This is a genomic window from Achromobacter sp. Bel, from assembly GCF_012928505.1.
Taxonomy (GTDB): Bacteria; Pseudomonadota; Gammaproteobacteria; order Burkholderiales; family Burkholderiaceae_B; genus Achromobacter.
Map to the genome: position 1 here is coordinate 1 of NZ_JABBJN010000027.1, position 55,487 is coordinate 55,487.

Genomic DNA, 55,487 nt, shown 5'->3' on the forward strand with positions numbered 1-55,487 from the left:
TGCCCCGGGGCGCGGCGCCGACGGCCGAACGACTGTTGGCCGGCGCGAAGCCCACCGCCGACAACGCTTTCAAGCTGACGCTGGCGGCGCGGACGCTGAGTGCAGTCTTGACAGAATCGAGGGCCTGATGTGATGAAATTCGACACTCCCGCCACCCAGAACCCCATCGACCAGTTGAAAGTCGTCGGCCAAGGCTTGGACCGCATCGACGGTCCGTTGAAGACGACGGGCAAGGCCCCCTACGCCTACGAGCACCACGACACGGTGCCCGATGCGGCCGTCGGCTACGTGCTGGGCGCCGCTATCGCGAAGGGGCGGATCGGCGCCATGGACATCGAGGCGGCGCGGCGCGCACCCGGCGTGCTGGCCGTGGTCACCGCGCAAAACGCCGGCAAATTGGGCAAGGGCAAGATGAATACCGCGACGCTGCTGGGCGGCCCCGATATCCAGCACTATCACCAGGCCATCGCGCTGGTCGTGGCCGACACCCTGGAACAGGCGCGGGCGGCAAGCCGGTTGATCCGGGTGCAGTACGAGCGCGCAGCGGGCGCATTCGACTTGGCGGCAGCCAAGCGCGGCGCCGACAATGCTGGCAAGAAGGGGCGCGACCATGCCGGCGGCAACGCAGGCAAGCCGGACCGGGTGGGCGACTTCGAGCGCGCCTACGTAGCGGCCGCCGTCAAAATCGACCATACCTACCGTACCCCCGACCACTCCCACGCGATGATGGAGCCACACGCGTCCACCGCGGTATGGGAGGGCGACGCGCTGACGCTGTGGACCTCCAACCAGATGATTGATTGGGGGCGCAGCGACGTAGCCAAGACCCTGGGGGTGCCCAAAGAGAAGGTGCGGTTGGTCTCCCCTTACATCGGCGGCGGCTTTGGCGGCAAGCTGTTCGTACGCGCCGACGCCGTCCTGGCCGCACTGGGGGCGCGCGCCGCGCGGCGGCCGGTGAAGGTCGCCTTGCCGCGGCCGCTGATCGCCAACAACACGACGCATCGGCCCGCCACGATCCAGCGCGTTCGCATCGGCGCCACCCGGGACGGCAAGATCACCGCGATCGCGCACGAAAGCTGGTCGGGCGATCTGCCGGGCGGTAAACCCGAAGAAGCCGTTCAGCAGACGCGCCTGCTGTATGCCGGCGCCAACCGGCTGACCGTGCAGCACCTGATGGAACTGGATTTGCCCGAGGGCAATGCGATGCGCGCTCCCGGCGAAGCGCCGGGGATGATGGCCTTGGAAATCGCCATGGATGAGATGGCCGAAGCGCTAGGCCTGGATCCGGTTGAATTCCGCGTGCGTAACGACACGCAGGTCGACCCCGCAGCGCCCGAGCGCCCGTTCTCGCAGCGGCGCTTTATTGAATGCCTGCGCACGGGTGCGCAACGTTTCGGCTGGGCGGAGCGCAGTGCGCGCCCAGGGGCAAGGCGTGAAGGCCGATGGCTGGTGGGCATGGGCATGGCGGCGGCGTTCCGCAACAACCTGGTGACGGACTCGGCCGCGCGCGTGCGGCTGGATGCGGCGGGGCAGGTCATCGTCGAAACCGACATGACCGATATCGGCACCGGCAGCTACACGATCATTGCGCAGACCGCCGCCGAGATGCTGGGCGTGCCGCTGGCGAAAGTCATCGTGCGCCTGGGCGACTCGGATTTTCCTGTCTCGGCCGGATCCGGCGGGCAGTGGGGGGCGAACAGCGCCACGGCGGGGGTGTACGCGGCTTGCCAGAAGTTGCGGACCGTCGTCCTGGAACGCTTGGGTTTCGCTGCCGAAGGGGCAGTGTTCGCGGAGGGTTCCGTGACGGATGCGGACGGCCGAAAGGCGCTGCTGCGGCAAGCGGCCGCGGACGGAGAACTGGTCGCCGAGGACGTGCTGGAATTCGGCGGCCTGGACAAGACGTTCCAGCAATCCACGTTCGGCGCCCACTTCGTCGAAGTCGGCGTGGACGCTTACACGGGCGAAACGCGTGTCCGCCGCATGCTGGCCGTGTGCGCGTCGGGGCGTATCCTCAACCCGAAGACTGCCCGCAGCCAGGTGATCGGGGCGATGACGATGGGCATCGGTTCGGCGCTGATGGAGGAACTGGCCATCGATCAGCGGGCCGGCTTTTTCGTCAACCACGATCTGGCCAGCTACGAGGTGCCGGTGCATGCCGACATCCCCTGGCAAGAGGTGATCTTCCTGGATGAAACCGACCCGGCGTCGTCGCCCATGAAAGCCAAGGGCGTGGGCGAACTGGGTCTGTGCGGGGTAGGTGCTGCGATCGCCAACGCGATCCACCATGCCACTGGTGTGCGGGTGCGGGACTATCCGGTCACGCTGGACAAGTTGCTGGCGGGGTTGCCGCAGCCGCCTGTGGCAGGCCGCTTTCCTCCAGCAGCCAGTCCCTGAAGGCGGCGACCGGCGGGGTCGCAAGCTTGTCTGGCGGGGCCAGGAAGAAGTAGCCCGCTCCGGTGCTGAAGGCTTCGTCCAGGGCGGGCGCCAGCACGCCTTGGCGCAATTCGTCCTCAACCAGGAACGTCGGCAGCAGCCCGATGCCGATGCCCGACGCCACGGCCTGGATCAGATGCGTGGTCAGCTCGAACTGCGCGCCCCAGCGCATGGTGCGCACGGGCAGGCCGTGCGCTTCGAACCAGCGCTGCCATACCGCCGGGCGGGCCGCGACTTGCAGCAAGCTGTGCTGGGCCAGATCGGCCGGCTTGCGGATAGGGTGGCTGGCCGCGAGTGCTGGGCTGATCACCGGCATGACGTGTTCGTCCATCAAGCGGTAGGACGTCAGCCCGGGCCAGTCCCCGTCGCCCACGGCAATCACGGCGTCGATGCCGGCCAGGTCCAGATCGAAGCGCGTGACCCGCGAATGCAGGTGGACCAGGATGCCGGGGTGTCTTGCATAGAACCGGTTCAGCCGGGGCATCAGCCATTTTGCGGTAAAGGTGGGCAGCGCGGCCAGATGGAAGGCGCCGCGTCCGGTCCGGTGCGAGATGGCTTGCAGCGACGCGCTGCGGATGCGTTGCAGGGCCGCCTCCAGTTCCTTCTGGTACCGCATACCGGCTTCGGTCAGCAGGATGCGCCGCTTTTCGCGCCGGAATAGAGCGACTTCCAACAAATCCTCCAGCGCCTGCACTTGGCGGCTGACCGCACTTTGCGTCAGCGCCAGTTCGGTCGCGGCGCGGGTGAAACTCAGATGGCGCGCGCTGGCTTCAAAGGCCAGCAAGAGCGACATGGACGGGGTCAGGCGGCGCGGATTCATTCTTTAAATACATGAACGTAGGGGGTTCACTATACCGCGCGGCAAGCGCCGGTCTGATCTCGAACTCCAGGCGGGATCAACGGGTGGATTCGACGGTCGGCCAGAAATATGAATTGAATAGGTCATTCATAAAAGGAATGATCTGCCTGAGTATTTTCCGTTTTCCAGCGGTCGTTACCTGGCTGAAAATAAGATCAAACGACGGGCAAAAACCTGCCTGTCCGGACATGATGGAACACGGAGGTAAAGATGGATCTGGGTATCAAGGACAAGACTGCGCTGGTGCTGGGCGGCGGCGGCGGGCTGGGCGGCGCCATTGCTGCATCGCTGGCGCAGGAAGGCGCGCGGGTGGTGGTGGCGGACCTGAATCTGGAGTCGGCCACCGCCACGGCGGACAGGATCAAGGCGGATGGGCTGACCGCCTTCCCGATGCAATGGGACCTGGGCGCGCTGGACGCGATCGACGCCCAGGTCGCGTGGGTCGAGTCGCACGTGGGTCCCGTCGATATCCTGGTCAACAACACCGGCGGTCCGCCGCCCACCCCCTCATCGGGTCAGGCGGCCGATCTGTGGCGCGAGCACTTCGAAGGCATGGTGCTGTCCGTCATCAAGCTGACCGACCGCGTCTTGCCCGGCATGCGTGAACGGCAGTGGGGCCGGATCATCACCAGCACGTCATCGGGCGTGATCGCGCCGATTCCCAACCTGGGCATCTCGAACGCGCTGCGCATGTCGCTGGTGGGCTGGTCAAAGACGCTGGCGCGCGAAGTGGGCAAGGATGGCATCACGTCGAACATCGTGCTGCCCGGCCGTATCGCCACCGCCCGCATCTCGTTCCTGGACGAGGCGCGCGCCAAGCGTGAAGGCCGTAGCGTGGAAGACGTCAGCCGCGAAAGCACCGGCAGCATTCCCGTGGGCCGCTATGGCGATCCTAAGGAGTACGGCGACGCAGTGGCATTCCTGGCCAGCGCGCGCGCCAGCTACATCACCGGATCGACGATCCGCGTGGACGGCGGCCTGATCGCCAGCATCTGAACGCGATCCAGAACACTCGGATCCAAGATACTCAAGGACGTCGAAAATGAAACTGACCGCTGATGCCAAGGGCGTATTCCCTATCGCGCCCACCCCGTTTTTCGATGACGGCGCGGTGGACCACGCGTCGATCGACCGGATGATGGATTTCTACCAGTCGTGCGGCGCGACCGGCCTGACGGTGCTGGGTCAACTGGGCGAAGCCCCGAAGCTGGATTTCGCGGAATCGCTGGACATCGCCTCGCAGGTGATCGGCAAGGCGGGCGGCATGCCTATCGTGGTGGGGGTGTCGGCACCGGGCTTCGCCTCAATGCGCTCGCTGACCCGGGCCGTGATGGATCTTGGCGCGGCCGGCGTGATGATCGCGCCGCCCAACACCTTGCGCACCGACGATCAGATCGTCACCTATTATCACCAGGCGGTCGAGGCCATTGGCGACGACGTACCGTTCGTGCTGCAGGACTATCCGCTGACGTTTTCCGTGCAGATGGCGCCGTCGGTCATCCGGCGCATCGTGACGGATCTGGCGTCGTGCGTGATGCTCAAGCACGAAGACTGGCCGGGCCTGGAAAAAATCTCGGCGCTGCGTCGCTTCGAGGCCGAAGGCGCGATGCGCCACATTTCGATCCTGTGCGGTAATAACGGCCTGTTCCTGGACTACGAAATGGCACGCGGCGCCGACGGCGCCAACACCGGCTATTGCTTTCCCGACATGCTGTGCGACTTCGTCAAATGGGTGGGCGAGGGCAACAAGGAGGCCGCGCACGACCTGTTCGACGCGCACCTGCCGCTGCTGCGCTACGAGCAGCAGCCAGGCGTGGGCCTGGCGGTGCGAAAGTACGTCATGATGCGCCGCGGCATCTTGTCCAGCGCGGCCCAGCGCCGCCCGGGCGGCGCGCTGACGCCCACGGCGAAGGCCGAGGTGGATCATCTGCTTGCCCGTCTGGGCAAGCACGATCCGCGCGCGAAGAACCTGGCTTGACGTTCCCGGCTTCCGGAACCCGGCTTACGCTCCCAGGTTCCGGACTTCGTCGTACAGGGCCCGGCTGACCCAGACGCCTTCCTGCGCGCTCTTGGCGCGCGCCTTGTAGCGTCGTTCGGACGGCAGGCGGGCGCCCTGGCCGGCGATGGCGTCCAGCATGGCTTCGGCGCCGGCGTCGTTGATGCTGCGTTGCCCCCGGCCGAGAATGTCCGGGTCCAGCGCGATCAGCAGTTCGCCGTGCAAGGGCGTGCCCTTCGCGCCTGCGTCGAACGCCTGCGATTGCAGGCTGGTCCAGTCGCCGATCAAGGGGCCGGCCAGCAGTTCGATCATGGTGGACAGCGCCGAGCCCTTATACGAACCGAACGTCAGCATCGCGCCGGCCAGGCCAGCAGCGGCGTCGGTGGTAGGCTGTCCGTTCGCGTCGATCGCCCAGCCTTCGGGGATGGGCCTGCCGGTGCGGCGGTGCAGTTCGATCTCGCCGCGCGCCACCATGCTGGTGGCGAAGTCGAACACGTACGGATTGCCGGCAGAACGCGGCCAGGCGAATGCGATGGGGTTCGTGCCGAACACGGGCCGCGTGCCCCCGGCGGGCGCCACCCAGCTGTGGCTGGGCGTCATGGCGATGCCGGCCAGGCCTTGTTCGGCGATGGCCTCGACTTCAGGCCACAACGCCGAGAAATGGAAGCAATTGTTGATGGCAAGAACGGCCACGCCGTTGCGTTTCGCTTTTTCCGCCAGATGCGGCAGCCCTTCCTGGAACGCCAGCAACGAGTAGGCCCGTTGCGCGTCCACTTGCACGACGGCGGGCGCGGGATGCGTGATCAGCGGCAACGCGTCCGGGTCCACCAAACCCGCTTGCAGCGTCTGCACGCAGACGATCAGGCGGTACAGCCCGTGCGACTGGCAATCGTCGCGCTGCCCGGCGGTGATCGTCTGGGCGATGGCCGCCGTATGCGGCGCCGAAAATCCGTTGCGGCTAAGCACATCAACCGATAAATCGTAGACCTGGTCTATCGAAAGATTGATCTTGTCCGTGTTCACATTGCCTCCGGTACTGCGTTGCATGGCCGGGTCCCGCGGGGGATGCCGGTCGAGAGAAATGCGGGGCGCGGAATAGGCTGCGCGCATCCAGTGTAGCGGTGGCGCAAGGGGCGCCCTGACAAGTAGGACGTTTGCCGCACGGTCAGGGCGTTGCCCGTTCTAGACGTCTTGCGCAATCCGGCGGAACGATTCGCCGAATTCTTCCAACGCGCCTTGCAGGCGTTGGATGCAGGCGTCAAGCGCCTGCGCATCGTGCGCGGGATCGGAGCAAATCTGCTCCAACTCGGCGCAGATCGCGCCTAGCCGGGTGTCGCCCGTCATCTGTGCCGCGCCCTTGATGCGGTGGGCAAGCAGGATCAATCGTGCCGGATCCGCGTGAAGCGTGCGCAGTTGCAGCAAGTCCTGGTCGTTGGCGTGGCTGAAGGCGTTGGCCAGCACGCGGATGCGCACGGGATCGGCAGACGTCAAATCGGCCAGCACGCGTAGCCGTTGTTCGTGGCGCACTGACAGGGGCGGAAAAGGCTTATCGCGAGGGGGATGCGTTTGACTCATGCACAGCCATTGTGCCGCATATCGACTTTCGTATTATTCCTATTTTTTAATTCGGAATAGCGCAGCAATATGTCCCGCATGCCGATGGTCTTGAGCCCGGCGAACCGCCTATGCAAGTCATCTGTCCTATGCCATCACGATACATTCGCGTCATCGTCGCCGACGATCACCCCGCAGTGGCCCTCGGAGTCAGCTATGAACTCGGCCTGGATCCGGCGATCGACGTCATCGGTTGCGTCGAGAATTCCACCGACCTGATCACCCGCCTTGACGCGCAGCGGTGCGACGCCGTGGTGTCCGACTACACCATGCCTGGCGGTAGATATGGCGACGGGTTGGGGTTGATCGCGTTGCTGCGGCGGCGATATCCCGAGCTGCGCATCGCCGTGCTGACGATGGTCGACAGCCCGACGCTGATCCGCGCCCTGCTGGGTCACGACCACCTCTGTGTCCTTAGCAAGTCTGATCCCACCGACCACATCGTCAAGGCGGTCCATGCCATGTACCAAGGCAAGACCTACTATTCGCCCACCATCAAGGGCATGATCGTCAATCCGGCATTCACGGCGGGGCCGGTGCGCCTGACCCAGCGCGAAGCCGAGATTGTCCGGCTGTTCTGCGCGGGGGCGACCGTGACCGAGATCTCGCTGCTGTCGCACCGCAGCGTGCAGACGGTCAGCTCGCAAAAAAGAAGCGCCATGAGAAAGCTGGGCCTCGACCGCGACGTCGACCTGCTGCGGTACGGCGCGGACCTTGCCAAAAGCCCGCTTCGCGAAGGCGGGTTTCAAGCGCTTTCCCAGCCGGACCTGGCCACTTGGCGCCGCGCTTGAAACCCGTGCAGGTTCAGAAACCCACAGCCTGTCCGTCGCGGCGCGAGTCGGACGCCGCGACATAACCGCCTTGCGGCAGGCGGCAAATCAATTGGGCGGATCCGAACTCCAGGCTGTCCGCCGGCGCCACCGCCACATTGTGGCCGCGTGCGCGCAGCGCTTCCACGACGTCCGCCGGCAGGTGCGATTCCACATTCACGACCGGGCCCTTTTCCACGCGGAAACGCGGCGCGTCGCTCATGGCCTGCGGGTTCTGGCCGAACGCGGCCAGACGCGTGACCATCTGCAGGTGGCCTTGCGCCTGCATCGATCCGCCCATCACGCCGAACGACATCAACGGCTGGCCGCCGCGCGTGACGAACGCGGGGATGATCGTGTGCATCGGCTTTTTACGCGGGGCGACCTGATTGGCGTGGCCGGGCGTCAGCACGAAATTCAGGCCGCGGTTGTGCAGGCTGATGCCGGTGCCCGGCACGACCACGCCCGAACCGAAGCCGTGGTAGTTGGACTGGATGAAAGACACCATTGTGCCGTCCGCGTCCGCCGTGGTCAGGTAGACCGTGCCGCCGGTGGCGGGCGTGCCCGCGGTGGGCACGCTGGCGCGGTCCATGGAGATCAGGCGCGCGCGCTCGGCCAGGTAGGCGCGGTCGAGCAGGGCGCGGGCATCGGTGCGCATGTGGCGCGGGTCCGCGACATGGTGGTGCAGGTCGGCGAACGCCAGCTTCATCGCTTCGATGCTGACGTGGTAGTAGTCGGCGCTGTCGCGGCCCATGCCTTCCAGGTCGAACTGCTCAAGCATGCCCAGCGCCATCAACGCCGAAATGCCCTGGCCGTTGGGCGGGATTTCGTGCAGTTCCACATCGCGGAACGATTGCGAGATGGGGGCGACCCACTCGGGGCGGTGTTCGGCCAGGTCGGCGGCGCTTAGCGCGCCGCCCGTCTGGCTGGCGAAGTCCGTGATCTTGCGGGCGAGTTCGCCGCGGTAGAAGCTGTCGCCGTCAGTTTCGGCGATCTCGCGCAGGGTCTTGGCCTGGGCGGGGAAGCGCCACCATTCGCCGGCTTGCGGCGCGCGTCCTTGCGGCAGGAAGGCCTCGGCGAAGCCGGGCTCTTGCGCCAGCTTGGGTGCTTGGGTGGCCCATTGGCGCGCGATGGTGGGCGAGATGGGGAAGCCGTCTTCGGCGTAGGCGATGGCGGGTTCGAACAGCTTGGCGAACGGCAGCTTGCCGAAACGTTCGGAAAGGGCCTTCCAGCCGGCGACCTGGCCGGGAACGGTGACCGTGCCCCAGCCCGTGCCGGGCATGGCGTCGCGGCCATTGAAGTACTCGGGCGTCCACGCGGCCGGCGCGCAGCCGCTGGAGTTCAAGCCATGCAGGCGGCCGTCGTGCCAGACCAGCGCGAACATGTCGCCGCCGATTCCGTTCATGACGGGTTCGACAACGGTCAGGGCAATCGCGGTGGCAATGGCGCTGTCAACGGCATTGCCACCGGCCAGCAGCATGCGCAGTCCCGCCTGCGCAGCCAGCGGCTGGCTGGTCGCGACCGCATTGGCGGCCAGGACCGGCATTTTTCGGGAAGCGTACGGAAAAGACCAATCGAAGGGGGAGGACATGGATGCTGGAACTCGTAGAAAGGATTACTGCGGGGTGATGCCGGCTTGGTCGATCAACTGCTTGGTGCGCGGGATTTCGGACTTGATGAAGGCGGCGAATTCCTCGCGGCTGCCACCGCGCGGTTCCGCGCCGGCTTCGGCGAGCTTACCGCGCAATGCGGGGTCGGCCAGCACCTTGTTCACGGCTCGGTTCAGTTTGTCGAGGATAGGCGCCGGCGTGCCTTCGGGCGCGACGAGGCCATACCACGGGGCGATGTCGTAGCCGGCATAGCCCTGTTCGGCGATGGTGGGGATGTCCGGAGCCAGCGCCGAGCGTTGCGAGTTCGACATGCCCAGCGCCAGCAGCGAACCGCTCTTGACTTGGGGCAGGCCGGTCATGATGGTATCGAAGTACATCGACACCTGGCCGGAGAGCAGCGCCGGAATGGCTTCGCCCGCGCCCTTGTACGGCACGTGCAGGATATCGATGCCGGCGATGGACTTCAGCATTTCGCCCGCCATGTGCGAGGTCGTGCCGGTGCCGAACGAGGCGTACGTCAGCTTGCCCGGATTGGCGCGCGCGTAGGCAACCATTTCGGGCAGGGTCTTGAACGGTTGCTGGGGGTTGGCCAGCAAGATGTTCGGGGTGTAGGCCACCAAGGACACCAGCGCGAAGGCGTCCGGATCATAGGCCAGGCGCTTTTGCAGGAAGCGGTTGGTGACGACGGCGGCCGGGCCGCCCATCAGCAGCGTGTAGCCGTCGGGCGCGGATCGGGCCACCGAGGCGCTGCCGATCGCGGCCGCGGCGCCCGGGCGGGCTTCCACGACAAAGGGCTGCCCCAATTCCGTGGCCAGCGCGGCGCCGAGCTGGCGCGAAATCAGGTCGGTGGCGGAACCGGCCTGGAAGGGCACGACGATGCGCACGGGATGCTGTGGCCAATCGGTGGCCGGGGCGCTTGCCTGTGCGCCGGCTTGGGCCGCGAAGGCGACGGCGGCTGCGCCGGCCAGCGTCTGGATGAGACGAAATTTCATGGATTCCCCTTGATCGCGTTATGGAAAACAAGTGCTGCCGGGCGGGTCTGCCGCCCGTTCCGGCGTGTCGAACGCGTGAAAGCGTCCTCCGGAGACGATTAGACGGGAAGGCCCGCAGGCAGACTATTGGTGTTTGCATCCATGGATCAGTGGATCCAGTTTGTGTTATTTTTGCGTTTATCTATCATTGCGGCTTTCCAAGCCCGGGGACGACGATGCTGCAATTTCAGAAGACAGCGATCAGCGCCGAAGACGAGGCGTACCTGCACCTGCAGCGCGAAATCCGCTTGGGCCGCTATGCGCCCGGCCAGCGCCTGGTGCCGGACGTCGTCGCCAGCGAGATCGGCACCAGTCGCATGCCGGTGCGGGGCGCCTTGCGCCGATTGGCGTCAGAAGGCCTGGTAGAAATCCGCGCCAACCGCGGCGCTGTGGTGCGCGGCCTGAACCAGCAGGAAATGCTGGAAGTCTTTGAAATGCGCTCCGTGCTGGAAGGCCTGGCCATGCGCAACGCCGTGCTGCATATGAATGCCGAGCACATCCGCCGCCTGTCGAACTTGCTCGACCAGTTGGAGCAGGGCTCCGGCGACTATCTGGACTGGACCACCGCGCACCGCGAATTCCACGAATACCTGTGCGGCTTCTGCCAGCAGCCGCGCCTGCTGCGCCAGATCTCGGAGCTGCATTCCGTGGTGGAACCCTACATGCGCCTATGGGCCGCCCAGCCCGGCCGTGTGCTGCGCGTGCGCGAATCGCACCAGGAACTGATTGACGCGCTGCAGACCCGCGATCCCGGCCGCTGCGAGGCCGCGATGCGCCAGCACGTGCTGAATACGGTTCCCGCCTTGCAGGCGTTCCTGGAACAGGCGGCGTGATCGCGCGCCGGCCCAATCAGGCTTCGTTCAACCGGACTTCCACGGGCTTCTTGCGGCGGAACTTCATTTCGCTGGCAAGCACTCCCGCCACAATCAACGCGGCGCCCACCAGCGCCAATGCCGGCAGCCGGTCGCCCGCCAGGCGGCCGACGATGCCGCCCCAGACCGGTTCGCCCGCATAGATGACCGTGGCGCGCGTGGGCGACACGGACTTCTGCGCCCAGTTCATCGTCAGCTGGATCGCGGCGCTGGCCAGGCCCAGGCCGATGGCGGCGCCGGCCCACAGCCACGAGAATGCGGGAATCGATTCACCCAGCGCAGGCATCAGCGCGAAGGACACCAGCCCGGCCGTCAGCAACTGCACCGCGGTAACCCGGCGGCTGTCCACGCGTTTGGCGAACAGGCCGATCAAAATGATCTCGGCGGCGATGGCCACCGCGCCCGCCAAGGTGGCGACTTCGCCCGGGCTGAAACTGAGCGAACCCGCTTCGGGGCCGGCCAGCAGGATCAGGCCCGTGAACGCCAGCGCCACGCCTATCCAGCTCATCAGGCCGGGCGGGCGTTTAAGCACCGCCCACTGAAGCAGCGGCACGATCGGCACGTACAAAGCGGTGATAAAGGCGGACTGGCTGCTGGTGATGGTGCGCAGGCCATGCGTCTGCAAGTAGTAGCCCAGGAACAAGGCACAGCCGATGGCGACGCCTGCGCCGACTTCAAACCGGGTGATCCCCATCATGTGCTTGCGAAACAGCAGCATCGTCACCAAGCCGGCAATCGTGAAGCGCACGCCTACGAAGAACAGCGGTCCGCTATGCTGCATGGCGATGTGAATGATGAGGAACGTGCTTCCCCATAGCATGGTGACCAGCACCAGGGCGATTTCCTGGCGCGTCAGGGCGAACATCGTTGTCTTGGCCGGCACGATTGACTTCAATAGCTACGAAATTATGAGCAATATACTGCACATTACACCTTCGGGCAGCGATGTCCTCACGCATGTGGGGGCCAATTTGCGGCGGATCCGTAAGCAGGCCGGCTTGAGCCAGACGAACCTGGCCGACGCGTCGGGCATCAGCCGGCGCATGATCGCGGGATTGGAAGCCGGAACGGCGAACATCAGCCTGTCCAGCCTGGATAAATTGGCCGGCGCGCTGGGAGTGGGTTTCGTGGATCTGGTCAGCGACCCCCACCGGGAGCGCCGCCGAATCGAGGCCATGGCCTGGCGCGGCAAACAGCCCGGCAGCCAGGCGGTTCTGCTGGGCGCCGCGCCCGCCAGCTGCGAGGCGCAACTATGGATCTGGACGCTGGCGCCGGGGGAGCACTATCAGGCCGAGCCGGATCCGGACGGGTGGCACGAGATGGTCTATGTGATCGAGGGAGCGCTGCGGCTGGAGCTGTCCGGCGTGCCGCAAACCGTTGCGGCCGACGATTTCGCCATCTATAGCAGCGCCCAGCCATACGCGTATTCCAACGACGGCGAGGCGCGTTTGCGCTTTGTGCGCAACGTGCTTCGATAAGCGTCTGACCCTCGGAGCGCTGCATGGCGACCATCCCCCTTGGCGGGCGGGCGCCGCGCCGCGTTCCGCACGTGGCTGGTGCGCGTCGCAGTCATATAGCCAGGAGTAATATGTCGCGTCCGGCGGCGTCAGCCACTGGCAAGAACAAGCCGTTTCACGCCTCGCCTTTCCCACCCGTGTCGACAGCGGATTCCCTTCCGCGGCTCCCCTGCGGTGTCTGCAAGCCTTGGCGCATGAGCGGCCATAAGAAGACATCGAGGAGAAGCATTTGGACAAGCAAGAGTCGGGCGGCTGGTATTTCGGCTGGAACATCGTCGGCGCCGCCGCGGTACTCACCCTGTTGACGGTCGGCCTGCGCATGGGCATCGGGCCGTTCTTCCTGCCGATGGCGGACGGGCTGGGATTTTCGCGCAGCCTGCTGTCGGGCATCGTCGCGGTCGGCATGCTGTGCTATGGCCTTGCCATGCCGCTGGCTGGATATCTCGTCAGCACGCGCGGCACCCGCTTCGTGCTGCTGACCGGCACCGCCATCGTCGTGGCGTCGTCCTTGTGGACCGTGTTCGCGCGGGGCCCCATCGAGTTCCTGCTGTCGTTCGGCGTGGCGCTGTCCGTGGGGCTGGCCTTCACCAGTCCCGTGGCGCTGACGCCCGTGATCAGCCGCTGGTTCACCCGCCAGCGCGGCATGGCGCTGTTCTTCCTGTCCACCGGATCGATGGCGGGCATTGCCCTGATGACGCCCACCTTGACGTTCGCGATCGCCGCCGTGGGCTGGAAGGAAACGCTGCTGGCGTTTTCCGTGCTGTTCGCCTTGCTGACCGTGCCGGTGGCGCTCTTCGTCATGCGCGACACGGCGCCCGAGCATACGGACCTGCTGCCGCACCAGATCATGGACGCCAAGCCGTCGGCCAAGCCGGCCGCCCGCGGACCGGCGCCGAACGTGCGGGACGCATTGCGCACGCTGCCGTTCTGGCAAGTGGCGCTGGGGCTGTTCGCCTGTGGCTACAGCATGAACTTGCTGGGCACGCATGGCATGCCGATGCTGATGGACCACGGGTTCGACGCCACCACCAGCTCATTGGGCATCGGCCTGATCGGCCTGGTCGCCATCTTCAGCACGCTGGTGCTGGGCCGCATGTCCGACCAGGTCGAGCGGCGCAACATCCTGGCCGCCATCTATCTGGTGCGGGGCCTGGGATTCTTTGCACTGGTCATGGTGGGGGCGCATTGGGAGCTGTACGCCGCGGCCACCATTGGCGGCATCGTCTGGGCGGGCAGCATCGCCCTGTCGTCGGCCATACTCGCCGACGTCTACGGCATCCGCCTGGTCGGCGTGCTGTATGGCCTGACGTACCTGGGCCACCAGGTGGGCGGCATGATCAGTTCGTGGCTGGGCGGGTGGGCCTTTGATACGTTCCACACGCATTGGGTCGCCTTCGGGTCGGCAGGCGTATTGCTGCTGCTGGCCGCGGCGATTTCCCTGCGGCTGCCAGGGCGCGGCCTCGCGCGCGCGCCGGCAGCCGCGGGACGCTGAATCAGCGGTCTTTCAGCAGCGAGACCAGTTCGGGCACGTAGCGGTCGCCGCCGCCTTGCGTGACGGCCTGGTCGAACGTGTGCTGCACGGCGGCGCCGATTTCGCGCACGGCGCCGGCTTCCGCCGCCATCGTGTTGTAGTAGGACAAGTCCTTCTGCGCGTTCGACATGAAAAAGCGCAGCGACGACGGGTCCTGCTCCAGCAGGTACGGTTTGATGCGCTCCAGTGCCACGCCGCCGCCGCCGCCCTTGGCCAGCACGTCGGCGAACACCGCCGGATCGATATCCGAACGCAGCGCGCAGGCTGCCGCTTCCGACAGCAGGGCCACCACGCCCAGCGACACATAGTTGTGCAGCAGCTTCATGCGGTGGCCGGCGCCGACCGGGCCGGCGTGCGTGATATTTTCGGCAAAGCAGGCCAGGATCGGCTTGCATTCCTCGAACAAGGCGGCGTCGCCGCCCACCAGCAGGTTCAGCCGGCCTTCGGCGGCTTCCTTCGGTGTGCGCGTCATCGGCGCATCCAGGAAGCGGCCACCGGATTCGGTCACAGCCTGCCCCACTTTCACGGTGGAGGAGGGGATGGCGGTCGAGCAATCGATGATCACGGTGCCCGGGCGCAGGCCTTCCAGGACGCCGCCCGCGGACAACAATACGGCTTCCACCTGCGGGCTGCCGGTCACGCACAGAATGATCACATCCGACTCGGCGGCCAGCGAGGCGCCGCTGGCCACGCTGGCTGCGCCAGCGGCTTTCAGCGCGTCCAGGGGCTGGTTGCCCGGATGCTCAAGCACCGTCAGGGAGTGACCGTGCTTGACCAGATTGCTTGCAATGCCGTGGCCCATGAGGCCGATACCAACCATGCCGACTTTCGCCATCTTCCACTGCTCCTGCCATGTATAGGTGTGTGTTGTGGCGTAAATCTTACTCCGTCTTCCTGGCTGGGCGGGGGGTGCTTCGAATACGCCGAATGATGCCTTCGAATCTTTCGGATGGTCAGTGGCGGGCTGCATTCCTAAAATCGTTTCACGCCCCGAGCCATGCCGGGCGGACAACGACCTATAACGGAGACATCCGCCTGTCGGGCGGACACGATCAGCATGCCGCACACTGAAACCGGGCCGGCCGCCAGCGCCGAGCGCCATTACTTCGAGCAGCTCGCGCAGGGCTGCTTCACGATCCCGCAATGCCAGGCCTGCGCCCGGCACCATTTCTACCCCAGGGTGGTCTGCCCGCATTGCGGCAGCGACGCCTTGCGCTGGACCCAACCCAGCGGACTGGGCGAGGTCTATTCCACGACGGTCGTCCGCAGCAAGGCCGGCGACTATACGGTGTGCCTTGTCGATCTGGCCGAAGGCCCGCGCCTGATGAGCCGTGTGGTCGATACGCCGCCTGAGTCGGTGCGCATCGGGATGCCCGTGCGGGCACGGATCGACACCGTGGACGGCGGACCCTTGCTGGTGTTCGTCCCGCGATCGGGGGAACAGGCATGAGCAGCCGCAGCTATCGCGGGGCGATCGCCGTCCTGGGCACGGGCATGGCCGGGCTGGGCGACTGCGGCGGGCGCACCGAACAGGAAATCATCGCCCAGGCCGCGCACCGCGCCGTGGCCGCCAGCGGCCTGAAGATGCAGGACATCGACGGCATCATCACGTCCAGCCTGACCTCGCCTTGGTGGGTGATGCGGATGTCGGAATACCTGGGTATCCGGCCGCGTTTTTCCGACAGCACGATGTTTGGCGGATCGTCGTTCATCGCCGACCTGAAGATCGCGGCCATGGCCATCGAAGCCGGCCAGTGCGACCATGTGCTGGTGTGCTACGGCGCCAACCCGCGCAGCGCGCCCAGCAGCACGCAGATTAATCAGATGCGCGCGGCGCTGGACCCGCAGCCTTACGAACATCCCTACAAGCCCTTCAACCCGGTGACCAGCTATGCGCTGGCCGCCGCCCGCCACATGCACCAGTACGGCACCACGCGGCGCCAACTGGCCGAAGTCGCGGTGGCTGCGCGCAAGTGGGCGCAGCGGAATCCGGACGCCTTCCTGCGCGGGCCGCTGACCATCGACGACGTCCTGAGCGCGAAGATGATTTCAGACCCGCTGACCGTGCGCGATTGCTGTCTGGTGACCGATGGCGCGGGCGCCTTCGTCGTGACGCGCGCGGACCGTGCGCAAGACCTGCATCCGCGTCCGATCTACGTGCTGGGGACCGGCCACGCGCATTGGCACCGGCAAATCTCGTGCATGCCCGACGTCACGGTCACGCCCGCCGTGGAGTCGGGGCGAGCCGCCTTCGCGGAAGCCGGGCTGACGCCGGCCGATATCGATCTGGTCGAGCTGTATGACGCCTTCACCATCAACCCCATCCTGTTCCTGGAAGACCTGGGCTTCTGCGCCAAGGGCGAGGGCGGCGCCTTCATCGGCGGCGGCCGGATCGAACCGGGCGGTGACCTGCCCATGAACACCAACGGCGGCGGTCTGTCGTTCACGCACCCTGGCATGTACAGCATTTTCCTGGTGATCGAAGCCGTGGCGCAACTGCGCCGCGAAGCGGGCGAACGCCAAGTGCCCAAGGCCGACGTCGCGCTGGTGCACGGTAACGGAGGCGTGTTGTCGAGCCAGGCCACCGCCATTCTTTCCCATACTTTGTGACGGAAACCCTGATGAACAAGACGGTCCATTCTGCCGCGCAGGCCGTGGCGGACATTCCTGACGGCGCCACGGTCCTGGTCAGCGGCTTCGGCCTGTCCGGCCAGCCCGTTGACCTGCTGGATGCGTTGGTGGAGCAGGGCGCGCGCGACCTCACGGTCGTATGCAACAACAGCGGCAGCCGCGACAGCGGCCTGGCCCGCCTGATCCGGCTGGGCCGCGTGCGCAAACTGATTGCCTCATACCCGCGCGGCGCGGAATCCCAAGCGTTTGAATCGGCCTATGCCGACGGCCTGATCGACTACGAATGCGTTGCGCAGGGCACGCTGGCCGAGCGGCTGCGCGCCGCCGGTTCCGGGTTGGGCGGCTTTTTCACGCCGACCGGATACGGCACGCTGCTGGCGCAAGGCAAGGAGACTCGCGTCATCAAAGGCGTTGGGTATGTGTTCGAAGAGCCCCTGCACGCCGACTACGCGCTGGTCAAAGCGTATTGCGCGGACCCGATGGGCAATCTGGTCTACCGCAAAGCGGGGCGCAACTTCGGACCGCTGATGTGCATGGCGTCGGCAACGGCCATCGTCCAGGTGCATGCGCTGGCCGAAGTCGGCGGGTTGGACCCGGAACACATCGTCACCCCCGGCATCTTCGTGCAGCGCGTGCTGCGCATTCCCGATATTCAGTTGACCGGAGCCTTGCAATGACCCGACGATTCTCGCGCGCTGAGATTGCGCGCCGCGCCGCCGCTGACATCCCCGCCGGCTCCTACGTCAACCTGGGCATCGGCATGCCCGTCATGGCGCTGGATTACTGGACGCCCGAGCATGGCGTCATCGTGCATAGCGAGAACGGCATCCTGGGCATGCGGGCGCGCGCTGAAGACGATCCGATCGATCCCGACCTGACCAATGCGGCCAAGCAGAACGTCGCCATGTCGGCCGGCGGAAGCTTCTTCAACCACGCCGACTCCTTCGCCATGATGCGTGGCGGCCATCTGGACTACTGCATCCTGGGGGCCTATCAGGTGTCGGAAACCGGCGACCTGGCGAACTGGTCGCTGGGGCAGCCCGGCGTGGCGGCAGCGGTGGGCGGTGCCATGGATCTGGCCGTGGGCGCCAAACGCGTCCATGTGCTGATGGAGCACTCCACGCGTGACGGCGGATCGCGCCTGCGCCGCGTGTGCGACCTGCCGCTGACCGGCTCGGCTTGCGTCGACCGCGTGTATACCGATCTGGCCACGCTGGACGTGACGCCTGAGGGGTTCCTGGTGCGCAGCATGGTGCCGGGCTTGTCCCGCGAGGCCCTGCAGGCCGCCACCGACGCGCCGCTGCGTTTTGCCCAGGATATCAATGATGCAGGTTGATACGGACATGGCCGCATTCCGCGACGAGGTCCGCGCTTTCCTGCGTAACGAGCTTCCCGCGGACCTGCGGCGAAAAGTGTTGGACCACCAGCGCCTGGACAAGCAGGACTTCCAGCGTTGGCACCGAATCCTGCACGCGCGCGGCTGGGTCGCGCCAAACTGGCCGGCGGAGTACGGCGGCGCGGCATGGGACATCGGGCAGCGCAATCTGTTCGATGAAGAATGCGCGCTGGCCGGCGCGCCCGAAACCGTGCCCTTCGGGTTGCGAATGGTGGCGCCCGTCATCATGGCGTATGGGTCGGCCTGGCAGAAAAGCCACTTTCTGCCTCGCATATTGAGCGGCGAGGACTGGTGGTGCCAGGGCTATTCCGAACCGGGCGCCGGCTCGGACCTGGCCTCGCTATCCACCGGGGCGCGGCGCGAGGGAGACACCTTCATCGTCAACGGCCAGAAGACCTGGACGACCTACGCGCAGTACGCGGACATGATGTTTTGCCTGGCACGAACCAACCCCGAGGCCAAGGCGCAAGCCGGTATTTCCTTCTTGCTGATTGACATGCGCAGCCCCGGGGTATCGCTGCGTCCGATCCGGACGCTGGACGGCGGCGAAGAGATCAACGAGGTCTTCCTGGATGACGTGGTGGTGCCCGCGTCGCATCTGGTGGGCGAGGTGGACCGCGGCTGGACGTATGCGAAGTACCTGTTGTCGCATGAACGCTTCGGCGCAGCCCGGGTCGGCCGCGCCAAACGTGAACTGGGCCATCTCAAACGGCTGGCGGCGCAGCGGGTGGTCGACGGCGCGCCGCTGGCCGAAGACCCGGTGTTTGCGCATCGGATAACGCAGCTGGAAATCGACACCCTGGCGCTGGAACAGACCAATCTGCGGTTGATCGCACGTGATCAGCGCGGCGCTGGCCACGGCGCGGAAGCGTCGATCTTGAAATACCTGGGTTCCACCTTGGCGCAACGCATCAGCGAGGCCCTGGTCGATACTGCCGGGGCGAACGCGCTGGCTTATCAATCCCAGGCCTTGGAGCGGGACTACGCGCATGGCGACCCGACCATCGATGAAGAGCTGGCGGCGATGCCGGGCTTCTACCTGAACCTGCGCAAGATTTCCATTTATGGTGGCACGGACGAAGTTCAGAAGGACATCATCGCCAAACTGGCGCTGGGCGCGCCGGATGACTACACCGAGGACGAGCGCGCGCTGGACGACGCGGTGGCGCGCTATCTGCAACGGGAATATCCCGTGCCCGCTGGCCGGACACCGCTGCCCGGCGACGCAGACCCGGCGGTCTCGCCGCACTGGCGCGCCTTTGCCGAAATGGGTTTGCTGGGGTTGGGGCTGCCCGTTTCGGCGGGAGGCATGGGCGCTGGCCTGACCGACCTGTGCGTGGTGATGCAGCAGTTCGGCCGCCATCTGGTGACCGAGCCGTATGACGTCAGCGCGTTGCTGTGCGGCCAGTTGCTGGCACGGATGCCGGATGGCGCCACGGTCCAACGCGTGCTTGCCGGCCTCGCCCTTGGCGCCGCCGCGCCCGTGTTGGCCATCGCAGGGCCGCAGTCGGAATGGTCGCTGGACGGCGAGGGCGTCGTGGCCGAACGCCAGGGCGACGGCTGGGTGCTGAATGGCGTTAAACGCCGAGTTCCGTTCGGGGCCGGCGCCACGCAACTGCTGGTTGCGGCACGCGATGGCCTCGACATTGCCCTGTTCCTGATTGAAGCCGGGGAGCGCAACGCCATGCCCGGCGTCCTCCGTCAGGGCGCCGCGGGGGTGGATGGGCGCAGCTATGCGGACATCGCCTTCAACGATTGCCTCGTTGCTGCCGAGGCGCGGCTGGGCGTCGCTGGCGCTGCCCTGGAGCAGGCGGCGGACACGACGCGCATCGCCTTGTGCGCCGAAGCGTTGGGCGCCATGCAGGCGCTGCTTGACGCGACTCGGGATTACACCGGCGCGCGGCGCCAGTTCGGCCGGGCGCTCAGCGGATTCCAGGTCGTGCAACACCGGCAGGTGGACATGCTGCTGGCGCTGGAACAGGCGCGTTCGCTGACCTGGACGGCCGCCCGCGCCGACCCGGCCGACATCCGGCTGCGTGGCCGCCTGGCCTCGGCCGCCAAGGCCCGCTGCGGCGAGGCCGCCCGGACCATCAGCCAGCAAAGCATCCAGCTGCATGGCGGCATGGGCATGACCGACGAGCTCCCCGTGGGCCACTACGTCAAGCGCCTGTTGGCAATCGAATACACGCTGGGCGACACCCGTCACCATCTCAACCGTTATCAGCGGCTGGCGCAGGCGTAAGCCGCGTCGCCGCAAGGAGCCTTCATGATCCTCACTGTCCCTTCTTCCGCCGAGGCCGTGTCCAGCACGGTTCGCTACGTGCTGCATGGGCGCATCGCAGTGATGTACCTGGACAATCCGCCGGTCAACGGCCTGGGCGACACCGTCCGCGGCGGTCTTTATGCGGGGCTGGCGCGCGCGAGCGCCGACGCCGGTGTCGACGCTGTCGTCATCGCGGGGGCCGGCAAGGCGTTCTGCGGCGGCGCCGACATCCGCCAGTTCAACACGCCGGCTGCGGTGGCCAAGCCCATGTTGCGCGACGTGATCACCGCGATCGAGGCCTCGGACAAGCCCGTCGTTGCCGCCATCCACGGGTTTGCCTTGGGCGGGGGACTGGAGTTGGCCCTTGGGTGCCACTACCGTGTCGCGCAGGCCGGTGCGCGTCTGGGCTTGCCGGAAGTGAACCTTGGCTTGGTGCCGGGCGGCGGCGGCACGCAACGGCTGCCGCGGCTGATCGGCGTGGCGCCCGCGTTGAAAATGATCCAGACGGGAACGCCGGTCGATGCGGCGGCTGCGCTGCAATCCGGGTTGCTGGATGCCGTCACGCAGGGGGATCTGATGGACCTTGCGCTGTCCTACGCCCGGGACCGCTCGGCAGAGGCCACGCATCCCGTCGCGGGTCAACGCGCGGTGGACGGCCATGGCGTCGATTTCGCCGCCGCGCGCGCGACACTCAACCCCAAGGCCCGCAATGCGCTGGCCCAGCGCGCTGCTACGGAGTGCGTCGAGGCCGCGACACGCCTGCCCATCGAGGCCGGCTTGGATGAGGAGCGCAGGCAGTTCGACCTGCTGGTCGCCAGCGACGCCTCCAAGGCCCTGCGCCATCTGTTCTTCGCCGAAAAGGAAGCGCCGCGCGTGGCGGGCGGCGGCCGTGCTGGAACGATCGGCCAAGTCGCCATCCTGGGCGCGGGCACGATGGGGGGCGGTATCGCCATGGCGTTCTCGAACGCCGGGTACGCGGTCACGCTGTATGAACGCGATCAGGCGGCCCTGGACCGGGGCCTGGCGCTCATCCGCAAAAACTACGACATCTCCGCCGCCAAGGGCAAGCTTGACGCCGACGGCGTGGCCGTGCGCATGGCGCGCATTGCCCCCAGCCTGGACGTCCAGGATCTTGCCCAGGCGGATCTGGTGATCGAAGCCGTTTTCGAGGATATGACCGTCAAGCAAGCGGTGTTCCAAGAACTGGATGCGGTTTGCAGACCCGGCGCCATCCTGGCGACCAATACGTCGCGCCTGAATATCGACGAGATCGCCGCCTGCACGTCGCGGCCCGAGGCCGTCATCGGCCTGCATTTCTTCAGCCCGGCCAATGTCATGAAGCTGCTGGAGGTGGTGCGCGGAGCGCGCACCAGCGCCGACGTCATCGCCACCTGCATGGCGGTGGCGCAGAAGATCGGCAAGATTCCGGTGCTGGTCGGGGTATGCGAGGGCTTCGTCGGCAACCGCATGTTGACGGGCTACTGGCGCGAGGCCGGCTTCTTGCTGGAAGAGGGCGCCAGCCCGCAGCAGATCGACGGCGCGCTGACGCGCTTCGGCATGGCCATGGGGCCGTTGGCGATGGCGGACCTGGCCGGCATGGACATCAACTGGGCCACGCGCAAACGCCTGGCGCCGACCCGGCCCGCGCATTTGCGGTATTCCAGGGTGGCTGACCGCATCTGCGAGCTGGGCCGATTCGGACAGAAGACCCAGGCGGGCTACTACCGCTATGAACCGGGCAGCCGCCAGCCGCTGCCCGATCCCGTGGTCGACGGCATTATCGAAGACTGCGCCCGCCAGGCCGGCATCGTCCGGCGCGCGATCAGTGATGAAGAAATCGTCGAACGCTGCATGCTGGCCCTGGTGAACGAAGGGGCGCAGATCATCGATGAAGGCATTGCCCAGCGCGCGTCGGATGTCGATGTGGTCTATGTGCACGGATACGGCTTCCCCGGTGCGCGAGGCGGCCCGATGTTCTATGCGCAGACGCTGGGGCTGGCCGCCACGCTTGCCAGAATCCGTGCATTGCGGGAGATCCACGGCGACCACTGGAAGCCCGCCGCGCTGTTGGAACAGCGGGTAGCCGAGGGCGCAGCGGTATTCTGAGGCGTCCGCTGGGCGGTCAAGGCCGCGGCCGGCGCCATGCCGGCCGCGGCCTTCTTTGCGATACTGCTGCGTACCCCGCCAGCATCCGAACCCTATACGGGATCCCTCTGGATCCTTTTGCGTGAGTCCATGACAGACACTATTCCTTCGGGCTTCGAGCCCTGGCAGCCCAGTAGTCCCTTCATGACCCATCTGGCCGAGCTTGGCGCGCTGTACCGGCGCGATGCGGACTCTGTCCTGGCGATGCGCGTGGCCCATGCCCACACCAACATGCACGCTATCGCCCATGGCGGCCTGCTGGCCACGCTGGCCGACAGCGCGCTGGGATTCACCATCGCGCAACAGGCGCAGGTGTCGGTGGTGACGGTGCAGATGTCGGTCGAATACCTGAACCCGGTCAAACCTGGCGACTGGCTGGAAGCGCACGTTCGCATCGACAAGCAGGGCAAGCGGCTGATCTACGCCAATTGCCTGCTGCAGGTCGCGGACCGCGTCATGCTCAAGGCAAACGCGGTGTTCGCCGTGCGCGCCGCGCCAACGCCGGCCTCTGACGGCTAAGCATCGGGGATGCGCACGGGGCGCATCCCCGGTGCTTATTCGACCTTGACGCCGGTGGTCTTGACGACGTCCCGCCACTTGGCGGTCTCGCCGGCAACGAATGCCGTCACTTGCTCGGGCGTCATCGGGCCCAGTGGTTCGCTGTTTTGCCCCGCCAGCCGCTGCACCATTTCTGGCGAGTTCATGATGTCGTTGGTGGCCTGGTTCAACTTCGCCACAATGGCGGGGTCCGTGCCTGCCGGGGCATAGAATCCCAGCCAGGTGTAGACGTCCAGCCCTGGTACGCCCGATTCCGCAAAGGTGGGCAGGTCCGGGAACAGCTTGCTGCGTTGGGCGCTAGCCACGCCGATCGGCCGCAACTGGCCCGACTTGATGAATGGGGCGACGCTCATCGCGTCCTGAACGGCGACCTTCAATTCGCCTGACACCACCGCGTTGGTGGCGGGCGACGCGCCCTTGTACGGCACGTGCTCCATCGGCACGCCGGTGATCTTCTTCAGCCACTCGCCGCCCAGGTGGGTCGACCCGCCGAAACCCGCCGAACCGTAGGGGACGCCCGGCTGGGATTTTCCCCATGCAAGAAATTCGGGGATCGTGTTCACCGGCAAGCCGGCATTGACCACCACCAGGTTCGGCGCGCGCGCCAGAATGCCGATCGGCGCAAAGTCGCGGACGGGGTCGTAGCGGACGCGGTCGTTGACCGCAGGGCCGATCACATGGCCCGTGGCGCTGACCAGCAGCGTGTAACCGTCGTTCTTCTGGCGCGCCACCAGTTCGGTGCCGACCTGGCCGGCTGCGCCCGGTTTGTTCTCGACCACGAAGGTCTGCTTGAAGCGTTTGCCCAATTCGGCCGACAGCAGGCGCGCGACGATGTCCGTCATGCCGCCTGGCGCGAACGCCACCACGACGGTGACGGGATGGTCGGGGTATTCGGCATGGGCGGCGCCGGCGGCGACGCTGCTAAGAAGCAGCGCGCTTAGCGCGCCGCGTCGCAGGATATTGCGGTTCATGGTTGTCTCCTGGGGTTCTTATCGTCCGGGCGGCGCGGCTGTCCATGCGCCTCGGCCAGGGCAGTATCGCCGTGCCAAACGCATTACTCCATCCGAAATATTCGAACTCAACGTTCGCGTTTTTCTAAAGCCCGCGATGCGATCTCTGGGGACACAACCCGCTTTGAAACCCCGCGAACGCAGCGTTCGAAACTTTCAACTCCTCGCGGGACGGGGCCGCTGACATAATTTTCAAAAGAGCGGTTGAATCACGGAGACACTATGCTTCACAACGCCTTGCGCGGCGTCAAAGTCGTGGACTTGTCGCGCATCCTCGCGGGCCCCTGGTGCACGCAGAACCTGTCGGACCTTGGCGCCGAGGTCATCAAGATCGAACACCCCGAACGCGGCGACGATACGCGCGGTTGGGGGCCGCCCGACCTGCGGTCAACCGACGGCAGCGCGTCCATGTCGGCTTATTTCATGGCCTGCAATCGCGGCAAGCAATCGGTCGCGATCGACTTCGCGTCGGAGGCCGGCGCGGCCCGCGTGCGCGAACTGGTTGCCGACGCGGACATCCTGGTCGAAAACTACAAGGCCGGCGGACTGGTCAAGTACGGGCTGGACTACGCCACCCTTGCCCGCATCAACCCGCGCCTGATCTACCTGTCCATCACCGGTTACGGCCAGTCCGGTCCGTTGTCCGGAAAGCCCGGCTACGACTACGTGTTCCAGGGCATGGGCGGGCTGATGAGCTACACCGGGCAGCCGGACGGCACGCCGGGCGCCGGTCCGCTGCGCACGGGGGTTGCCGTCGTGGACCTGATGACCGGCATGTACGCCACGTCCGCCGTGTTGGCCGCCTTGCGCCAGCGCGACCAGACCGGGCAGGGCATGCCGCTGGACATCTGCCTGCTGGACGTCGCCGTGGCCCTGAATGCCAACCAGGGCGCCAACTACCTGGTGTCCGGCGTGGCGCCCAAGCGCAGCGGCAACGCGCATCCGAACTGCGCGCCTTACGAGGTTTTCGCGTGCGCCGACGGGCACTTGATCCTGGCGATTGGCAACGACGGCCAATTCGCGCGCTTCTGCGGCGTGGCCGGGCATCCCGAATGGGCTGCCGATGCGCGCTATGCCACCAACAGCGCCCGCCTCGCGAACATGGACAGTCTGCGTCCGCAGGTTGCCGCCGCGCTGGCGGCCGCGCCGCGCCAGCGCTGGACGGACGGGTTCGACGCCGCCGGCGTGCCATGGGGGCCGATCCACACGTTGGACGAAGTTTTCGCGCATCCGCAGGTGTTGCACCGCGAACTGCTGCAGACCACCACGCATCCTGTGCTGGGCGAGGTGCGGCTGGTGCGCAATCCACTATTGGCCGGCACGCCGGCCAGCGCGTTGGGCGCGGCGCCGCCTTTGCTGGGCGAACACACGGACGCGGTGCTGGCGCGCCCGGCCACCATTTGAATGACGTCGAGGAGACAACAATGACACCTATCAAATTTCCGCTGGCCATCATGCTGGCTTGCCTGACCGTGCCCGGCCTGGCCGCCGCCGACTATCCCGACAAGCCGATCCGCCTGGTCGTGCCGTATGCGGTGGGAGGCACCACCGACATCATCGCGCGGGTCGTCGGCAACAAGCTCGGTATGCAGCTGGGCCAGTCCGTCATCATCGAAAACAAGCCGGGCGCGGGGGGCAGCATCGGTTCGGCCTATGCGGCCAAGCAGCCTGCCGACGGCTACACGCTGGTGATGGCGGTCGAGAGCTCACATGCCGTCAACCCCAACGTCTATGCCAAAAGCGCCTACGACCCCGTCCGCGACTTCGCGCCGATCAGCAACCTGGCCGACGTGCCCAATGTGCTGGTGGTCAACCCGGCGCTGCCCGCGCAAGACCTGGCCGCGTTCTTGAAGCTGCTGAAGGCCGACCCCAACAAGTACGCATTCGGGTCGTCCGGCAACGGCGGGCTGAGCCATATGAATGGCGAACTGTTCATGAAGACGACCGGCACGCGCATGCTGCATGTGCCGTACAAGGGCCTGGGGCCTGCCTTGAACGACCTGGTCGCCGGACAGGTCCAGGTGGTGTTCGACAATATCCCGTCGTCCTACCCGCTCATCCAGGGGCAGCGCATCCGCCCGTTGGCCGTGGCGGCCAAGCAGCGCCTCAAGATCCTGCCCGGCGTACCGACCTACGCCGAGGCCGGGTTGCCCGCCATGAACAACCCGTCGTGGTTCGGACTGGCCGCGCCAGCCGGCACGCCCGTGCCCGTGCTGGACAAGCTGAACGCGGCGGTGCGCCAGGCGTTGGCCGACCCGGCGACCATCGACGCCATCGAAAAGCAGGGTGCCGTGCCCAGCCCGATGTCGCGCGATGAATTCGGCGCGCTGATCGCGCAATCCTATGGCCATTGGAAGACCGTGGTCGAGGACATCAAATTCGAGAAAATGCAGTAAGGAGCACTCGTGAACACCAGAAACCTGACCTTCCCCCACGCCAGCGCCGAGATCGACGCCGCCGGCATCGCCACCTTGACCATGCAGGACGCCGGGGTGCTGAACATCCTGAGCACGCCGGTGATCAACGGCCTGCGCGAGGCGCTAGGCCACTTGCGCGAAGACGACTCGGTGCGCGTGCTGGTGCTGCGCGGCGCGAGCGACCGCGCATTCGTGGCGGGTGCAGACATCGCGGAGATGGCCGCCCTGGACGAGCCCCGCGCCCAGCGATTCATTTCGAACCTGCGCGACCTCTGCAACGCCGTGCGCCATTTTCCGGTGCCCGTGATCGCCCGCATTCCGGGTTGGTGCCTGGGGGGCGGCCTGGAATTCGCCCTGGCGTGCGACTTGCGCATCTGCGCCGACCATGCGCAGTTCGGCATGCCCGAAGTCAAGGTCGGCATTCCGTCGGTCATCCATGCCGCGCTCATGCCGCAACTGATCGGCGCGGCCAACAGCGCCTGGATGCTGTTGACGGGCGAGCTGGTCGACGCCCGCCGCGCGCAGGATTGGGGGTTGGTCAACCTGGCGGTGCCGCAAGCGGAACTGGATCAGGCCGTGCGCAAGCTGGCGGAAGGGTTCGCGGCGTTGGGGCCGGCGGCATTGCGTCAACAGAAGAAGCTGTTGCGCCGCTGGGAGACGATGTCGGTGGACGCGGCCATCGAGGACAGCGTCGCGGAATTCGGCGCCGCCTTCAATACGGGCGAACCGCAGAAGTTCATGAACGAATTCCTGGCGGGCAAGCGCGAGCGCAAGGGCTGATCAGTCCGGCCCGCGCGTCGCCGCGACGATCGGGTCGTCCAGCAGATACTCGGCGACCTGCTCCACGAACGGCGACAGCCGCACGCCGGCCTGCGTCACCAGCGTCAGTTCGCGCAGCGCCCACGGTTCGCTGATCGCCACTGCCGCAATGCGTTTCTCGCGCAGCGCGGCCGCGGCGATGCTGCGCGGCACCAGCGATACGCCCACGCCGGCCTCGACCATGGACAGCACCGCGTCGAAAGTATGCACGTGAATGCGCACCTTGGGCGTCTTGCCCGCCAGCTTGGCCATGTCGCGCAGGAAGACGTAGTTACTGCTGGCCCGGCTCATGCACACGAAATCCAGGTCTAGCACCGCCGGGAACCGCACCGGCGAACTCTCCACCACGGGATGGTTCAGCGGCGCGGCGATGATGAGTTCGTCGATGGCGTAGCGGACGGCGTTCACGCCCGCGGACTTGGCCTGGCCGGCAAAGATGCCGATGTCCGCTTCCTGGCCCGCGATGGCGGCCTCGATCGTGTTGCTGGAACGCTCTTCCAGCAGGATGTTCACATTGGGGTTGGCCGACAGGAAGCGGCTCAGGCTGGGCACGATGAAGCCATTGAGCGAACTGCTGTTGGCGAACAGCTTGACGCTGCCCTTGAGTCCGCTGGCAAACCCGCTGACTTCGCCGTGCATGCGTTCGACGCCTGCCAGCAGCGACCGCACGTGCTTCAGCACAAATGCGCCTTCGGCCGTCAGTTCCATGCCGCGCGCCTCGCGCTTGAACAGCGGAACGCCCATCGCGAATTCCAGGTTCTTCAGGCGGTAGCTGGCGGAAGAGGCGGTCAGGTGGACCGTGTTGGCCCCGCCCGACAAGCTTTTCGCCTCGGCGATCGCAAGGAACAGGCGGAGATCAGTGAGTTCGTAGCGCATGCCGCAAGATTACCGTAGATGCCTGCGCGCCGTCATAGATACGGCGTGGCCAGCCAGATGATCTTATTGCGCAAGCGCTTGGCGAACGGCGCGTGCGTCAGGTCGTCCAGCGTCACGCGCCTTGCGTGGCCGATCAGCCCGTCGATCCGGTCGCCGATCCACCGGGCCACCGTGGGGTCGTAGATCTCGGTGTCCAACTCGAAATTCAGCCGCAGGCTGCGCGGATCCAGGTTGGATGACCCCACGTACGCCCAGGCGTCATCCACCGTCATCAGCTTGGAATGGTCGAAGGCGCCGTGCGCCCGCCAGACCCGGCAGCCTGTGCGCACCACCTGATCCAGCTGCGCCGACATGGCGTAATCCACCAGGCGCAGGTTGTTCTTGTCCGGGATAACGATGTCTACGTGGATGCCGCGCCGCGCGGCGGTCGCCAGCGCGCCGATCAGCGTCTGGTCGGGCAGGAAGTAGGGCGACTGGATGCGCACATGGCGTTGCGCCACCGCCAACGCGCCCAGCAGCATGTTGTGCGAGCTGCCCAGCGCCCGGTCCGGGCCGGACGGCACGCAGCGCATCGGCACATTGCCCGTTGGCGGCAAGGCGCGCGGGTCGAACCATGGATTGGCGGGCAGCGATTCGTGCGTGGTGAAATTCCAGTCGTGCGCGAACACCGACATCAACTGCGTCACGATCGGCCCTTCCACGCGAAAGTGCGTGTCGTGGTTGGTAGCGTCGCCCGCCAACGCGCTGACGAACGCCGCGCGCACGTTCATGCCGCCGGTGAACCCCACGCGCCCGTCGATCACCAGCACTTTGCGGTGGCTGCGCAGATTCGCGTAGGGCATGCGCAGCACGCCCATCGGGTTCGTCATGAAACGCGCGACCGGCACGCCGCCGCGCGCCAGCATGCGTACGATGGGCGGACGCGAATACTTGGAGCCAATGGCGTCGATCAGTACCCGCACCTCGACACCCCGCGCATGCGCTTCGATCAGCGCCTGGGCCAGCTCGCGCCCGATCGGATCGTTGTCGAAGATGTAGCTCTGCATCGCCACGGCATGACGCGCCTCGCGGATGGCCTGCAGCATGGCCGGGTACGCCTCGTCGCCGCCGGCCAGCGGCCGCACTGCGTTGCCGCCCAGCAGCCGGAAGCGGCTGACCCGGTCACCCAGCACCTTCAGTGAGGCGAACTGCGGCCCCGAAATCGGCGCCACATCCACGGGCAAGGTTTCGACCTGCTCGGCATCGACCACCATCGCCTCGTCTCGCTGTTGCGACAGCCGCGTCTTGCGGATGCGGTTGATCCCCGCCACGAAATAGAACAGGGCCCCGAACAGCGGCGAGAACAACGCCACCCCCACCCAGCCGATGGCGGCCCGCACGTCCTGCTTGGTCATCGCGGCATGCACCGCCGCGCCCGTCCCAGCCACGATGCTGATGGCAAAGACCAGATGAGGCCAGTAATCGATCAAAATTGCGTGTATGCGATCCATAGCGACGGCGTAAGAGACGGCCTCAAAAGGGGAGCCAAGCGGAAGGATAGCAAGCTGTGACAGTCAAGCAAGTGAAATTGGGGGCAGGGCGTTTGACGCGTCAAAAAAATGTGCTATAGTTCGGCCTCTTCGTTGTTGCGCTTCTTTCTGAAGCGCGGCGGTGAAGGAAAAAGCACTACGAAAGTGGTGCCGAAGCAGTACCAGAGGTGGCTGTAGCTCAGTTGGTAGAGTCCTGGATTGTGATTCCAGTTGTCGTGGGTTCGAGCCCCATCAGCCACCCCAAGAATTCCTTAGAAATCAGCCGCCTAGAGCGGCTTTTTTCTTTTCTGCCATTCGCGATGGTCGGTGGGGCCATGGATCGGGCTTCTTTCGATTCTTACCACATGCTGGCGATGGCAAATCCGCTTGGTTGTCAGGGGTTCCTATCTACTCCTCGTTCCTCCACCATCTGCCAGCCCCTCCAAGGAGTAGGCGTGCTGGCCGTCGTGGAGCCCGAACCGCTGAGCAGGCCACCTAACTCCGTTGCCACGATCGTTCGATCAAACGCTTTTGACTCCTTGGCCCGTGCGCGGCGGCTATGACGCCTTTTCGATTGGCGCCCTACGCTGAGTTGGCAGACGGATGTTTCTGCGCATAGGGAGCGTAAATGCTAGAGAATCTACCCATATTGCGGTTGGGGGCTTCCGGTTAAATCGGCCCTGAAAAAATGATCGCTCTCCAGTTCGGCTTAAGCGCCCGAATGTGTGGCTGGGTTCTCTCATCAAACTCGACTACTTCGTCGCGAGTGAGACTGACTCGGTCGCGAGTCTGGATAGATTGGATATCGTTCGCGATAGCGAGGAGAGCTAGCCCGGCTTCTCTGTGTTGCAGAAAAAAAAGATCTGACGCGAGATCACGGAATGCGCGCACCTCAATGTGATGCAAGATCTCTACAGCGTCGCCATCGCACCTGTACTCAAAGTTTCTCGCCATTCTATGAGCATCTTGCTTGATAGCATTGAAGCGTGCGGCGCGTGCAACCGCAAGGCCGGAAGCCACCCCGGTCGCCTACCCTACAACGATGCCGACCACCACGTTTATGGCGTTTGTCAAAAAAAACGCGAATACGTCATCCCACACTCTGACCTCTACAGTAAGGCTGGCCCTTAAGAACTTGATAGCTTTCTCGGCGGATTAGTTGTCAGGATTCGACGCCGACAGCAGCTCCATGCTGGCGATCTGCGTATTGTCTTCGAGCAACGTGTCTCGGATCCCTACAGCAGCCGCTCATCCACGCCATTGCGTAGATCATAGGGCGACCACAGGATCCGTCCGACGATGCGCACCTCGCAACCGTCTTCCTTTTCCAGCGGGAAGGGCGCGTAAGCGGGGTTCAGCGATTTGGCCAGCCATCCGCCTTCGCGTTCGCGCGCGATGCACTTCACGATCATTTTGCCGCCGTGGTTGATCGCATACACCGTGCGCGGGTCGATCTCGCGCGGGTCGGTGACGGGATCTTCGAAGAACAGCATGGGGCCGCCATTGCGGATGACGGGTTCCATGCTATCGCCCTGTGCGTAAACGATCTTCATACGGCTGATCGGCAGCTTGAACGATTCCAGGAATGAGCGGCGCAGCAGAATTTCGCCGATCTCGGTCTCATGGTAGTTCTCGATGCCAAGCCGGCCCGCGGCCAGGCGCACATCCAGTTCAGGGATGGGCATGAATTCCTGGTCGTTGGCGGAGTAGCCGGCGTTGGCGACATGGCCGACGTTGGCCGCCGTGCTGATGCGCAAGGCTTGGGCGCGATCAGCTTGATGGGTGGTGAGTCCATCAGGATCCCACGGGGCCACAGCGACCGGCGCCATCGGGAATTCGTCTGCGGCGGCGTCGATGTTCATGACGGTGCCGCGTCTGGCTTGCGGGGCCTTCGTTTGCGCGGACGATCCCTTGGCCTTCACGCCCATCTGGCCCAGCGCCAACAGCAACGCCCCTTCCAGGCGCTTGAGCTGATCGTCGGCCAGGCCTCTTACCAGGGATGCGGGCACGGAAGGAAAAGGCCATGCGACGTCTGCGGTCGGCGGGGGAAGGGGGGCGGCCGTCGATAGCGACGCTGCCTTTTTGGCTTCAAGGGCCAGGCGCGGGCTGATCGCGGCGAGGGTGCAGCCAAAGCCTTCGGCATAAGCCATTGCGGCCTCGATGCCAATGGGACGCCGACCAGTGATGTGCTGATAAATCATCGCCTGGCCGCCCTTGACCGCGTGGTCACGAGCGAATGCCGCGCGGTTCACGCCCTCAAAGCGTGCGCGCAGGGCGGCGGCTTCCTCTTCGATCGTCCACATTTTCATATAGCAATGCTATTCAAATAAAACTATAGCATGGCTTGCTTATAAAATGTAGCATCGCTATAGTTTTAGTGATGAAGCTAAATGATTATTTCAACCGGGAGGGGGCGCTCACCGCTGCGGCGCTCGCTCGACGCGTGGGGGTCTCCCCCGCGCTGATCTATCAGTGGCGCACGGGCCGCAGGCCCGTCCCGGTCAAGCATTGCGCTCTGATCGAGCAAGCCACCTGCGGCGTCGTCACCCGGCGCGACCTGCGTCCCGCCGACTGCATCCGAATCTGGCCTGAGCTGGCCGAAGGGACGAAGGCGCAATGAACTACTACCCCCACCACATTGGCGATTTCAACAGCGCGACCCGGCACCTCACGCGTATCGAGCGCAGCGTCTATCGCGACTTGATCGAACTCTATTACGACACGGAGGCCCCGTTGTCCCGGGACGTCGACAGGCTGTGCCGGTTGCTGATTGCGCGGTCCGACGAGGAGCAGGCTGCCGTCGTTCAAGTGCTGAGCGAGTTTTTCACGGATACGGAGCACGGTTGGCGCCACGTGCGTTGCGATGCCGAGATCGCTCGATATCACGGCAACAAGGAAGCGAAGTCCGCGGCGGGTAAAGCCAGCGCCGCGAAACGGGCGCGGCAGGCGCAACGCCGCGATACGGAGCGGAGCCAGGGCGAAGGGGGCGAGGACCCAAGCGTTCAACAGCCGTTGAACACCGGGCCAACTAACCAGGAACCAGAACCAGGAACCAAGAGCCAGGAACAATCCTCCACGACGCGTTGCAAGCGGGCTTCCGGATTCGATGCCTCGTCGATTGCATTGCCGGCCTGGCTGGCGCGTGAAGACTGGGTCATTTGGGTCAAAGACCGCAAAGTGCGCAAAAAGCCCATCACGGAAGAAGGCGCGCGCCGGCAGCTGCAACAGCTGGCGGGCTACCAAGCCGAGGGCTTCACGCCTCGTGCCGTCATCGCCCATAGCATCGCCAGCGGATATCAGGGCTTGTTCCCGCCACGTACCGCCAGGCGGGAAGCGCCGTCCAATCGGGCGCGACAACGGGCGGATTGGTCATCCGAGTTGCGCAGCGTCCTGGCCGAAGGCCGCGCGCGTAGCGAGATCGACATGGGAGTGATCGATGCAAGTCGCTGAAGCTTCAACCGGGCTTGGTGCGTTGGTCGTCAATGAAATGCATCTGCTGTATGGCGCGAAGTTCGTGCAGCAGTGGGAAGGCTTGACGCCGCGTGAGTTGAAGGACTCGTGGAACCAGAAGCTGGCGGGTCTGAGCGAATCGCATGTCAGGCGCGGCCTGACCGCGTGTCTGACCCGCGAGTGGCCGCCAACCCTGCCGGAGTTTTTGAAGTTGTGCTGCCCGTGGTTGACGCCGGAGGTCGCTTATCACGAAGCCGTGCGTGGCGTGTCGGCCCGCCGCCGGGGCGAGATCGGAAACTGGTCGCATCCCGCCGTGTATTGGGCGGCGGTTGGCGTGAGCACCGTGGATTTGCTGAACAGCAATTACGGATCGATCAAAGCGCGCTGGGAAAGGACGCTGGCCGAAGAGTTGAGCAAAGGGGCGTGGCCCGACATTCCCGAGCCGCGCGCGGCGCTGCCTGCGCCTGGCCAGACATTGGCCTCGCGCGCTCAAGCCGAAGCGGCGTTAAAGAAGATGGGGGCGGGAAAGCTGCTGGAGCCGCGCAGCCGGTCGCATCGCGAATGGATCGAGAAATGGGAAGCGCGCATCGCGCTGGGCGGATATCCAACCAAGGCCATCGCCGAGATGTTGACGCATGCCAAGTACAGCGCCAATCCGGAGCGCACATGAGCAACAGAGCGGCGATAGGACGCCGCGCATGTGACGGTAACAACACAACAGGGACGGGGTCAGAAATGGAAGCAGGGTTGCCACGTTGGGTGGAAGACGAGATTCGAAATTGGGCGCGGTCGCAGTGGGAAGGGGATTGGCCTGGGCCTCGTCGTATGGAGCAAGAAGCGCCGGACCTGTGCGTGTTCCCACCGCAGCCTGGCCACGACGATGACGAGGAAACCGTGCAGATTCCGGTGAACCAAGAACGGGCGCGCCGAGTGGACGCGTTGTATGAAGCGCTGCCGCTCGTTGAACGACGGGTAGTGCAAGCGGAATATACGCGGCGCGCCGACTACGGCGACCTGCCCGCGCATTTGCGTCAGGACAAGGCGTGCCGCGTTATCGGCATCACGCTGCCGTACTACAAGGTGGCGCTGGGCAGTTTCAAACAGCAGGTCTGGAGGGCGTTTAAATGAAGTACGCGCACGAGGTCATTGATCTGCTGGCCGCGTATCCGGGACGGGAATTCAGAATGGCGGAGATCCTGCGCCATGTCAGCCGCGGCATTCCTCTGGCGCCTGCGTCGCAAGAGGCCATGCGCCGAGGCGCCCGCCGTGTGCTGGATCATTTGCTGGATGCGGGCCACGTGCAGCGCTGCGGCGGTAATACAAAGTCTGCTACGTACGCGTGGTCGGAATTGGGACACGCACTTCAGAAAAACACGCGCCATTTGGGACCGGATTTGAGACAATAGCCGCGGGGCATTGCGCCCACACGAAATGCAGCCCGCCAACCTCCACGGTTCGCGGGCTTTGTTTTTTCCGATCCATCACCGAGGCCGCCATGACGCCCGAGAACGCAATTCTGACGCTGGTGACGGCCGCCGCGGGCGGTGTTCCCGTCATCCCTTTCGCCCAGGTGGAACCCGGCGCCTTGCCGCCCTACATCGCGATGGCAGTGCGGTGGGTCGAGGCGGGTCCCGCCGAAGAAGGCTTGGTCGACGATAACGGCAACCAGCCCGTTCATGATCACCGCGATGCCACCGTCGAACTGCGCAGTGTCGGCGCGGCCGCTTACGACGTGCTGGACAAGATTGGCTTGACCTTGCGCCACCCCGTCTACGAAGAACGGGCCGAAGCCTTGGCCCTGGCATTGTTCGACGCCGGCCACCTGCAGCTTGTGCCGCGCGAAAGTGCCGGCGCCGCCAGCGAGCGGCTGGGCGTGCGCGAGCTAGGCATCCGCTATGCGCAGACCTATGTCGATTTCGTGGGCGTCATCGAAACGGTGACCGGCACCATCACCACGACTGGAGGGCTTCTGCCTTCCCTGCAAACCCCTTTCTCCGCGGAGATCGTGACGGCGCCGTAGCGTCCCCGGTCTTCCTAACGCTGTGCTGCCGCCTTCGGGCGGCTTTTCTTTTTGGAGCCGCAAATGGCAAAAATCGACCGGATCGTCAATGTGGCGATCTCGCTGAACACCACGGCGGTCAAGGAGCAGAATTTCTCTGACATCCTGATCCTCGGCGCGCACGCGCTGGCCGTCAACCGCATCTTGGTAGTGACCGAGGCGGGCGAGTTGCTCGACATGGGCATTGCGCCGACCGATCCCCTGTACGTCGCGGTACGCGATGCCTTCAAGCAGATCCCGACCGTCGCCCGCGTTTTCGTCGGACGCCGTCAGGTGGATGTCTCGCGCATGACGGTGACGCGCGCTACGGCGTCGGACTACGTGGTCACGCTGTCATGGCGCGACGCGAACGGCGCGGTGCAACGTGCCGACGTGTCTGCCACGGGCGTGGCCAACAGCACGCCGCAGACGATCGCCACCGCTCTGGCCACGGCTATCGGCCAGACCGATGCGCCGGTAACCGCGACGGCCGTCGGTGCTGAAGTGTCGGTCACCGCCAAGCAAGCGGGGCAAGCCGTCGCCATCGCGGTCAAGGGCAACCTGCAGTTGTCGGCGCCCGAGAGCACCGAGACCCCGTCCGCCGCGCTGAACGCCTGCCTGCGTGAGAACGGTGATTGGTATGGCGTGGCCCTGGCCAGTCGCCTTGAAGCCGACGTGTTGGACGCCGCCGAATGGGTCGAATCCAACGAGCGCCTGTTCGGCGTGTCCAGCGACCAGGCCGGCATCATCGATGCCGCCGTCTCCAGCGATATCGCTTCGAAGTGCCAGCAGAAGCAGTACTTCCGCACGCACGTCTGGTACCACGGCCAAGCACGCGGCGAGGCGCTGGAAGCTGCTGTCAGCGCAAACCGGTTCACGTTCTATCCGGGCGGCGAGACTTGGGCGAACACGCGGCTTGCGGGCGTCACCTACGACAACCTGAGCGAATCTCAGGCCCTGGCCGCTCACGCGAAAAACGCGAACACGTTCGAGCAGATGCGCAACTTCGCGGTCACCCAGAACGGCAAGGTTGCCGCGGGCGAATGGATCGATGTGATTCGCGGCCGCGATTGGTTGGCCGAGCAGGTAAAGATCAATGTGGCTTCGCAGCTGATCAACGCGAACGGCAAAGTGCCCTACACCGACGTGGGTATCCAGATCCTGGTCAACGGCATTCGTCGGGCGCTGCTGCTGGGCCAAAACCGTGGGCTGGTGGCGCCGGACGAGATCGATGACGCGGGCCGCAAGATTCCCGGCTTCGTGATCAACGTGCCGCGTGCCGCGAGCGTTTCCTCGAACGACAAGGCCAACCGCATCCTGCGCGATCTGACGTTCAGTGCTCGCCTGGCAGGCGCCATCCATGTTGCCGAAATCAAAGGCAATCTCACCTATCAACAACTGTAATCGGGGCTTATCCATGTCTGTCAAAACCTATGCACCCAATCAGGTAAAGATCGTGATGGGCGCCTTGCCCATCTCCGGCCTGGCCGAAGACACCTTTGTCACAGTGGCTGAAATCGGCGAAGGTATCGCCTCCGTCGTCGGCGTCGACGGCGAGGTGGCGCGATCGATGTCGCGCGATTCACGCCTGCGCATCACGTTGACGCTGATGCAAACCAGCGCCAGCAACGCTGCGCTGACCGCGCTGCACCAAGCCGACCGCGCCACCGACGGCAACGGCGCCGTGCCGATTTCCGTGACGGACTTGCGCGGCACGTCGCTGCACGCTTCGGACTCGGCGTGGATCGTCAAGACGCCGGATGCTGGCTACGGCGCCAAGGTCGGCACCCGCGAATGGTCGATCGAAACCGGTCCTGCCATCAACGTCATCGGGGGCAACACTTGATGAGCGCCGTCAAGGAAGTGGTCATTGGCGCCACGGTCTTCCGGATCTCCCGGTTTGATCCGTTCCGCCAACTGAAGCTGCTGGGTGACCTGCAAAAGGAGGTGCTGCCGGCGGCGGGGTCGATGTTGACCGCCGTGTTCGGCGGCGATGGCGTCGCACAGGAGCGGGACGAAAAGGCGATGCTGCATGCGTTTCGCGAACTGTCGGCCAAGCTGGGGGGCGACGCCCTGGCCAACTGGGCTGAACGTCTGATCGACGCGGAACTCGTCAGCTTCGAGCTGGCCGGCCGTGAACCGCAGAAACTGACGCCGGCGCATCGCGGCCTGGCGTTCGCCGACTATGCGGAAATCCTGGAGCTTTTGTTCCACATTCTCGAGCACAACTTCGCCGGCCCTTTGGTGCGCTGGGCCGGCCGCTTTGGTCCGGCCCGCGCGAAGCTGGCGAGCCTGTCGGGCGGTTTGACGCAGGCTTCGAACGAGAGTTGATCATCTGGCGGCCCGTCCTGGCCCGCCACGTCAGTCTGGACGCCGTAAAACGCGGCGATGTCGATCTTCTGGACATCCTGAAGCTGAATGCGCTGATGGATGCCCAGGAGGCGGCAAAGACTGCGGCAGAACGAAAGGCGAGGTAACGATGACCGTTGTACGAGAACTGGTGACGCTGTTGCGGTATCAGGCGGACGATTCCGGGCTGAAGCCATACTGGCAGGCGTTCGAAGGCATGCTGGCCGCCATGACGCGTGCCAGTGTTCGGGCCAGTGCGGCCATGCGCGGGGCATTTTCGGGCGTGCTTGCGCACGTGCCCAACGTGCCAGAAGCCGTGAATGACCTGGCGCCGCTGCCACGCCAGGGGATGCCGGCGGCGCGACAGCGGGCCCCGTTGCTGGGCGGTCTGCGTGGGGTCGTCCAGCTGTCGCTTGGCGATGCGCCGATCAAACGGATCTTGAGCGACATCGACGCTTGGGCGCAGACGCAACTGCGGTTGCGGCAAGTGGCGGGAGGCGACGCGCAGTACGCGCAAGCCGACCGTAAGATCGCGCAGGTTTCCCGGTCAAGCCGGACGCCGTATGCACAGAATGTCGACACGTATGCCCGCACGCAGCAGGTGCTGGAAGATCAGGGAAGGTCCACGCAACATGCGGCCAGCGTCACCGAGGCCCTGGCATTGAGCATGACCCTATCAGGCACCCCGGCGCAGGATCACGGCGGCGTCGTTGCCTCGCTGCTGAAGATGATCGAGCAGAACAGGCTTGGTCTGGACGAATACAACACCTTGCCTCGGCGCATGCAGGATGCCCTGGCCGCCGGGTTGGGTGTCAATCGCAGTGAGCTGCGCGAGCAAGTGCAGGGCGGCCATGTCACGGCTGACCGCGCATTGCCCGCGCTGCAATCGCAGTTGCCCAGGATGCGCGCGGAAGCCGAGAGTGCGCCGGCATCGATCACGGGAGCGATGACGGTTTTCAACGACGCGATGCAGCGCTATTTTGGCGAGACGCTACCCGGCGGACGCATTGCACTGCAGGCGGTGACGGGGGCTATCCAGTATCTGGCGGACAACATTGGCACTGTGGTCAAGCTGCTTGCGTTGGCGGGAGCGAGCATCGGCCTGGTGACCATGGGGAATTGGCTCCGGCAAGCCACGATTCTCTCGGGCGGGCTGATCCAGTCGTTGCTTGCGGCCACGCGGGCGGCGTTGGGGCTTGACACCGCCATGTCACTGCGCCGCGGCCCTGCGGGGGCGATGCAGATGTTGTCGTTATGGACGCGGTCGTTGGCGCCGATGCTGCGCATGGCCGCGGTGTTGACCACGATTTATCTGATTGGCGAGGACATCGCCAATTGGCTCGATGGCGGTGATTCGGTGTTGGGAGGCTGGATCGGGGGCGTGGAGCAGTGGCAGAAAGAGTTTGAGGCCGTGTCAACGGCGGTTGCCTATGTGAAGGGCTTGCTGGTCGGCGCGGGTCGGACGTTGGGGCCATGGATCACGCAGTTCGGAACCATCGCGGTAATGGCGTTCGGTTTGTGGCAGATCCTTTCTCCGGTCGGCAAGGTGATCCTATCGGTGGCGACAACGGCGGTGCCGATGTTGGCGAACGCGTTGATGTATGTGGCGCAGAAAGTGATTCCCATGCTGTGGAACGCGTTCGCCATGACGCCCATTGGCCGGCTGATTTCGGCGATCACCCTGCTTGCGCTGGCCTTGTGGCAGATCTGGGAAAACTGGGATGTGATCAAGGCGTACATGTCAGCGACCTGGGACGAGCTGATGGCGAAGGCGAACGATTCGTTCCTGGCGCCGGTGATGGAATACATCGCGGCTATCTGGGCGTTCTGGGAGGGGCTTGTCAAAGGCGTCGTCGCAGCCTTCACCGGTGATTGGGATGGCGCAATTGCGCACTGGCAGGGCGCATTCGAAGGCCTCTGGAGGTTTTTTTCCGGGATGGGTGGCCGGATGGTCGCCACGGTCAAAGAGATCGGCAACGCGATCGAGACCTGGGTGCTGGGCAAGCTCAAGGTCGCGAAAAGCTGGTTCCAGGACTTGTTGCCGGATTGGATGAAGTCCGACGAGAACGCGTCTGTGATGGACACGCCGGCCGGCCGGGGGGACATGCCTCCGGCGTGGTCCGGCGTAATAGGCGGTCTGCCGATACCGTCAGTTTCGGCCGCCAGCGTGATCGGCGCCGGCCCGAATGCCGGACGTGCGTCGTTCATGTATCAAAACCGCAATGACATCGTCGTCAACGTGACGGGCGCAGACCCCCAGGTGGCTCGCGGTGCGGTGCTGCAGGGTGTGTACGAAGGTTCGCAACGCGGCACCGACGTCTTCGTTCAGAAATTTGACGCGATGCCGACCGTCGAGGCCAACAGCTAGGAGCAACGATGAATTTTGTTTCCATGATCTTTGGGTGGAACGGCGGCAGCAGTATCGGCACGGTGGCGCTTGATGCGCTGTTGAGCGAGAAAACGACGCTTAACAGTCGGGCAACCTCATACGCGGTGGAAGACGGCCCGCCGGTGACGGACCACGTGGTGCAGGAGTCGGAACAGCTGACCTTGGACGGATGGGTGACGGCGGCCGACATCATGTTGCTGGGCGGCATAAGGCCGCGTGACGGCGGTTTGGGTGGGGCGCTGTCCGGCGCCGGTCGCTCGAAACTGATCAGCGCCAAGGACGCGTTGCGCAAGATCCACGCCGACCGCCTGCCCGTCACCATCGCGACCGGCTTGGACGTCTATGTGGACTTTGTGATGGAAAGCTGCTCGATCGGGCGCAGCAATGGCGGTGGCGACCGGTTCGAGATTTCCGCAGGCTTCAAGCGGATCCGGAAAGTGACGCTTCGCCAGGCGGACATTCCTCCGGAAAAGACCTCCGGTAACGTCACCGGCAAAGCCGGAGCAACCCGGTCGAACGCCGGAAAGACGAATGGCCTGGCCGTCGATCCCAAGCGGCGCGGTGACGTCATGAACTCACCAGGAGTCGTCATATGGTCCAAATCCCTATTCCGGATGCCAACGACAGCCTGACCGAGGTCGAGCTGGATGGTGCAACCTATTTCTTGCGCCTGTCCTGGAACAGCGAAGCTGAGTTCTGGGCATTGTCGATAGAGAACGCCTACAACGAACTGATCGTGGCAGGCATCGCTGTCGTGCCGGGTTCGCCGTTGCTGGCGGCATACCGGCATCTGACGGTGCCTGCCGGCGAATTGGTCGCGCTGGCGCCGGACCGCCGCGACGTGATCAGTCGCGGTGCGCTGCCGTCGGGCGAAGTCGCCTTGATCTACGTTGACGCGCAGGAGGTGGCCGATGGCCAGGTTTGACCGGGTCTATCGACTGCTGATTGGCAAGGGCGGCGGCCAGGGTCTGGAGATCGTTCCGCCCCTGCGCATCACGTTCGACATTGCCAAGCAGGCCAATGAAGAGCCGAACGACATCAAGATCACCCTCTACAACTTGGCGGCAGATACCCGCCGCGCGCTGGAAGAGCCCGGCTTGCGCTGTGTCCTGTATGCGGGCTACGCCGAAGAGGGTGGCCCTTTGCTGATGGCGTCGGGCAGCGTCGTGTTCGCCTACACCCGGTTCGAACAGCCGGACGTGGTGACCGAACTGACCGTCAAGGACGGCTATGCCGAAGTGCGCGATACGGCGGTGTCCATTGGCCTGGGGCCCGGTGCGCAGGCCAGTGCCATCATCCGCGACATTGCGCGTCAGATGGGCCTGCCGCTCGTGATGGCCGAAGACGTACCCGACCGGCGCTGGGAGCAGGGATTCTCCTTTTACGGCGCGGCTCGCACGGCGCTGCATAAGGTGACGCAGGGAACCGGCCTGGAGTGGTCGATCCAGAACCAACAGTTGCAAGTCGTTCAACGGCTAGGTACCACGCGCCGGCAGGCGGTCGTGCTGGCCGTGGACACCGGCCTGTTGGGCCGTCCGGAGCGTACGCGCGAAGCGGCTACCGAGAAGGCGAAATCGAAGGGGCAGGCCCAAGGCGCCGTTGGGGGGCCGGACCCAGGCGTGGCGCCCGGCGCCCAGCCGGCCAGCGGCCGCCAGCAGCGCGATGGGTGGAAAGTGAAGTCGCTGTTGCTGCCGACGATCAGTCCTGGGGATCTGGTCAAGCTTGAGAGCCGGACGGTCGATGTGTTTCAACGTGTCGAGACCGTGAGCCATAAGGGGGATAGCGAGGGCGGCGATTGGCAGACGGAATTGGGCCTGGTCGATCGCAGTGCGCCGCCCAAGAAGAAGGAACCGAAATGAGCAATGCAGTCACCCTGATTCGCGACATCATCGCGACGGAATTGGCGGATGTATACACCACGCTTCCCGGCGAAGTCGTGGCTTATGACGGCACATTCGTGACGGCAAGGCCGGCGCTTGCCAAGCGTTTGGCAAACGGCGATGTCTTGCCGGCGCCAAAAGTGGTGCGTGTGCCGATGTGTTGGCCGGTTGGCGACGTGAACGGTGCGCAAGCGCTGATCTCGGTGCCCTTGAAGGCCGGCGATGCGATCAAGCTGTCGTTTTCCGCCCGCGCTTTGGAGAACTGGCTGGCGGGCGACAACGGCCCGCCGGACGACCCCAGGCAGTTCGATCTGTCTGACGCCTTCGCTTCGCCGTTGTTGCGGCCTGGCACGATGACCGCCGATACGCAGAATGTCAGCATCCAGTACGGCCCGGGAATGCTGAAGCTATCGCCTGCCGGCGACCTGACGTTTCAAGTCAAGACATGGACTGTGCAAGCGGAACAGACGACGTTCAACACGCCGGTGTTGATCAATGGGCCGCTTACGTATACGCAAGGGATGGCCGGCGAAGGCGGCGAAGGCGGCGCGTCGATGCGGATCCGGGGCGGCGTGGCCTATCAGGGCGGCGCCATCACTCACAACGGCAAGGACATTGGTGATACCCATCGCCACGCCTATGCCGGCGGCATCACGGAGAACCCTGTCTGATGACTTTGGACCTTGCATTATCCGCCGACCACGATCTGGATGTGGACCTGCTTGGGCGTGTCGCGTTTGTGGACGGTGCGGACCGCGTCGCGCAACAGATCAAGACCACGTTGCTGGCGTTCCTGGGCGAGTGGTTCCTGGATACCACATTTGGCGTTCCGTACTTTGAGGAGGTGCTGGTGAAGGCGCCCGATCGGGCCGGCATCGAAGCCGTCTTCCGTGCCCGGATCCGTGCGGTACCCGGTGTTACCGGCGTGCGCAGGCTGGATCTTCAGGTCGAGCGCCAGCTACGCGTGCTGCGCGTCGCGTATGACGTCGACACGGCGGCGGGACGACTCGAACGGGTCGTCGAGTTGCGCAAGTCTTAACCCCTATTTTTCTTGAGGTAGCTATGGCCTACGGTGTCACACCGGACGGGTTCGTGCGCCCGCGCCTGCCCGAAATCCGACAGGAGATCGTGGCGGACCTGCGTGCCCGCATGCAATCCGCCGGTTTCAACGGCGCGGTGGAAACCCGCCCGGACAGCATTACCGGTCTGCTGATCGATACCTTCGCGGAGCGCGAGGCGACGTTGTGGGAGCAGGCGGAGGGCGTCTATTACGCGATGTATCCGGGGTCCGCGACGGGTGTATCGCTGGATCGTTCCGTATCGTTTACCGGTGTCTCGCGTTACCGCGACGAACCGTCGCGGGCCTATGTGGTGCTGTATGGTGCCGACGGCGTCACGGTGCCAGCAGGCGCCCAAGTTCGGCACCGCGTCAGCCAGAACCTGTGGATCATGGAAGGCGCCACGCAGATCCTGGCCGGCGCCGCGGCCGACATCATCCTGCAACCTGCCGCTGCGCCGCAGACGGCGTATCGCGTGTCGATCGATGGCGTCGCCTATGCCTACACGAGCGGCGCGACGGCGAACCTGCCACAGGTACTGGCGGGTTTGGTGACGGCATTGACGCCCAGCGGGTTGGCGGTGTCGAGCGATGGCGCATCCGTGCGGATTCACACGGATGGCCGCAGGGCAGCGGCCTTCACGTGGTCCGTCAGTCTGTCGTTGGTCCGTCTGGGTTCGCCCGGCCTGGCCGTGACGTCGGGCGCGTCGGCGGAAGGCGCGGCGGTGGGGGACCTGGATGGTATCGTCACCCAGGTCGACGGATGGGATGCCGTCGGCAACTTGCAGGCCGGTGTGGCGGGACGCCTTGCGGAGAGCGCGGCGGAATTGCGTGCGCGATATCAGACTGGCCTGTTCCGATTGGGCGCCGCGACGCTACCCAGCGTCGCGCCCAACGTGCGCGACCGAGTGGCCGGCGTGCGGAACGTCAAGGTTTTCATGAACAGCGCCGACGTACCGGATGCGCTGGGCCGTCCGCCCCATAGCGTGCATGTGGTCGCTGATGGCGGTCTGGATGACGAGGTGGCCGACGCCATCTTTCGCGTGATGGCGGCCGGCATCGACACGCATGGGCAGCGGCAGGTGACGCTCAAGGACGCGGATGGCGCGGACCAGCTGATTCGCTTTGACCGGCCGGAACGGGTCTACCTGTGGATGCGCTGCGCCACCACGCTCTTGCCGCCATCTGAGCAGGCATTTCCGCCGGACGGGTTTCAGCGGATCGCCGAGAACCTGGCGTCGGTGGGTGAGGCGTCCGGCATTGGCGAGGACGTCATCCTGCAGCGGCTCTATGGCGCAATCTTCCGCACGCCGGGGCTGGCCTCGGTGGACCTGAAAATGGCGTTCTCGACCAATCCGTCGTTCGTGCCAACCCCCGCCGATTATCGCGCCGCCAACGTGGCGATCCAGGACTTCCAGGTCGCGGCCTTCGATCTGTCTCGCATCGAGGTGACCTGATGGATCTGAAGCAAGAACATGGGCAAATCGCCTGGGGGCACTGGCTGGGGCAGTTCCAGGGGAAGCGGCGTCTTGAGGCGCTGGTCAAGGCGCTGTTGAAACCGGCAGAGGGCCTTCAGGGCGCGCTGCGTGCGCTGTATGAAGACCGCTGGCTGGATACGGCCGTTGGCAAGCAGCTGGACGGCATCGGCGAGATCGTTGGTTTGCCCCGGGTGATCGACGAGGCGCTCTACATCCGCTTCTTCGGCTTTCTGGGGCAACCCAATGCCGGCGGCTTCGGAGACGCCCGCTTCCGGCGAGCCAATGAACGGCCGGTAGCCGGTTCGACGACGCTGTTCGATGCCGAGTACCGCAAGCTTCTGTACTGGAAGATCGCCCTGAACAACGGGCATGGCACGACGCCGGAGATCGCGAGTTCGCTCAAGCCGATTTTCGACGTCAACCGCGTCATCGTGCAGAACGCCGGCAACGCGAAGATCCGGATCTGGGTCAGCCGGATTCCTGGCCCCAACGACCCGCTCATGGCGAACCCCTACAAGTGGGTCCCGCAAGCCGCCGGCGTCGGCGTGCAACTCATTACCGGCTCGACCGAGAAACCGTTCGGTTTCCGTGGGCAAGGTTTCTTTGGCTTTGGCGTCGGCGTGCTGGCGCGAGGTATCTACTGATGGCAGACCCTACTTTCTTCGACCTCTTCAAATCGACTTGGGCGCAAAACGGCCTGACCGAAGGCATTACCGACCTGCAATACAAGACGGGTTGGTCGTTCATCGGATCCGTGCCGCCTTCCGTCGAGCAGTTCAACAAGGTCCAGCAGACGACCGATGAACGCCTGGCGTGGCTGTACAAGCAGCTGGATGGATTGGCCGCGGTGACTGGCCGGCCGCTCACGGCGACGGGCGTTGATGCGCTGAGCTATGCGCAACAGAACCTGAACGCCACGAACTTGAAAACCGGCACGGTCCCGGTGGCACGTTTGTCGGGTACGGCCTCGACGCTGACGGCGGGCGCGGCGCAAAAGCTGGCGACTGCTCGAACCATCGCCACCACGGGCGACGCAATCAGCTCCGGATCGTTTGACGGCTCCGCCAACCTGTCGTTGGGCCTGACGCTCAGTCCAAGCGGCGTTACGGCGGGCAGTTACGGCAATGCGAACGCCGTGCCGACCTTCACGGTGGATGCGAAAGGGCGCGTGTCGGCAGCTGGTGAGGTCGCCTTGGGCAACGCATCGACCGCGACGAAACTGGCCGCTGCACGCACCTTCTCGGTCACGGGCGGCGCGACGGCGGGCGGGGTGGGTTTCGACGGATCGGGCAATGTGGCGCTTAATGTGACGGCGCTGGACGTGTCAAAGGCGAATGCTGGCACCTTGCCTGTGTCGCGCGGCGGCACGGGCGTGGCGACGGTGGCGGCCGGGACGTATCTGACGGGGGCTGGCGCGGGTGCGGTGGTGTCGCGCACGCCGGCGCAAGTGCTGGAAGATATCCAGGCGTTGCCGAAGGTGGGCGGTGATGTCAGCGGGCCGGTGCTGCTGGGGGCCGGGGCGACGATCGGTGCGCAGTATGGCGTGAATACTGCGGCGGGACGCACGGCGCATGTGCTGTTGCCCGATGGAGGTGGGTATTCCTCCAACACCGGGACGATCACTGGCGCGATGAAGATCACGTTGCCGGCGGCCGCGATCGGGGCGAACACGATGCTGCGCCTCCGCGTAGACATATTCGAGTATCTGGACGGCGTGCCACCTGTATCCATTTTGATTCACGGGTACGTGCAGACGACGAAGGCGTGGACGCGATGCGGAGTGACGGTGCTGGCGGGGAGTGCGGTTTCCGACCTTCCTGTCCGATTCGGCGCGGATGTGGCGGGAAATCTGTGCATCTGGCTGGGCGATACGACCAAGTCATGGTCGTACCCGAGCGTGACCGTGGCCGAGGTCCTGGCCAAGTACAACACATCGGGTGCTACGGTCGCGGCGTGGGGAGTCGGCTGGAAAGTGGAGCCGGTCACGGCCTTGGAGACCGTGTTGCAAACCTTGGCGGGAGAAAACCTGGCGTTCGCGCGCGCGGACATCGCCCGCGTGAGCGGTTTGCAGGATGCCTTGGACTTGAAAGCCAATACTGCTGTCACCATGGTGGCCGGCAATGGTTTGAGCGGCGGCGGCACACTGAGCGCGAATCGCACGTTCGCACTGGGCACGCCCGGCAAGTTGACAGCGGTGTCCACCAATGCGGTGACGACGGCCAGCCATACGCACGAGTTGGATACGCAGACGGGGAAAATGGACGCCACCGCCGGCCGGATCCTGCTTGTCGGTGCGTTTGGTATTGGTGCTGAAAATCCGCTTGATACGAACGACCTCAACACGATCACGATTCCCGGGAAATATGGCCAGTCCGCCAATCCGAACGCCACGTTTGCGCGGAACTATCCGATTGCGAACGCCGGTACGTTGGATGTGAGCATGGCCGGTACCTACATCGTCACGCAGACATACACGGCGTTCTCGCCTCTCCGCGTATTCGTGCGGGCGCGAACGAGTCCCACGGTATGGAGCGCGTGGACTGAGTTGGCGTCGGTCGACCAAGCAGCCAGTGCGGCGCCTGCCGGATTGACGGGCTTTTTCGCGCAGTCTTCCGCTCCGGTTGGATGGTTGAAGGCAAACGGAACCGCGGCGTCTGTTGCGGCATATCCCGACCTTGTCAACGCGATATACAGGGGCGATGCATCAAATGCGACCGCCCCTTTCGGGTACCGGTGCACCAACGCAGCCAACCCGTCCGGCACGAGAAACGTGGCGGGTTCGTTCATCGTGTTGCCCGATTTGCGCGGCGAGTTTGTCCGTGGCTGGGATGACGCACGGGGAATCGACCCGACCCGTTCATACGGAACCGCGCAGCAGGACGTGTTTCGGGAGCATATTCATTCCTATGGCGTCTATACGGGCGGAGACGGAGGAGGCAGAGTGATCGCGGGGGGCTACGAAAATGGCAACAATCACTCCGACGTGGTGATCGGCGGAGTGGGTTCGGCCATGAACTCCCTGGGCCAGTTCATCGGCGGATCCGAGACCCGGCCCCGCAACGTGGCATTGCTTGCGTGCATCAAGTACTGATAGGAGTTTAAGAAATGATCACTGGACATATCGCTAACGAAAGCACTTCGCGAAGCATCCCCTGCGTGGTGTCGCAGCTGGATGTTGACGGCTATTTCCTGGCGGCCGCCATCGCAGATCCGTCACCCCAGGAACCGGGGGTATTCCTGATCCCCGGCGGCGCGGTGGTCGCCGCGCCTCCGGAGCAGATCGAACCTGGTAAGGCGTATCGCTTGGGTGACAACGGATGGGACGTTTTTGACGACCATCGGCAACAGCCCCTCTACCGGACAACGGACGGTGCACGGTACGTGCCTGGCCTGTCGGGGGTGGACGGCGCTGCCGCCTACGTGGGTGTAGGGCCGCTTCCCGGTTGGCTGACTCTGCTGCCGAGACCGGATGCGTGGAGCGTCTGGTCGGGTGATCAATGGGGGCGCGACGAAGATGCCTGGCTTGCCGCGCAACGTGCGGCCTTTCCGTCGCAGAAACACGAACGCCTGACCCAAGCGACATCGCGGATTGCGATATTGCAGGATGCCGTGGACCTGGGCATGGCAACAGCGGCCGAGGAAACGTCGCTTCGTGAATGGCGCGCCTATCGCGTCGCGGTCTCGCGGCTGGAAACAGGCAGCGGCCAAATCCCCGATTGGCCTCCGGAGCCGGCCAACGTCAACCCGCCCGCCTGACGCGGGTTTTTTTTCGTCCCTACAGGAGGCCATCCTGCATACGCTTCTCAGGAGCAACCCCACTATGGAACCCGGTTCTACAGGCCTAGGAGGCCTGGCCGCCTTGAAGGTCGCAATGGCGTACGGCATTCCCGCAGCGATTGCCGCCATGCTCGGCCTCTTGATCATGCCCCCGCGCACCGTCAGGGAGTTCACCGTGCGCACGGTGTCCACCGTTGCGTGTTCCTTCCTGTTTGGGCCGGCCCTGGCCGGCGCCGTCATTGCGTGGAAGCCCGCCTTGATGGAAGCCATGACCTGGCTGGCGCACCACGGCGCCGGCAGCGATGATGCCTTGCTTGCAAAGTTTTACGTGCTTGGCCCCAGCATGCTGCTAGCGGGGCTGCCTGCTTGGTGGGTGCTGGGCGCTTACATGCGCTGGATGGCCAGCATGCGGCAGAAGGGCCTGCTGGCGTGGTTGGCGGAAGTGCGCGCCAACGTCTTGGGCGCGCGGCGGGATGGGGGAGGCGGGCATGGATCTTGACGTGATCACGCGGACCGTCATCAACCCGGCGCTCGCGCTGCTGTCCGCGGGGATGGACTCGCCTGAGGCTCGGGTCATGCTGCTGGCAATCGGCTTGCAGGAAAGCCGATTTCTGCATCGCCGTCAGATCGGCGGCCCGGCGCGCGGACTCTGGCAGTTCGAGCAGGGCGGTGGCGTGCGCGGCGTGTTGGCGCATCCGGCCAGCCGGGATGCGGCACAACGGATCTGTGCGGCCTGCCGTGTTGCGCCAGCCGCGGCGTCTGTCTATCCGGTATTAGAGACTGACGACGTGCTCGCCTGCGCCTTCGCGCGCCTGCTGCTCTGGACGGATGCCAAGCGGCTGCCTTCGGTCGATGATTCGTCGGGCGCTTGGTCGCTTTATTTGCGGACCTGGCGGCCGGGTAAACCGCATCCACAGACATGGCCTGCGCTGCACGCCCAGGCTACCGCAGCGGCGGGAGGGCGGCGTGCTCGCGTGGCTTAAGCGCTTCAAATCAGGGGCGATTGCCATCTGTGGGGCGATTACCTTGCTGACCGTGGCGTATGTGAGGGGCCGTGGCGCAGGACGCAACGCCGAACGTAAAGAACGTGAGGGTCGGATTCATGGGCAAGCTGATCGTGCCCGCCAGGAGGTGAGGCATGTGCAGGACGACACGGCGCGCATGGATGACGGGGCTATTGCTGATGAGCTCAAGCATGACTGGATGCGTGGCCCCGGCGCGCGTGGGCGTTGAGTACTGCGAGCATGCAAGGCCAGTCTATTTCGGCAGTTCGGCGCAAGTAGATGCCACGCCTGCCGAGATCCGACGACAGATTCGGGACGGGAATGCCACCTGGCGGGCCCTATGCGGGAGGAAGTAATACATGGTCTAGTTGATAATGTGGATTATGGCTCTATGGTTATGGGCCAAGAGCGCGCACGATACCGCTTTCGAACCTACCTTCAGGACCCATCATGACTTCCCGCCTTGACTACGCCAATGCCTCCCCCGACGGTTACAAGGCCTTTGGCGCCGTTTATGCCTACCTGCAGAAATGCGGTTTGCCGAAAGTGTTGGTCGACCTTGTCTATTTGCGGGTGTCCCAGATCAACGGCTGCGCCTATTGCATCGATATGCACTCCCGCGATTTGATCAAGTCGGGGTTGTCCATCGATAAGCTGGTGCTGGTGCCGGTCTGGCACGAGGCCGGTGCCGTGTTCAGCGACCGCGAACGCGCGGCGCTGGCCTGGGCGGAAACCGTTACCCGCGTGTCTGATACCGGCGTTCCCGACGCAGACTATGCCGCAGCGGCGGCCGAATTCAGCGCCAAGGAGCTTGCGGACCTGACTTACGCGATCGGGCTGATGAACGCATTCAACCGCTTGGGCGTTTCTTTCCGCGCCACGCCGGCCGCCGTCGCCGCCGCGAAAAAGGCGTAACGCCCCAGGCAAGGTAAAAAGCGGGCCGGATGGAGTCCGGTCCGCGATATTCCGGTACGGGACATCAGGAGGCTGCTTGCGCAAATCCGGGATCACGTCGCTGCGCCCGGAATCAGTCCAGGTCCACCATGCGCGGCGTCGTCCGGGCGTCGTCCGTTGCGCCAGCACATAGCGCGCTGGCCTCCACTACGGCGATCCTGCCGTCCACCGTGCCCGCCAGCAGCGTGCCGCCGGCCGCGTCCATGGCCAGGATCAGGGTTGGAAAACCGTCCAGGCGCACCTTGGCGTCGAGCCGCAGCGCGCCCGTCTGCGCGTCGATCAGTTGCAGGCCGCCGTCCAGGAAAGCGGCTGCGATCAGGCCGGCTTCGGGCAGGGCTACGATGGCGCTGGCCGAGGCGCGGGTGGGCAGGCGCCACGCCTCGCGGTCCCTGTCCAGCGGTTTGCGGTAGAGAAAGCCCGTGTAGGCGTTGTCGACGGTGGGCGAGTAATGCTTGCCGCAGATGATCACTCCCGCGCCCAGCGCGTCGTCGACGTAGCAGCCGCAAAGCTCCATGGCGTGACTGGCGGGTGTCCTGTCTGCCTTAAGCAAGGGCCAGAGCCGGCGTACCGTCCCGTCTGGCTGGACGATGCACAGGAACTTGTGTTCGTGCGAACTGGCGGGCGTGCCTTGCAGCAGGAACAGCCAGGGTGCGCCGCGTATGCCGATGTAGTGGTTGAAGCAGTCGAAATGTCCAAGGTCCAGACGCCGTTCCTCACCGGATGCCAGGTGCAGCAGCACATCCCGCGCGGGTGTGCCCGCAAGATGAAAGCGGTTCTGGCGACCCAGCAGGGCGCCCTGCGGCGTGGCCGAAAACGTGAACTCGCCTTCATAGGCACGCGTCAGGCGCAACCCGTCATCCGTCAAAGTGTATAGCCGCGAGTCCTGCCGGCCGTAGGCGGCAGGATGATCCGTCGTCTCCACGACATGGACGTGCAGGCCCGCGCCGCGGAGAATTTCCGCGCCGTGCCCGGGACCACCGTAGGCCGCGATGCGCTCGCCATTGCGGTGGTAGATCTCAAGCCGGCAGCCCTCGTGCGCAATGGCGAAGCGATCGTTGTCCAGCCAGGCGACGTCTTTGATGGCGCCGCGCCCTGTCCAGTGGTGGATGCCGAACCAGTCCTTGAGGCGTGCTTCAGGCGTGTGCAAGTCGGCCGGCGGCGCCTCGTGGGGCGCGATGTGCGTGGGATCCAGTTCCAGGTCAGCCGGACGGAACGCGGCGCTTGACGTGCCGGATGTGTTTGCCCGCAGCACGTACAAGGTGTCGAACGCCGCGTCGGGGTCATCGGTCGGCAGGCCCCACTCCTCGTCCCACGGGCGTACCCAGGCTTCGATCTGGTCTCCCGACGCGTTGTAGCGGCACCGCACGACTTCGGGCACGTTGTTGAACAGGCGCGTGCCCTGCGGCTTTTGCCAATCCCAGACGACGAGGTCGCCTTCGAACAGAAAGCCGCCGTCATAACTGCCGGCGCCGATGGCCAGCGACGTGCCAGCGGGGGAGAAGGCGACGTCGTTGACGGGAAACCGCAGATCGTCGAAGACGGCGAAGGGGACCCACGCGTCACGGCGATAGAGCGCGACGCGATAACGCAGCGTCCGGCCCCCGTAGGCGGCGCGGGCGCGCGGGTTGGCCAGCAACGGGAACGCCGAGGCGACCGCCGCCACGTCTTGTTCCGAGTTGAAGAACACGCCGGTGATTGTTCCGCTGCCGCGCAGCGTTGGTTCCATAAGGGTGGTCATCGCAAGCGCTTACCGGGTGTCGATTCCCGGCACGCCTTGCCGGATGTCGCGCGAAAATGTCGCGGGGGTTGGGCTGGCGCGGGCGCGGTCCGTGTAGCGGCCCAGCCTCCGGTACTGTCCGATGTCGCCGGCGCCTTGCAGCACATGCAGATCGTAGAGGTACTCCGGCAGATAACCCGACACCAACTGCCGGAAGTCCAGCGGCAGGCCCGGCACGATGCGCCGCGCCATCTGGAACACAATGGTCGTGCAATTGGCTGTCAGCGTGTGATAGAAGCGCGGCGTATGCCGTAGGCGGTTGGCGCTGTCCACGTAAGCCAGGAACAGCGAACGCGCGGCGTCCAAGGGCATGTGGATGCGGTACAGGTAGCCGTCTTCGCCGCGCACGTTGGTGCGCACGCGCAGGCTGTCTTCTTCGGTGGACGCGATGACGCTCAGTTCATATTGCTTGAAGAAGCCGCCGATCTCTGAAAAGCGGTCGCCTTGCTTGCGTCGTATCTCTACCGAGAACACGACGTAGCGATCGTCGCCGAAGCCGAACGACACCAAGGCATGGGCGATGGCGGGACGATTCCAATAGGACAACGCCACATCCACGGATTGCAGCTCGTCCAGCGCGTAGCGCCGGGTTTCCCAATGTGGCGTGAAGTCGGTGCGGGTGCGCCAGTCGAAGTTGCGCACGTTGTGCAGCGTGACCTGGCTGCCGTCGACCTCGCCATGCGTCTGCCGTGCGACCTCGGGTATCCAGTCGCGGTCGTTTGAAGGCCGCAGGGTGAACCACCAGCCCAGCAGCGCGATGACGGCCACGGCAAATGCATACCAGGCGGGCTGCCAGGCCGGCCAGGCCAGCGCCGCGCCGGCGGCAAGCGAGGACGCCAGCCAAGCGAGTGTCAGCGCACCCCGCAGGCCGGGCGAAAAAGGCGCGCGCATCCACAGCGCCAACGCGCCCCATGCGGCGGTCAGCGCGATGACGATGCCAATCAGGAGGGACGCTGCCATGGAGATCAAGGGCGCTCCGGATGGGGTCAGCGGTCGGCGACCGTTGCCAGCAAATCTGATTCGTACATGGCCGCTGGTGAAATGATCGGCTCATCCCAGGGGATGTCGCGGCCGTACCGTTCCCGCATCTTGGCCTGTACGGCGGGCGAGCTCAGGTCGAAGCGCTTGAGCGGCGCAAGCGCGCCGATCTCGACGCCCAGCGTGCGCTGGTAGATCTTCCAGACAAGTTCCGAACAGTAGATCTTGTCGTCCGACCAGGCGAACACCAGGTCATAGGGCTTGCCCGCATAAGCCGCCCCCGCCGCCGCCAGCTGTTCGCGCACGGCGGGCGTCAGCCGCGAGGCATCGCGCAAGCGCTTGACGACGTAATGGCCGCGTTCGCCCTGCGCCGCCCATTGGTCAAGCGGCGTATAGCTGACGCGGGCCGCGGCCTCCAGCACGTAGGGGCGGCCTTGACGCGTCACGATCATGCCCATGTGGCTGTAGGGAGAGTGCGTAGCTTGCTGGATGGCCAGGCTTTGCGCCGACCGGGACTGCTGGAACACCAGGTCGCCGGTCTGCAATTCGGGCGCGGCCGCGGCGGTCAGCGATAGCGAGGACAGCGCGGCCAGGACGGCGGCGCGTGACCAGGCCGGCAGGGTCATGAACGCACCCGGCTGGCGGCCGGCGGTTCTTTTTTGCCGCGCGGTTTAGGCGCGGGCTTTTTCGTTTCGGCGGGAGCATCGAACTCCTGCTTGTTGCGCTCACCACGTGGGGTGTTTTCCGGATGGGGTTTGGGAAAAGCCCAGGGCTTCGTTTTCTGATCCATTGCATGTACTCCTTGCACAGGCGGAACAGTAGCATTAGCCGTGGCCGTGAGTAAGTGAGGGTTGACGTCAATATTCATCACATCGTGATTTTTAGGGAAAAATTTCGGGGATTGGACCGCCCGGGCGGCAGGAATGTTCCCCGCTTGCGGCCACTGCCCGACCGGTCCCGGCAGAGCGGGCGGCCGTGTGATGCGGCGGCGCATGTTATCGCGGAACGGCGGATCGGCGCCGCGAGCGTTTCCTTTCAGGGTTTTGCCGTTTGCCAATTGCGGTCGAACTGCAGGCGCACCTGCCGCACCCAATCATCGATCGCCGCCCGCACATCGTCCGGCGTGGGCTTCTGGTCGGGGGGGAGATTGCTGCCGGTGACGGTGCCCAGCGACGCGATCAGCAGTTCGTTCGTGTTGGCGTCGCGCACCGCGGCTTCAATGAGCAGGCGCGCCGATTGATCCCGGTAGCCCGCGGCCTTGGCGGTCTGGCCGATTACGTAGCCGATCGGAATGTACTCCATCGCGCGGGGATCTCGGTCGTTCTTGAACGTGCCCGTGATCGCCGCCCTGATGCGCAGCGCGTGCGGCGCGGGCGCCGACAGCAATTGATAGCCTGCTTGCGAAAATTCCCGGCGCACGGCTTCGTTCATGTAGGCCAGCACGCGCTCGCGCAAGGCCGCGTTGTCCTTGAAGTCCAGGTCGTCCGGGCGGTCGCCCGGAATGTAGGCCACCGGATCCATGACGAGCTTCTTCTCGTACACGCTACCGATCGGCGGACCCGGGCGTGTCCATAGGCGCCCGGCGCTCCACGCCGGGTCAGCCTGAAGCTGCATCTGGTCTTCGCCCAGCGAGGTGGAGTAGTCCTGCGCGCGGGGCAGGTTGGTGCAGCCTGCCAGGGCGATGACGGCACAGCCGGCGGCCAAGGCCAATCGGGAGATCATGGGTGTTCCTTTCCAGGCAATGCCGGCATCCACGCCGGCGCATTCGTGATTATCTGCCTGTTCCTGATGGTCAGCGTGGGATTCGGCGGGAGCGCGGGCGGCCGGGGTTGGGTAAACCCTCTCGGGAAACGGAGCTCATCCTTTTTTTCCACGGCGCGGGCGTTCGCGTGGACGCCGCCAGGACTACGATGGGAGGCGTGCACATAGGGAGGAAACTATGGACACCGCTAAGGAATGGTATGCCGCAGTCAAGGAATGGCAGCGCGCCCGCGACGAGCTCACCGCAGCGATCGCCGCGATCAAATGGCCCAATCCCACGCAGGGGTGCCTGGCGAGCTACGACCGTGCGTACGCGCTCGAAACCGAGGCCCGCGACCGCATGAACCAGGCATACGAGCGCGTCCGACGATAGGCCGCAAGCCGTCCTCCACGGCGCCACGAGCGGTCTGGCTCCATAAAACTGGATTCCGTTGGCCCTGTGCATGGGGCCACGAAGGCGCTATGTTGTGTTTTTTCCTGCAAACAGACCGCCCATCATGTATTTGCCGTCCGCCTTTCGAGAAGACGATCTTGCCGTCCAGCATGATTTCATCCGCGCCCATCCGCTGGGCGCCATCATGACCCACGGGGAGGGTGGGCTGATGGCCAACCACATTCCCTGTCTGCTCTATCCCGAAGGCCCGCATGGCGTGCTAAGGCTGCATGTGGCCCGCGCCAATCCGCAGCTGGCGCAGTTGGC

The 55,487-nt window shown here is 65.1% G+C and carries 57 protein-coding genes, 1 tRNA gene and 3 pseudogenes (1 of these 61 running past the window's edge); 45 read left to right on the top strand and 16 right to left on the bottom strand.

What is annotated here, in order from left to right:
* Together HG262_RS31005 and paoC are read left to right on the top strand one after the other, a co-directional pair.
* A pseudogene (locus tag HG262_RS31005) lies at positions 1-128 on the top strand (xanthine dehydrogenase family protein subunit M); the annotation flags it as partial.
* A gap of 4 nt (positions 129-132) precedes the next feature.
* Entirely contained in the window at positions 133-2,394 is a 2,262-nt protein-coding gene (gene paoC, locus HG262_RS17485) for an aldehyde oxidoreductase molybdenum-binding subunit PaoC (protein WP_169272217.1), read from the top strand.
* Here the strand turns inward: paoC and HG262_RS17490 are convergent.
* Positions 2,318-3,253 carry a LysR substrate-binding domain-containing protein gene (locus HG262_RS17490; protein WP_169272218.1) on the bottom strand — a complete coding sequence of 312 codons (936 nt, stop codon included), beginning with the start codon at positions 3,251-3,253 and terminating at the stop codon, positions 2,318-2,320. The two genes, paoC and HG262_RS17490, sit on opposite strands and share 77 nt — an antisense overlap.
* A gap of 249 nt (positions 3,254-3,502) precedes the next feature.
* Here HG262_RS17490 and HG262_RS17495 point away from each other — a divergent pair, with 249 nt between their 5' ends.
* Positions 3,503-4,288, top strand: coding sequence for an SDR family oxidoreductase (locus HG262_RS17495; protein WP_169272219.1), 786 nt, complete (start codon positions 3,503-3,505; stop codon positions 4,286-4,288).
* A 46-nt stretch (positions 4,289-4,334) separates the two neighbouring features.
* The gene (locus HG262_RS17500; protein ID WP_169272220.1) at positions 4,335-5,270 is read left to right on the top strand and encodes a dihydrodipicolinate synthase family protein; all 936 of its coding nucleotides are present in this window, start codon (positions 4,335-4,337) and stop codon (positions 5,268-5,270) included.
* Positions 5,271-5,294: 24 nt separating this feature from the next.
* On the opposite strand, the gene HG262_RS17505 is transcribed toward HG262_RS17500, so the two are convergent.
* On the bottom strand, positions 5,295-6,335 hold the full coding sequence (locus HG262_RS17505) for an Ldh family oxidoreductase (protein ID WP_169272221.1): 1,041 nt from the start codon (positions 6,333-6,335) through the stop codon (positions 5,295-5,297).
* Between the two features lie 135 nt (positions 6,336-6,470).
* The gene (locus HG262_RS17510; RefSeq protein WP_169272222.1) at positions 6,471-6,815 is read right to left on the bottom strand and encodes an Hpt domain-containing protein; all 345 of its coding nucleotides are present in this window, start codon (positions 6,813-6,815) and stop codon (positions 6,471-6,473) included.
* Positions 6,816-6,991: 176 nt separating this feature from the next.
* On the opposite strand from HG262_RS17510, the gene HG262_RS17515 reads away from it, so the two are divergent.
* Positions 6,992-7,693: a response regulator gene (locus HG262_RS17515; RefSeq protein WP_169272223.1), complete on the top strand. Its 702-nt coding sequence runs from the start codon at positions 6,992-6,994 to the stop codon at positions 7,691-7,693.
* A gap of 13 nt (positions 7,694-7,706) precedes the next feature.
* Here HG262_RS17515 and ggt read toward each other — a convergent pair whose 3' ends face one another.
* Positions 7,707-9,302 (bottom strand): gamma-glutamyltransferase, encoded by a 1,596-nt coding sequence (gene ggt, locus HG262_RS17520; RefSeq protein WP_211187458.1) that lies wholly within the window; start codon positions 9,300-9,302, stop codon positions 7,707-7,709.
* Between the two features lie 24 nt (positions 9,303-9,326).
* The gene (locus tag HG262_RS17525) at positions 9,327-10,313 is read right to left on the bottom strand and encodes a tripartite tricarboxylate transporter substrate binding protein (RefSeq protein ID WP_169272224.1); all 987 of its coding nucleotides are present in this window, start codon (positions 10,311-10,313) and stop codon (positions 9,327-9,329) included.
* A gap of 215 nt (positions 10,314-10,528) precedes the next feature.
* Here HG262_RS17525 and HG262_RS17530 point away from each other — a divergent pair, with 215 nt between their 5' ends.
* The gene (locus HG262_RS17530; RefSeq protein WP_169272225.1) at positions 10,529-11,185 is read left to right on the top strand and encodes a GntR family transcriptional regulator; all 657 of its coding nucleotides are present in this window, start codon (positions 10,529-10,531) and stop codon (positions 11,183-11,185) included.
* 16 nt (positions 11,186-11,201) lie between these two features.
* Here the strand turns inward: HG262_RS17530 and HG262_RS17535 are convergent, their stop codons facing one another.
* Complete coding sequence (locus HG262_RS17535) at positions 11,202-12,089, bottom strand: DMT family transporter (protein WP_169272300.1); 888 nt, start codon at positions 12,087-12,089, stop codon at positions 11,202-11,204.
* 43 nt (positions 12,090-12,132) lie between these two features.
* Here HG262_RS17535 and HG262_RS17540 point away from each other — a divergent pair, with 43 nt between their 5' ends.
* A complete protein-coding gene (locus HG262_RS17540) occupies positions 12,133-12,702 on the top strand; it encodes an XRE family transcriptional regulator (RefSeq protein ID WP_169272226.1) in 570 nt (189 codons plus the stop codon).
* 268 nt (positions 12,703-12,970) lie between these two features.
* Positions 12,971-14,233 carry an MFS transporter gene (locus HG262_RS17545; RefSeq protein WP_169272227.1) on the top strand — a complete coding sequence of 421 codons (1,263 nt, stop codon included), beginning with the start codon at positions 12,971-12,973 and terminating at the stop codon, positions 14,231-14,233.
* A gap of 1 nt (position 14,234) precedes the next feature.
* On the opposite strand, the gene HG262_RS17550 is transcribed toward HG262_RS17545, so the two are convergent.
* On the bottom strand, positions 14,235-15,107 hold the full coding sequence (locus HG262_RS17550; protein ID WP_169272228.1) for an NAD(P)-dependent oxidoreductase: 873 nt from the start codon (positions 15,105-15,107) through the stop codon (positions 14,235-14,237).
* 222 nt (positions 15,108-15,329) lie between these two features.
* On the opposite strand from HG262_RS17550, the gene HG262_RS17555 reads away from it, so the two are divergent.
* The 8 genes and pseudogenes from HG262_RS17555 to HG262_RS17585 all read left to right on the top strand — a co-directional run bounded on the left by HG262_RS17555 (position 15,330) and on the right by HG262_RS17585 (position 23,226).
* Positions 15,330-15,722 carry an OB-fold domain-containing protein gene (locus HG262_RS17555; RefSeq protein WP_169272229.1) on the top strand — a complete coding sequence of 131 codons (393 nt, stop codon included), beginning with the start codon at positions 15,330-15,332 and terminating at the stop codon, positions 15,720-15,722.
* Entirely contained in the window at positions 15,719-16,882 is a 1,164-nt protein-coding gene (locus HG262_RS17560; RefSeq protein ID WP_169272230.1) for a thiolase, read from the top strand. The genes HG262_RS17555 and HG262_RS17560 overlap by 4 nt, the downstream gene beginning before the upstream one ends.
* An 11-nt stretch (positions 16,883-16,893) precedes the next feature.
* Positions 16,894-17,580, top strand: a complete 687-nt coding sequence (locus HG262_RS17565; protein WP_169272231.1) for a 3-oxoacid CoA-transferase subunit A — start codon at positions 16,894-16,896, stop codon at positions 17,578-17,580.
* Complete coding sequence (locus HG262_RS17570) at positions 17,577-18,239, top strand: 3-oxoacid CoA-transferase subunit B (RefSeq protein ID WP_169272232.1); 663 nt, start codon at positions 17,577-17,579, stop codon at positions 18,237-18,239. Before HG262_RS17565 ends, HG262_RS17570 begins: the two co-directional genes overlap by 4 nt.
* Positions 18,229-19,416, top strand: a pseudogene (locus tag HG262_RS31010) (acyl-CoA dehydrogenase family protein); the annotation flags it as partial. The gene HG262_RS17570 and the pseudogene HG262_RS31010, both read left to right, overlap by 11 nt.
* 27 nt (positions 19,417-19,443) lie before the next feature.
* Positions 19,444-20,541: pseudogene (locus HG262_RS31015) on the top strand (acyl-CoA dehydrogenase family protein); the annotation flags it as partial.
* Positions 20,542-20,565: 24 nt separating this feature from the next.
* Positions 20,566-22,668, top strand: a complete 2,103-nt coding sequence (locus HG262_RS17580; protein WP_169272234.1) for a 3-hydroxyacyl-CoA dehydrogenase NAD-binding domain-containing protein — start codon at positions 20,566-20,568, stop codon at positions 22,666-22,668.
* A gap of 129 nt (positions 22,669-22,797) precedes the next feature.
* Positions 22,798-23,226 (top strand): PaaI family thioesterase, encoded by a 429-nt coding sequence (locus HG262_RS17585; protein WP_169272235.1) that lies wholly within the window; start codon positions 22,798-22,800, stop codon positions 23,224-23,226.
* A 35-nt stretch (positions 23,227-23,261) separates the two neighbouring features.
* On the opposite strand, the gene HG262_RS17590 is transcribed toward HG262_RS17585, so the two are convergent.
* Positions 23,262-24,236 (bottom strand): tripartite tricarboxylate transporter substrate binding protein, encoded by a 975-nt coding sequence (locus HG262_RS17590; RefSeq protein ID WP_169272236.1) that lies wholly within the window; start codon positions 24,234-24,236, stop codon positions 23,262-23,264.
* Positions 24,237-24,497: 261 nt separating this feature from the next.
* Between HG262_RS17590 and HG262_RS17595 the strand changes: the two genes are divergently transcribed.
* Genes HG262_RS17595 through HG262_RS17605 form a run of 3 tightly spaced genes read left to right on the top strand, consistent with a single transcriptional unit; the run spans position 24,498 to position 27,472 of the window.
* Positions 24,498-25,679, top strand: a complete 1,182-nt coding sequence (locus tag HG262_RS17595) for a CoA transferase (RefSeq protein WP_169272237.1) — start codon at positions 24,498-24,500, stop codon at positions 25,677-25,679.
* Between the two features lie 20 nt (positions 25,680-25,699).
* Positions 25,700-26,671, top strand: coding sequence for a tripartite tricarboxylate transporter substrate binding protein (locus HG262_RS17600; protein ID WP_169272238.1), 972 nt, complete (start codon positions 25,700-25,702; stop codon positions 26,669-26,671).
* Positions 26,672-26,680: 9 nt separating this feature from the next.
* A complete protein-coding gene (locus HG262_RS17605) occupies positions 26,681-27,472 on the top strand; it encodes an enoyl-CoA hydratase (RefSeq protein WP_169272239.1) in 792 nt (263 codons plus the stop codon).
* Here HG262_RS17605 and HG262_RS17610 read toward each other — a convergent pair whose 3' ends face one another.
* Entirely contained in the window at positions 27,473-28,387 is a 915-nt protein-coding gene (locus tag HG262_RS17610) for a LysR family transcriptional regulator (RefSeq protein WP_169272240.1), read from the bottom strand.
* Between the two features lie 32 nt (positions 28,388-28,419).
* A complete protein-coding gene (gene cls, locus HG262_RS17615) occupies positions 28,420-29,877 on the bottom strand; it encodes a cardiolipin synthase (protein WP_169272241.1) in 1,458 nt (485 codons plus the stop codon).
* Positions 29,878-30,083: 206 nt separating this feature from the next.
* Between cls and HG262_RS17620 the strand changes: the two genes are divergently transcribed.
* Positions 30,084-30,159: transfer RNA gene (locus tag HG262_RS17620), tRNA-His, on the top strand.
* A gap of 971 nt (positions 30,160-31,130) precedes the next feature.
* Here HG262_RS17620 and HG262_RS17625 read toward each other — a convergent pair.
* Positions 31,131-32,204: a LexA family transcriptional regulator gene (locus HG262_RS17625; protein WP_169272242.1), complete on the bottom strand. Its 1,074-nt coding sequence runs from the start codon at positions 32,202-32,204 to the stop codon at positions 31,131-31,133.
* Between the two features lie 71 nt (positions 32,205-32,275).
* Here HG262_RS17625 and HG262_RS17630 point away from each other — a divergent pair, with 71 nt between their 5' ends.
* The 23 genes from HG262_RS17630 to HG262_RS17740 all read left to right on the top strand — a co-directional run bounded on the left by HG262_RS17630 (position 32,276) and on the right by HG262_RS17740 (position 50,232).
* Positions 32,276-32,515 (top strand): YdaS family helix-turn-helix protein, encoded by a 240-nt coding sequence (locus HG262_RS17630; RefSeq protein ID WP_169272243.1) that lies wholly within the window; start codon positions 32,276-32,278, stop codon positions 32,513-32,515.
* The gene (locus HG262_RS17635) at positions 32,512-33,345 is read left to right on the top strand and encodes a YdaU family protein (RefSeq protein ID WP_169272244.1); all 834 of its coding nucleotides are present in this window, start codon (positions 32,512-32,514) and stop codon (positions 33,343-33,345) included. The genes HG262_RS17630 and HG262_RS17635 overlap by 4 nt, the downstream gene beginning before the upstream one ends.
* Complete coding sequence (locus HG262_RS17640) at positions 33,332-34,015, top strand: hypothetical protein (protein ID WP_169272245.1); 684 nt, start codon at positions 33,332-33,334, stop codon at positions 34,013-34,015. The genes HG262_RS17635 and HG262_RS17640 overlap by 14 nt, the downstream gene beginning before the upstream one ends.
* Before the next feature lie 155 nt (positions 34,016-34,170).
* The gene (locus tag HG262_RS17645) at positions 34,171-34,473 is read left to right on the top strand and encodes a hypothetical protein (RefSeq protein ID WP_248293393.1); all 303 of its coding nucleotides are present in this window, start codon (positions 34,171-34,173) and stop codon (positions 34,471-34,473) included.
* Positions 34,470-34,751, top strand: coding sequence for a hypothetical protein (locus HG262_RS17650; RefSeq protein ID WP_088589204.1), 282 nt, complete (start codon positions 34,470-34,472; stop codon positions 34,749-34,751). The genes HG262_RS17645 and HG262_RS17650 overlap by 4 nt, the downstream gene beginning before the upstream one ends.
* 89 nt (positions 34,752-34,840) lie before the next feature.
* Complete coding sequence (locus tag HG262_RS17655; RefSeq protein WP_169272247.1) at positions 34,841-35,365, top strand: hypothetical protein; 525 nt, start codon at positions 34,841-34,843, stop codon at positions 35,363-35,365.
* A 63-nt stretch (positions 35,366-35,428) separates the two neighbouring features.
* Positions 35,429-36,787: a DUF3383 family protein gene (locus HG262_RS17660; RefSeq protein ID WP_169272248.1), complete on the top strand. Its 1,359-nt coding sequence runs from the start codon at positions 35,429-35,431 to the stop codon at positions 36,785-36,787.
* Positions 36,788-36,800: 13 nt separating this feature from the next.
* Positions 36,801-37,229, top strand: a complete 429-nt coding sequence (locus HG262_RS17665; protein ID WP_169272249.1) for a phage protein — start codon at positions 36,801-36,803, stop codon at positions 37,227-37,229.
* Positions 37,229-37,714, top strand: a complete 486-nt coding sequence (locus HG262_RS17670; RefSeq protein ID WP_169272250.1) for a phage tail assembly chaperone — start codon at positions 37,229-37,231, stop codon at positions 37,712-37,714. The genes HG262_RS17665 and HG262_RS17670 overlap by 1 nt, the downstream gene beginning before the upstream one ends.
* On the top strand, positions 37,711-37,860 hold the full coding sequence (locus HG262_RS17675; RefSeq protein ID WP_169272251.1) for a hypothetical protein: 150 nt from the start codon (positions 37,711-37,713) through the stop codon (positions 37,858-37,860). Before HG262_RS17670 ends, HG262_RS17675 begins: the two co-directional genes overlap by 4 nt.
* 2 nt (positions 37,861-37,862) lie before the next feature.
* On the top strand, positions 37,863-40,100 hold the full coding sequence (locus HG262_RS17680) for a tape measure protein (RefSeq protein ID WP_169272252.1): 2,238 nt from the start codon (positions 37,863-37,865) through the stop codon (positions 40,098-40,100).
* 8 nt (positions 40,101-40,108) lie between these two features.
* Positions 40,109-40,753 carry a phage baseplate protein gene (locus HG262_RS17685; protein ID WP_248293394.1) on the top strand — a complete coding sequence of 215 codons (645 nt, stop codon included), beginning with the start codon at positions 40,109-40,111 and terminating at the stop codon, positions 40,751-40,753.
* A complete protein-coding gene (locus tag HG262_RS17690; RefSeq protein WP_169272253.1) occupies positions 40,714-41,046 on the top strand; it encodes a hypothetical protein in 333 nt (110 codons plus the stop codon). Before HG262_RS17685 ends, HG262_RS17690 begins: the two co-directional genes overlap by 40 nt.
* Positions 41,033-41,980 (top strand): hypothetical protein, encoded by a 948-nt coding sequence (locus HG262_RS17695; RefSeq protein ID WP_169272254.1) that lies wholly within the window; start codon positions 41,033-41,035, stop codon positions 41,978-41,980. The genes HG262_RS17690 and HG262_RS17695 overlap by 14 nt, the downstream gene beginning before the upstream one ends.
* A complete protein-coding gene (locus tag HG262_RS17700) occupies positions 41,977-42,672 on the top strand; it encodes a Gp138 family membrane-puncturing spike protein (protein WP_169272255.1) in 696 nt (231 codons plus the stop codon). Before HG262_RS17695 ends, HG262_RS17700 begins: the two co-directional genes overlap by 4 nt.
* Positions 42,672-43,040: a hypothetical protein gene (locus tag HG262_RS17705; RefSeq protein WP_169272256.1), complete on the top strand. Its 369-nt coding sequence runs from the start codon at positions 42,672-42,674 to the stop codon at positions 43,038-43,040. Before HG262_RS17700 ends, HG262_RS17705 begins: the two co-directional genes overlap by 1 nt.
* A gap of 23 nt (positions 43,041-43,063) precedes the next feature.
* Entirely contained in the window at positions 43,064-44,515 is a 1,452-nt protein-coding gene (locus tag HG262_RS17710; protein ID WP_169272257.1) for a hypothetical protein, read from the top strand.
* Positions 44,515-45,180 (top strand): DUF2612 domain-containing protein, encoded by a 666-nt coding sequence (locus tag HG262_RS17715; protein ID WP_169272258.1) that lies wholly within the window; start codon positions 44,515-44,517, stop codon positions 45,178-45,180. The genes HG262_RS17710 and HG262_RS17715 overlap by 1 nt, the downstream gene beginning before the upstream one ends.
* Positions 45,180-47,627 (top strand): tail fiber protein, encoded by a 2,448-nt coding sequence (locus HG262_RS30855; RefSeq protein WP_211187461.1) that lies wholly within the window; start codon positions 45,180-45,182, stop codon positions 47,625-47,627. Before HG262_RS17715 ends, HG262_RS30855 begins: the two co-directional genes overlap by 1 nt.
* 14 nt (positions 47,628-47,641) lie before the next feature.
* Positions 47,642-48,292 (top strand): tail fiber assembly protein, encoded by a 651-nt coding sequence (locus HG262_RS17725; protein WP_169272259.1) that lies wholly within the window; start codon positions 47,642-47,644, stop codon positions 48,290-48,292.
* Between the two features lie 64 nt (positions 48,293-48,356).
* On the top strand, positions 48,357-48,812 hold the full coding sequence (locus tag HG262_RS17730) for a hypothetical protein (protein ID WP_169272260.1): 456 nt from the start codon (positions 48,357-48,359) through the stop codon (positions 48,810-48,812).
* The gene (locus tag HG262_RS17735; protein ID WP_169272261.1) at positions 48,802-49,296 is read left to right on the top strand and encodes a hypothetical protein; all 495 of its coding nucleotides are present in this window, start codon (positions 48,802-48,804) and stop codon (positions 49,294-49,296) included. Before HG262_RS17730 ends, HG262_RS17735 begins: the two co-directional genes overlap by 11 nt.
* Positions 49,297-49,767: 471 nt before the next feature.
* Complete coding sequence (locus HG262_RS17740) at positions 49,768-50,232, top strand: carboxymuconolactone decarboxylase family protein (protein ID WP_169272262.1); 465 nt, start codon at positions 49,768-49,770, stop codon at positions 50,230-50,232.
* Positions 50,233-50,344: 112 nt separating this feature from the next.
* On the opposite strand, the gene HG262_RS17745 is transcribed toward HG262_RS17740, so the two are convergent.
* From HG262_RS17745 to HG262_RS17765, 5 genes are all read right to left on the bottom strand, one after another.
* The gene (locus tag HG262_RS17745; RefSeq protein WP_169272263.1) at positions 50,345-52,009 is read right to left on the bottom strand and encodes a hypothetical protein; all 1,665 of its coding nucleotides are present in this window, start codon (positions 52,007-52,009) and stop codon (positions 50,345-50,347) included.
* A 9-nt stretch (positions 52,010-52,018) separates the two neighbouring features.
* Positions 52,019-53,008 (bottom strand): DUF4105 domain-containing protein, encoded by a 990-nt coding sequence (locus tag HG262_RS17750; protein WP_169272264.1) that lies wholly within the window; start codon positions 53,006-53,008, stop codon positions 52,019-52,021.
* Positions 53,009-53,034: 26 nt separating this feature from the next.
* On the bottom strand, positions 53,035-53,652 hold the full coding sequence (locus HG262_RS17755; RefSeq protein ID WP_169272265.1) for a YiiX family permuted papain-like enzyme: 618 nt from the start codon (positions 53,650-53,652) through the stop codon (positions 53,035-53,037).
* Positions 53,649-53,816 carry a hypothetical protein gene (locus HG262_RS17760; protein WP_169272266.1) on the bottom strand — a complete coding sequence of 56 codons (168 nt, stop codon included), beginning with the start codon at positions 53,814-53,816 and terminating at the stop codon, positions 53,649-53,651. Before HG262_RS17760 ends, HG262_RS17755 begins: the two co-directional genes overlap by 4 nt.
* Before the next feature lie 245 nt (positions 53,817-54,061).
* Entirely contained in the window at positions 54,062-54,748 is a 687-nt protein-coding gene (locus HG262_RS17765; protein WP_169272267.1) for a DUF3313 domain-containing protein, read from the bottom strand.
* Positions 54,749-54,965: 217 nt separating this feature from the next.
* On the opposite strand from HG262_RS17765, the gene HG262_RS17770 reads away from it, so the two are divergent.
* Complete coding sequence (locus HG262_RS17770) at positions 54,966-55,160, top strand: hypothetical protein (protein ID WP_169272268.1); 195 nt, start codon at positions 54,966-54,968, stop codon at positions 55,158-55,160.
* Between the two features lie 124 nt (positions 55,161-55,284).
* A protein-coding gene (locus HG262_RS17775; RefSeq protein WP_169272269.1) for an FMN-binding negative transcriptional regulator crosses the window boundary here: on the top strand, positions 55,285-55,487 show its start. Its footprint extends 430 nt past the window's final position; 203 of the gene's 633 nt are visible here — the first part of the coding sequence; it begins with the start codon at positions 55,285-55,287; its stop codon lies beyond the right edge, outside the window.

Coding starts and splice junctions, on each gene's coding strand:
- HG262_RS17690 (WP_169272253.1), top strand. CDS start 40,714: ATGGTCCAAATCCCTATTCCGGATGCCAACGACAGCCTGACCGAGGTC.
- HG262_RS17600 (WP_169272238.1), top strand. CDS start 25,700: ATGACACCTATCAAATTTCCGCTGGCCATCATGCTGGCTTGCCTGACC.
- HG262_RS17585 (WP_169272235.1), top strand. CDS start 22,798: ATGACAGACACTATTCCTTCGGGCTTCGAGCCCTGGCAGCCCAGTAGT.
- HG262_RS17715 (WP_169272258.1), top strand. CDS start 44,515: ATGGATCTGAAGCAAGAACATGGGCAAATCGCCTGGGGGCACTGGCTG.
- HG262_RS17565 (WP_169272231.1), top strand. CDS start 16,894: ATGAACAAGACGGTCCATTCTGCCGCGCAGGCCGTGGCGGACATTCCT.
- HG262_RS17660 (WP_169272248.1), top strand. CDS start 35,429: ATGGCAAAAATCGACCGGATCGTCAATGTGGCGATCTCGCTGAACACC.
- HG262_RS17490 (WP_169272218.1), bottom strand. CDS start 3,253: ATGAATCCGCGCCGCCTGACCCCGTCCATGTCGCTCTTGCTGGCCTTT.
- HG262_RS17645 (WP_248293393.1), top strand. CDS start 34,171: ATGGAGCAAGAAGCGCCGGACCTGTGCGTGTTCCCACCGCAGCCTGGC.
- HG262_RS17515 (WP_169272223.1), top strand. CDS start 6,992: ATGCCATCACGATACATTCGCGTCATCGTCGCCGACGATCACCCCGCA.
- HG262_RS17630 (WP_169272243.1), top strand. CDS start 32,276: ATGAAGCTAAATGATTATTTCAACCGGGAGGGGGCGCTCACCGCTGCG.
- ggt (WP_211187458.1), bottom strand. CDS start 9,302: ATGTCCTCCCCCTTCGATTGGTCTTTTCCGTACGCTTCCCGAAAAATG.
- HG262_RS17595 (WP_169272237.1), top strand. CDS start 24,498: ATGCTTCACAACGCCTTGCGCGGCGTCAAAGTCGTGGACTTGTCGCGC.
- HG262_RS17560 (WP_169272230.1), top strand. CDS start 15,719: ATGAGCAGCCGCAGCTATCGCGGGGCGATCGCCGTCCTGGGCACGGGC.
- HG262_RS17760 (WP_169272266.1), bottom strand. CDS start 53,816: ATGGATCAGAAAACGAAGCCCTGGGCTTTTCCCAAACCCCATCCGGAA.
- HG262_RS17665 (WP_169272249.1), top strand. CDS start 36,801: ATGTCTGTCAAAACCTATGCACCCAATCAGGTAAAGATCGTGATGGGC.
- HG262_RS17670 (WP_169272250.1), top strand. CDS start 37,229: ATGAGCGCCGTCAAGGAAGTGGTCATTGGCGCCACGGTCTTCCGGATC.
- HG262_RS17770 (WP_169272268.1), top strand. CDS start 54,966: ATGGACACCGCTAAGGAATGGTATGCCGCAGTCAAGGAATGGCAGCGC.
- HG262_RS17635 (WP_169272244.1), top strand. CDS start 32,512: ATGAACTACTACCCCCACCACATTGGCGATTTCAACAGCGCGACCCGG.
- HG262_RS17590 (WP_169272236.1), bottom strand. CDS start 24,236: ATGAACCGCAATATCCTGCGACGCGGCGCGCTAAGCGCGCTGCTTCTT.
- HG262_RS17700 (WP_169272255.1), top strand. CDS start 41,977: ATGAGCAATGCAGTCACCCTGATTCGCGACATCATCGCGACGGAATTG.
- HG262_RS17750 (WP_169272264.1), bottom strand. CDS start 53,008: ATGGCAGCGTCCCTCCTGATTGGCATCGTCATCGCGCTGACCGCCGCA.
- HG262_RS17685 (WP_248293394.1), top strand. CDS start 40,109: ATGAATTTTGTTTCCATGATCTTTGGGTGGAACGGCGGCAGCAGTATC.
- HG262_RS17640 (WP_169272245.1), top strand. CDS start 33,332: ATGCAAGTCGCTGAAGCTTCAACCGGGCTTGGTGCGTTGGTCGTCAAT.
- HG262_RS17695 (WP_169272254.1), top strand. CDS start 41,033: ATGGCCAGGTTTGACCGGGTCTATCGACTGCTGATTGGCAAGGGCGGC.
- paoC (WP_169272217.1), top strand. CDS start 133: ATGAAATTCGACACTCCCGCCACCCAGAACCCCATCGACCAGTTGAAA.
- HG262_RS17745 (WP_169272263.1), bottom strand. CDS start 52,009: ATGACCACCCTTATGGAACCAACGCTGCGCGGCAGCGGAACAATCACC.
- HG262_RS17540 (WP_169272226.1), top strand. CDS start 12,133: ATGAGCAATATACTGCACATTACACCTTCGGGCAGCGATGTCCTCACG.
- HG262_RS17495 (WP_169272219.1), top strand. CDS start 3,503: ATGGATCTGGGTATCAAGGACAAGACTGCGCTGGTGCTGGGCGGCGGC.
- HG262_RS17680 (WP_169272252.1), top strand. CDS start 37,863: ATGACCGTTGTACGAGAACTGGTGACGCTGTTGCGGTATCAGGCGGAC.
- HG262_RS17705 (WP_169272256.1), top strand. CDS start 42,672: ATGACTTTGGACCTTGCATTATCCGCCGACCACGATCTGGATGTGGAC.
- HG262_RS17765 (WP_169272267.1), bottom strand. CDS start 54,748: ATGATCTCCCGATTGGCCTTGGCCGCCGGCTGTGCCGTCATCGCCCTG.
- HG262_RS17570 (WP_169272232.1), top strand. CDS start 17,577: ATGACCCGACGATTCTCGCGCGCTGAGATTGCGCGCCGCGCCGCCGCT.
- HG262_RS17555 (WP_169272229.1), top strand. CDS start 15,330: ATGCCGCACACTGAAACCGGGCCGGCCGCCAGCGCCGAGCGCCATTAC.
- HG262_RS17530 (WP_169272225.1), top strand. CDS start 10,529: ATGCTGCAATTTCAGAAGACAGCGATCAGCGCCGAAGACGAGGCGTAC.
- HG262_RS17610 (WP_169272240.1), bottom strand. CDS start 28,387: ATGCGCTACGAACTCACTGATCTCCGCCTGTTCCTTGCGATCGCCGAG.
- HG262_RS17735 (WP_169272261.1), top strand. CDS start 48,802: ATGGATCTTGACGTGATCACGCGGACCGTCATCAACCCGGCGCTCGCG.
- HG262_RS17740 (WP_169272262.1), top strand. CDS start 49,768: ATGACTTCCCGCCTTGACTACGCCAATGCCTCCCCCGACGGTTACAAG.
- HG262_RS17730 (WP_169272260.1), top strand. CDS start 48,357: ATGGAACCCGGTTCTACAGGCCTAGGAGGCCTGGCCGCCTTGAAGGTC.
- HG262_RS17650 (WP_088589204.1), top strand. CDS start 34,470: ATGAAGTACGCGCACGAGGTCATTGATCTGCTGGCCGCGTATCCGGGA.
- cls (WP_169272241.1), bottom strand. CDS start 29,877: ATGGATCGCATACACGCAATTTTGATCGATTACTGGCCTCATCTGGTC.
- HG262_RS17625 (WP_169272242.1), bottom strand. CDS start 32,204: ATGAAAATGTGGACGATCGAAGAGGAAGCCGCCGCCCTGCGCGCACGC.
- HG262_RS17525 (WP_169272224.1), bottom strand. CDS start 10,313: ATGAAATTTCGTCTCATCCAGACGCTGGCCGGCGCAGCCGCCGTCGCC.
- HG262_RS17500 (WP_169272220.1), top strand. CDS start 4,335: ATGAAACTGACCGCTGATGCCAAGGGCGTATTCCCTATCGCGCCCACC.
- HG262_RS17535 (WP_169272300.1), bottom strand. CDS start 12,089: ATGTTCGCCCTGACGCGCCAGGAAATCGCCCTGGTGCTGGTCACCATG.
- HG262_RS30855 (WP_211187461.1), top strand. CDS start 45,180: ATGGCAGACCCTACTTTCTTCGACCTCTTCAAATCGACTTGGGCGCAA.
- HG262_RS17725 (WP_169272259.1), top strand. CDS start 47,642: ATGATCACTGGACATATCGCTAACGAAAGCACTTCGCGAAGCATCCCC.
- HG262_RS17710 (WP_169272257.1), top strand. CDS start 43,064: ATGGCCTACGGTGTCACACCGGACGGGTTCGTGCGCCCGCGCCTGCCC.
- HG262_RS17550 (WP_169272228.1), bottom strand. CDS start 15,107: ATGGCGAAAGTCGGCATGGTTGGTATCGGCCTCATGGGCCACGGCATT.
- HG262_RS17655 (WP_169272247.1), top strand. CDS start 34,841: ATGACGCCCGAGAACGCAATTCTGACGCTGGTGACGGCCGCCGCGGGC.
- HG262_RS17580 (WP_169272234.1), top strand. CDS start 20,566: ATGATCCTCACTGTCCCTTCTTCCGCCGAGGCCGTGTCCAGCACGGTT.
- HG262_RS17505 (WP_169272221.1), bottom strand. CDS start 6,335: ATGCAACGCAGTACCGGAGGCAATGTGAACACGGACAAGATCAATCTT.
- HG262_RS17755 (WP_169272265.1), bottom strand. CDS start 53,652: ATGACCCTGCCGGCCTGGTCACGCGCCGCCGTCCTGGCCGCGCTGTCC.